Here is a 57,671-nt window from a genome sequence, read left to right on the forward strand (position 1 = left end):
GCTGGAGGCCGGGCTGCGTTATCTGTCGCGGCAGAATGTCGCCATCGGCGGCGGCACCACGGAGATGGCCCGCAACGTCATCGGCGAACGGGTGCTGGACTTTCCACGGGAATACGCCGCCGACCGCGGGGTGCCGTTCAATCAGGTGCGCCACGGCAAGGCCCGCTGACCTAATCTTCGACGAAGACGTTCTCGATGTCGCCACTGACTACGGGGATCTGGACCAGCGATAAGACGTGGTGCGCCGGGCTTCCGGGCGGTGCCACCAGCAGACAGTCGCCACCCTGCATGCGCGCCCGGTCCCGTGCGGCGGCCAGCGCGCTGATGCCCGCCGATCCCAGGTGGGTGACCGCGCTGAGGTCGATCGTCAAAGACGCTATGCCCGAGCGGCTTTCGACTGCAATCTGGCGATCCAGGGTGGATGCGGTGTGGGCATCGACATCGCCGCTGACGATGATGTGACCGGCTTCGTCGACCATGGAGACGAATTCGGAGTTGACCGTACGCTGGTATGTCGGCCGGCCGATCATCGGATCGGAGACGAAGTTCGCCGGCCGCGAAAGGCGGTGCGTGAGACTGGCAGTCGTTCCGTCGGCGCCATGCGTGATGAGCGCCCGGGATACCAAGGCTTCGGCCATCGCGAGGCCGCGACCGCGGCCCTGTTCGCCTTCCCGGTAGTCCTTCCACTCGCCGTGGTCGCTGACCGAGGCATGGAGGTTGCCGTCGCCGGACAAAGATGCCTCGACGACAACGCCGTCGGAAACCGTAGTGGCGTAACCGTGTTCGACGGCGTTCTCGACGAACTCCGAGATGGCGTGCACCACATCGGAGATGTCGTCGTCGCAGGCACCGATCTCCGCCAGCCAATCACGGAGCCGGTGGCGCACGGCGCGTGCCGCGTGGATCGTCGCATCCACGGTCATGTGCAACGGCGAGGGTGGCGTACACCGTTGCGCCGCAAGCAGTGTGACGTCGTCGTTGTAGCCGGTCGACCGGAGCAGCAACTCAAGGGTTTCCGAACAGATGCGGTCGATCGGCCGCGCCCCCGCGTCGATGAGAAAACCGCTGCTGCCGCCGGCGACATTAGCGGCCAGGTCGGCGAATTCCGCGGTGCTGGCAACCAGCGGCCGGCCGGGACGCTCGATCAGGCCGTCGGAATACAGCAGGACCGAGTCGCCGACGTCGAGGAGCTCGGAGCACACCGGAAATCCGGCCCCGCTGCCGAGCGGGCCCGCGCCCGACGGTTCCACGTACCGCGACTGCGCGTCGGCGGTCACCAGCAGCGGCGGCGGATGTCCGGCGGTGCAGTACTGGAACTCCCCGGTGGCGTGATCGAGCGAACCGACGCAGATGGTGGCCGACTTCGATCCGGGTACGTGCTCGTGAAAGCGGTCCAGAGCATCGAGGGCCTCGGCGATGGTGCTGCCCGAAATGATCTGCATCCGAAGGGCGGTGCGCAACTGCGACATCACCGCCGCGGCTTCGACACCGTGGCCGACGACATCGCCGACGATCAGAACCAGCCGATCCCCGAGGGCGATTGCGTCAAACCAGTCGCCTCCGGCACCTGTGTCCTCGGCGGCGACAAGGTACTGCGCCGTGATGGCGGCACCGGGAACCACTGGCACCGACGGGGCCAGTAGCGCCTGCTGCATAACGGTGGCCGAATCGCGCATGTTTCGGTAGCGCTCGGACAGCTCCTCGATGCGCGCCTCGGCGGCCAGCCGTGCCCGCACCCGGGAGGTGACATCGTCGAAGATGAGTTGCACACCCATGATTGATCCGTCCTCGCGGCGCCGGGGTGTGACGACGAAGTCGAAGAACTTCTCCTGCAATCCGGAACCGTCGTAGTCGGCCTGCAGCCGCCACTCCGACCCGGATTGGGGTTCACCGGTTTCATACACCCGGTCGAACATGTGGTAGATCTGCTGGCTCTCCAGCTCTGGAAAGACCTCCCGCGCAAGCTTTCCCACGGGGTTGCCGGTCGGATTGAAGGCGCGGTAAGCCGCGTTGACGGCGACGAAACGATGGTCCGGCCCCTCCAGCCCAACGAGCATCGCGGGCACATTCTCGAATATTCGGCGCACCTCGTCGGCCGGGCCCACGGTTTTGTCCCAGTCCTTTTCGGCGACCATATGGCCGTCCCTCCTTTACGGACCGGGCAAAAACCCGCGCGAATCCAATTACTCGCAGGTAATCAGCCTATCAACGGGTAACGGGTGCTCAGCGCAACAGTTTGCTAACGCCCTGCGGGCGCCGTCGACAGGGCGGCATCGGTGGTGGGATGCAGGGACAGAACGTCGCGGAGATTGCATGCCTCTACCACCCGGGCGACGCTAGGATCGCAGCTCACCAGCCGAAGTTCGACCCCGCGGCGACGGCACCGCTCCGATTCGGTGGCCAGGACGGCGAACGCGCAGCAACCCATGAAACCGAGGCCGTTGACGTCGACAACGAATGGACCGGGTTCGCTGGCGACCGCGGCCGCCTCGCCGACCAGCCGCTGCCAAATGTGCTCGTTGGAGGCATCGACCTCACCGCCCGCGCGAACGATTACAACCGTTCCGCTGCGTTGGGTGGTTGCCCTCAGCGTGCTGTGCGGATCACCCAGCTCCGACAGCAGTCGAGGGCTCAAAGGGACCTGGGTCGGAAATGACTCCGCGGGAGCCAGATTCATCGTGCGCTCCTAGTCGGCCGCCTCGGCGAGGCCGCGATGGATGCCCGTCTATCTCTGGATACTGACCGTGGTGTTGCGTGGGTTCTTTTCTATAGCAACACGGGCGGGCCCGTCTATAGGACGCATGTTCACCAGGGCAGACAAAGTCGGCACGCGCGAACGAACCTCGGCGGCGCGCTAGGTGTAATCCGGGAACGCCGTCAGGCGGACACGGGCTTCTTGGCCGGCTTCGAGACCTTCATCAGCTTCATCAGGTTGCCGCCCATGATCTTGGCGACATCGTCCTGCTCGAAATCGGTGAGCTCGTCGACGAAGGAGATGGGATCCTTCAGGCCCTCGGGGTGCGGCCAGTCGGACCCGAACAGCACGCGGTCGGTACCCACCATGTTGACGATCTCGGTGAACCGGTCCTCCCAGAACGGGGTGATGTAGACGCAGCGTTTGAATGCCTCGACCGGGTCCTCGCTGAACGACTGCGGCATCTTCTTATAGACGCCCTTGAGGCCCTTGAAGAGGTCTGGCACCCAGTCGGCGCCGTTTTCGATGGACAGGATCCGCAGGTCGGGATTGCGCGACAGCGCGCCGTGGCAGACCAGCGCGCCCATGGCGTCCAGGATCGGCCGATGGCCCATCGCGAAGCTGCGGAATGGCGTCGGCTTGAACGGCAGGAACTCGTCACCCGGCTCCCACACGTTCGCGAACTCGGAGTAGCCGCTGTCCGAGGCGTGCATCGACACCGGGAGCTCGGCTTTGATGCAGGCCTGCCAGAACGGGTCGAACTCCTCGAGGCCGAAAGAGCGGCTGCCCTTGAAACCGGGAACCGGCGCCGGGCGCACCAGCACCGTGCGGGCACCGCGCTCCAGCACCCATTCGAGTTCTTCAAGAGCGCGCTCGACGATCGGCAAGGTGATCACCGGAGTCGCGAAGATGCGCTCCTCGTAGTTGAACGACCACGTTTCGTACATCCATTGGTTGAGCGCGTGGATGACGTCGTGAGTCATCTCCGGGTCGTCCTTCATGCGCTCTTCGACGAGGCTGGCCAGCGTCGGGAACATCAGGGCGTAGTCGATGCCGAGCTCGTCCATGACCTCCAGCCGCGGCCCGGGCTCGCGGAAAGCGGGGATGGCCTTCATCGGCTCGCCGAGGATTTCGCGGTAGCTCTTGCCCTGGGCGCCGTTACGGAAATAGTCCTCCTGGGCGCCCGGCTTGGCGACCTTCTCGAACGTCGGGTTCGGGATGTACTCGCTGATGTGGCCGCGCACCACGATCTTGGTGCGACCGCGCACCTGTACGTAGTCGATCACGTGCTTGCGGTTCTCCGGGAGGAACTTGGTCAGCGCTTCCTGCGGTTCGTACATGTGGTTGTCGGCGTCGAACACGGGGAAGGAAAGTTCGCGAGACGGCATGGCGATCTCCTTGCAGCAGTCTTGATTCTCAGTCGGTGGTAATGACGTTACCACCTTTGCGCAACAACGTGTACCCGTGCCCGGACGGCTATGCGTCCGGCCAGCTGGGGAGCTTGGGCGTGGTTCCCTCGATCACCGCGAAGTTCACCGTCGCCGTCGCGAGGAGCTCGTCGCCGTCGCCGTAAATGTCGACCTGCATGACCATCGACCGGCGCCCGGACCGCAGCATCCGGGGCACCGCGAACGCCGAGCCTTGCCGGATCGGCCGCAGATAGCGGACGAACAGGTCCGCGGTCGTCATCGTGGTGCCCGGTTGCAGGTATTCGAGGCCGAACTGTCCTCCGGCCACGTCCACGAGCGTCGCGATCAAGCCGCCCTGCAGCGCGCCGGAGGTGTTGACGACTTGCGGGCTGACCGGCATCGTCATCGCGAATTCGCCCTCGCGCGAACCCGGCCGCATGCCGATCTGCGCGAACAGCTCCGAGAGGGATGGCGCGGCCGACTCCTCGTCGGTCTCCCGGATGCCCAGGGCGCGGCTGCAGAAGTCATACAGCTGGCCGGCGTCGATCGGCGTTCCGTTCAATTCGCTGCCCAGCCAATGCAATCGCTGCGCGCCCACTATCGTCTGCATGACGATCGCGGCCGCCGCGCCGACGTCGAGTCCAGGGTTGAACACGCCCTCGGTGATGCCTTGCCCGACGATGTCCCGAATCAGTTGGTGCATGGGGGAGAGCACGCGCGCGTATTCGCGCGGACGGGTCTCGGCCAGGTACTGGTTGTAGAGGCCGAGCGCGCGATTGAGGCTGTCCTGGGTGGTTGATTCCGGTTGTTGGCTGACGCGGTCGATCAGCAGCTTGAGTGCGGAGGTGCTGTCCAGGCCGGTGGTCTCAGCGCGCCAGCCCTGCGCGGATTGCGCGATGGTCCTGTCGAACAGCGCCAGCAATAACTCGTCCTTGCTGCCGAAATGCTGGTAGAAGGCCCGCAGCGAGGTCTTGGAGCGTGCCACGACCTCCTGCACGGTGAAGTCGGTGCGTCCGGTTTCGCCCAGTATCGCGACTGCCGTTTTGATGAAGCGCTCGGCGCGCGTCACTTCGGTTTCATCGTTGGGACCGGTCATGAGAATGAGGTTACCGCGCGTTGTGGCATATCCGCGAAGGTGGAAACCGAATATCCTGCCGCCATGGCCGCGACGGTGACAGGGAAGATCGCATTCGTTACCGGCGGAGCGTCCGGCATCGGTGCCGCGTTGACAACAAAGCTGTTCGACGGGGGTGCCGAGGTCTGGATCGCCGATCGGCAGATCGGGCTGGCGCAGGAGCTGGCACAACGCCTCGACAATCGCGGTGCAAGGGCGCATGCGGTCGAGCTCGACGTGCGCGACTACTCGTCGTTCGAGGGCGCCGTCGCCGCAGCGGTAGAGCAATCCGGCCGGGTCGACTACCTGTTCAACAATGCCGGCATCGGGGTCGCCGGCGAGGCCGACTCATACACGCTCGATGACTGGAACGACGTCTTCGACGTGAACCTGGGCGGCGTGGTACACGGGATTCAAGCGGTGTACCCGATCATGATCCGACAGGGCTCCGGTCACATCGTGAACACGGCGTCGATGGCCGGTCTCGTCGCCTCGCCCGGCTCGGTGAGCTACACCGCCACCAAACACGCGGTCGTCGGAATTTCGAAGGCGTTGCGGGTGGAGGCCGATCGCCACGGGGTGCGGGTATCCGTGCTTTGTCCGGGTGCGATCCGGACGCCGATCCTCACCGGCGGTAAGTATGGACGGGTCGATATGCCCGGCGTCAGTGACGAGGACATTCTGAAATCGTGGGAGCGGTTGCGGCCGATGGCGCCCGAGAAGTTCGCCGAGCGCGCGCTTCGTGCCGTGTTGCGGGGAGACGCGATCATCGTGGTACCGGCATGGTGGAAGGCGTTTTGGTACCTGGAGCGGCTCTCGCCGGCGTTGTCGATGCGATTGACGAAGGTAGCGCTGCAGCGGATACGTGAATTGGAATCCGCCGCTTCCTGATTGAACTCTCAGGAAAGCAGTACCGACGGTACGAATAACCCGTGACTCGGGCGGGTACGCGCTTGAGTGAACAGTTGTTCCGCGGCGCGGCGCCGTTCGCTTCGCTGGTGGCTTGACTGTTCGCTTCGAGGCAACGAAGGAACCGGCGGAGGCGCTTCGTCGGCGGGAGGAGCTTCTCATGCCAGAGGTCCAACTTCACCACGAAGGACACCCGAAGTACCGGCGGATGGTCCGTTTCGATTGGTCCGACACACCCCTTCACTGGGTGCCCGGCGACCCGTTTACGACCCACATGATCAACGTCCTGCATCTGTTGCTTCCCGAGGGTGAGCGGCACTTCATCAAGGCCGTCCTCGAGGCGTCGTCGCTGGTCGATGACCCCGAGTTGGAGGCGGCCATCAAGCCGTTCATCCAGCAGGAGTCCTGGCACGCCTGGGCGCACCAGATCGTGCTGGACCACCTGGCCGAGCAGGGCATCGACACCAAGCCGTACACCGACCGGCTCGGGAGACTGTTGTCGATAACGCTGGGTGACGCCCCCAAGTGGTTTCCGCCGGCACTGAAACGGTGGTGGCTGTATCGCCGGCTGGCCGATGTGGCCGCGCTCGAGCATTACACCGCGATGCTGGGCCAGTGGGTGCTGACCAACCGAGGCCTGGACTACGCGAAGGCCGATCCCATGATGCTGGACCTGCTGCGCTGGCACGGCGCCGAAGAGGTCGAGCACCGCTCGCTGGTGTACGACGTCTTCCAGCACGTCAGCGGCAACTACTGGATCAGGGCGTTCTCGATGTTCTTCACCACACCGTTGTTCGTCGGCTGGTGGATCGCGGGCGCTCGCTACCTGATGGCCCAGGATCCGACCATCGACCAAAAGTGGCGGTGGCGGGACTGGCTGTGGGCCGCCCGCGAGTACCGGGTGGTCGGCCCCTGGAAGCTCATGGTGACGACGCCGGTCCGGTATCTGCGGCCCAGCCACCATCCCAACGACGAGGCGTCCACCCAGATGGCGGTCGACTACCTCAACTACTCGCCGGTGGCGAAGGCGGCCCAGGAGCGGGCGCGCGCTCAGGCCAAGTCGGGCGGACCCGACGTTTCCCGCGGGGTTTCCGGCGTAGCAGCGGAAAGGGCTGAGGTTCGATGAAGGTTTCGGTGGATCTGGACACCTGCGACGGCAACGGCGTCTGCATGAGCATTTGCCATGAGGTGTTCGACGTGCGAGAAGACGGGCTCCACTTGCTCCAGGACGAGCCGCCCGCGGAGTTGCGCCAGCAGCTGATTGGCGCCGAAGTGTCTTGTCCCACGCAGGCGATCAAGGTGGAGGAGTGAGCCGATGCCGAGTCGTCAGCTGAAGGACGTGGTCGTGGTCGGTGCGGGCGTGGCTGGCACGCGGGCGGCCGAGACCCTGCGGCAAGAGGGCTACGACGGTGCGCTGACCATCGTGGGTTCCGAGCGGCAAGCCCCCTACCATCGCCCGCCGCTGTCGAAGAAGTTGCTTACCGGCGAGGTGCACCGGGCGGGTGTCGACCTGGCTCCGCAGTTCGACTTCGAGGCGCGTGTGCTGCGAGGGGCATCGGCGCTCAAGCTGGACATGGCCGCGCGGGTGGTCCACGTGCGTGACGAAAACCAGGATCTGGCAGTGCGATTCGACGGGCTGGTGATCGCCAGCGGCGCGGTCCCGCGCCAATGGCCGGGCCCGGTTCCCGACGGTGTGTTCGTGCTGCGCACGGTCGAGGATTGCCTGGCGATCCGCCACCGGTTGGGCTCGCGGCCCCGGGTCGTGGTGGTCGGCGGCGGGTTCATCGGTGCCGAGGTCGCCGCGAGTTGCCGGTCGTTGGGCCTGGACGTGGTGCTGATCGAGAAGGCCACGAGCCCACTACTGGCCGCCTTGGGCGGCGAGCTGGCACCTCGCTGGGCGGACCTGCACCGCGACCATGGAGTGGACTTACGGGTCGGCGTGGGTGTCGACGCGTTCGTCGGCGACGGCCGCGTGGAGGCGGTTCGGCTCACCGATGGTTCACAGGTTCCGGCCGATCTCGCCGTCATCGGACTGGGCGTGACTCCCGCCACCGATTGGCTCGAGGGCTCGGGATTGCCTGTGGACGACGGCGTGCTCTGCGATGCCACGGGAGCGGTCGAGAGCGGCACCGACGTCGTCGCCGCCGGCGATGTCGCGCGCTGGTTTCATCCGCTGTACGAACGACACCTGCGTACCGAGCACTGGGACGATGCCGGACGTCAGGGCGCATTCGCCGCCCGGACGCTGCTGGCGGGGCCGGACGACGCGGAGGCGTACGTCGACGTGCCATATTTCTGGTCCGATCAGTACGACGTGAAGGTGCAAATGCTGGGCGTACCAACCGATTACGATGCGCTCGAGGTTATCGAAGGCGATCCCGACAGGTGGGAATTCCTCGCGGCCTACGGACGTGGCGGCCGCACCATTGCCGTGCTGGGGACGGTCTCGAATCGGGTGTACGCCTATCGCGATGCCATCGCGCAGCGCGCCGAATTCCCGCCAAGACGGGCCTGATCAACCGCCCCGGGCCGCGATCATCGCCGAGCGATTGACCTTGGTCGCCGCGGTGCGGGGAATCGCGTCGACGAACTCGACGGTCTTGGGAGCCTTGTAGTGGGCGAGCCGGCTTTTGGCGTACTCGATCACCTGCTGCTCGGTGAGCCTGTCTTGCCCGTCGGCAAGTTGCACCACGGCATGCACGCGACGTCCCCACTGCGGATCGGAGAGCCCGATGACCACCACGTCGGCAATGCCCGGGTGACCCGCGAGTGCCGACTCCACCTCGGCGGGAAAGACATTCGCGCCGCCGGTGACGATCATGTCGACGCGGCGGTCGACGATGTAGAGGTAGCCGTCGTCGTCCAGGTATCCGATGTCGCCGGCCGACACGAAGCCGTCGTCGGTCGACGGCAGTGGCGCCGCGCCGCCCAGGTAGCGGGATCCCGCGCTCATCGGCGCGCGCAGATAGACCTCGCCGTGTTCGCCGGGACCGAGCGGTTTCTTGTCGGCGTCCAGGATCCGGATCTCGGTGTCGCGGAAGCCGCGGCCGACGCTGCCCGGGTGAGCGAGCCACTCGTCGGCCCGCAACGCGGTCAGCCCGAGGTTCTCGGTCATGCCGTACGCCGTCACGATCCGCTCGGGGCTGAGCAGCTCGCACCAGGTGTGCATGAGCGACGGCGGCATCACCGCTGCGCCCTGCAGGATGAACACCACGCTGGACAGGTCGCGCTGCCGGACGTCGGGCCGGGCCGCGATGCGCGACAGCATGGTTGGCGTGGCCGTGAAGTTGGTGATCCGATAGCGTTCGATCACATCCAAAACCAGTGCCGCGTCGAACTTTTCGAGCACCACCAGATGGTCGCCGGCGAGCAGGAACAGGAAGGTGGCGAACCCGTTGGTGTGATACATGGGCGCGGGCACCATGATGGTCTGGGGCTGGGCCACCGGCGTCCAGTTCGCCAGAAACGGTTCGCCGTGCTGCGGCGTCCACAGCGACGGCGCGAGGCTGAGAATCACCTTCGGCACGCCGGTCGACCCGCTGCTGCAGATGCCGTTGGAGTGGGGGGCAACGGCCTCGGGCAGCGGGCTCGTGGACTCGACGCCCGCGCGCGCCTCTAACTCCCAACGGGTGGTTTCGTCGACGACGACGGCGGGGTCGATCACCTCGCGCACCCGCTCTCGCTCCCACTCGGGCAGGTCCCAGTGCATGGGTACGGGAACCGCGCCGATCTTCCAGCATCCGAGGGTCCCCAGCACGAGGTGTACTGAATTCGGGATAGCAAGCGCGACAAGGGAACCCGTCTCGCCGCCGCTGGCCGCCAGCGCACGTCCCCACTGGTTGGCGCGGGCGTCGAGCTCACCGAACGTCAGCGACTGTGCGCTGCCGTCGAGCGCGACGACCGTCACCGCCGTGTCGTCGCGCCGCTCTTCGGCGAGCTGCGCCAGTTTGGTCCCGAACGGGATTCCGTCTTCGAGCGGGTTGGGTGTTGCCGAAGGCGCGACGGGCTGGGTGCTCATGCCGATACCGGACCGCTGAACAGTGTCTCCAGCGAGCCGTCCGGCACACCGGGTATCAGCCGCAGCGTCAGCTCCTCGGTGCTCAGCGGCAATCGGATCAGCGGCTGGGTGTGCCGGTCGAGCACGCTGACGTCGGACTCGTCGCAAAAGCCCAGCGCGCCGAGCAATTGATGGGAGGTCCGCAGCACCTGCCGCGCGGTGTCGGATGCCTTGAGTCGAAGGACGAGCGCGTCGGCCGAACGGGCTTGCGGTGCTACCGATTCCGGACGGGAGATGGTGTATTTAGCCAGCTCGTGGAGCCCGCGCACCGCAACGGCGGCGTCCGCGACGGCGAAACGGACCGCCTGGAAGTCTGCCAGCGGCTTGCCGAACTGGATGCGGGCGCGCACGTGTTCGGTGACGATTCGCAGCGACTGTTGCACCGCTCCCAGAATCCGCCATGATCCCAGCACGAGATGAAGATTAACGTCGGCGGCCGGGACGGTTCCATCCGGTGCGCTCAGGGTGGCCGGCACCAGAAACGGCCCCAGTTTCGCATTGGTCCGCGACCCGGGCTGCGGGTGGTAGCGGTTGCCGTCCAGGTCCGCGGCGATCCAGTCGCCGGGCAGATCGCCGTGATCGATGCGCGGCGCGTCCGGATTGACCAGGGCCAGGCGGGCGCCGTCGATCGTCAGCAGCTCTTCGACGAGCGGATAGGGCAGCGCCGTCGCGCCGGCGGCCTGACAGAGCACCGCGGCGGCCAGCAGATCGTCGGCCGCCGAGCGGACGTCGAGCTCGAACGCGCCGACCTCGCTCAGCGCCGCGCGCGCCGACCGCCGAACCTCGTCATCTGTCTCGGCGCGCAGCGCCGCAGGCGGCCCGCCCAACCGAGTGAGCCGCTTGGCGGCAACGTCGGCGAAGTCGCTGATATCTTGTGGCAGATCGGTTTTCACCGGTGCCCTCCCAACACGTCACGCGCCACCAGCATTTTCTGCACCTCGATGGTGCCCGATGCCACGGTGGCCGCCTGTGCGTAACGCCAATGGTCTTCGATCGCTCCGTGCAACGGTGCCGAGGCGCCGCTGTCGAGCGCGGTGGGACCCAGCACGTCGAACAGCAGCTCGGCCACCTGCTGATCGCACGTCGTGGTGACGATCCGAGCGGCGCTGGCGGCCGCGCCCGCCGCGGCATCGTCCTGCAGCGACACCGCCCGATAGGCCAGCAGCCGCGCCACCCGGAGGTCCACCAACGCACGTACCCAGCGGGCGCGAATCGATTCGGGCAACGCATTCCAGTCGTCGCCGAGCTCGGTGCGCATCCGGTCGAGCAGCGATTCACAGCGGGCGTACCGCGCGATGCCCACCCGCTCGAATGCGAGCGCCTCGCGCATCACCCGCCACCCATCGCCGATCTCGCCGAGGACGTCGCCGGGGTACGCCGGCACGTCGTCGAGGAACATCTCGTTGAGGTGGTGCGGTCCGAGCATCGATCCGATGGGCCGGACGGTGAAACCGGGCCGGTCCATCGGGATCAGAAACAGGGTGAGCCGCTTGGGCTTTGGAGCGTCGGGGTCGGTGCAGGCCGCCAGCACGCACCAGGACGCCATCAGCGCGTACGACGTCCAGACCTTCTGGCCGGTGATGCGCCAGCCGTCTCCGTCGGGCGTGGCGCGGGTACGCAACGATGCGAGGTCGCTTCCGGCCTCGGGTTCGGAAAAGCCTTGGCACCAGATCACGTCCCCGGAGGCGATGGCCGCCAGGTGCTTGGCCTTCTGTTCGGCGGTGCCGTAACGCATCAGCGCCGGACCCACCCAGTTGATCCCCATGTACTGCGGACCGCGCGGCTCGTGTTGGGCCCACATTTCCTCGCGCAGCACCGTCTGCTGCCACACCGAACCACCGCCGCCCCCATGCTCTTTCGGCCAGGCCAGGGCCAGCAGCCCCTCGGAGGCGAGCAGCTTGCAGAATGTTTCGGTGGTTGCCAGGTCGCGGGGATCGTCGGTGCAGGCGCCCAGGAAGTCGGCGGGAATGTGATTGGCTATCAGCTCCCGCAAGTGGTTTCGCAGTTGGCCGGCATCGTTGCCGAGGTCGTAGTCCATCGTGCTCATCCCTTCGGCAGCCCGAGCACCCGCTCGGCGATGATGTTGCGCTGGACCTCCGACGTTCCGCCGTAGATGGTTGCCGCCAGCGCATCCTGGCGTTCGAAGAGCAGATCGGGGTCGCCCGCCGAACGCGGGCCCGCCGCGGTCGCGCTGAGCTCCCAAACACGTTGCAGGGTAACCGATCCGAGCAGTTTCAGGATGTCGGCTTCGGGGCTGGGCCGTCCCGCCAATTCGTCGCCGAGCGCGCGGTAGCCGGTGGCCCGCAGGGCTTCGGCATCGGCGAGCAGCGAGCCGAGCTCGGTGTAAAGATCGTCGTCGTGGGCGCCGCGGACCGAGTCGAGGCCGCGCTTGATCTCGACCCAGTTCATCACCCAGATCATCTGGCGCTCGTGCTGCAGCGAGGCCAGCGCGACGTTCCAACCGCCGTGCAGTGGCCCCAGCAGGTTTTCGGCGGGCACCTCGACGTCGTCGAGGAAGAGCTCGCAGAACGTCTCGTCGGAGATTGACGCCATCCGGATGGGTTCGATCCGCACCCCGGGCGAGTGCAGGTCGAGGATCAGGCACGAGATGCCGCGGTGTTTCGGTGCGTCCGGATCGGTGCGCGCATACAGCGTGCACCACCGCGACTCGTGTGCCTGGGTGGTCCAGATCTTGTGACCGTTGACCCGGAACGCGTCTCCGTCGCGCTCGGCGCGAGTGCGCAAGCCGGCGAAATCCGACCCGGCTTCGGGCTCGGACATGCCCAGCGCCCACCATTCGTCGCCGCGCAGCAGGGGCACCAGCAGGCGGTCGATCTGCGCGGGCGTGCCGAACTGGCGAATGCCGGGCGCGGCGACGTTGGGGCCGGCGATGTTGGGCAGCTTGGGCGCCGAGCGCATCGCCCCCTCGAGTCGCACTTCCATGGCGTCGCGCAGGCCCAGTGATCGACCGCCGTGTTCGCGGGGCCACGTCGGTTGTATCCATCCGGCCTCGAACGCGGCCCGTTGATAGTCGCGCCGCAGGGCGAGGTCCCAGCGATACTGGCGATACCTCTCGTAGTAGTCGTTCGGCAGGAATTCCGTCAGCCAGGCGGCGAATTCCTGCACGACGGCGCTCACGCCGCGCCCCCCGCAAAACGGCGGCCCACCGCGTGGTAGAGCGCGCGACTGTCGCCGAGTAGTGCGGCGCCTTGCCACGCACGCCGGACATAGAGGTGGATGTCGTGTTCCCAGGTCTGCGCCAGCGCGCCGTGCACCTGCACCGCGGTGCGCGCGCAATTGGCCGCGGCGTCGCCGGCCGCCGCCTTGGCCAGCGCCGCTGCGGTCCAAGCGTCCGCGGGCGCGACGCTAGGGTCGCCGAGGCGGGCCGCCGCCGCATACGTGAGGCTGCGGGCGCGTTCCAGGCCGACGTAGTTGTCGGCCAGCGCGTGCTTGATCCCCTGGAACGCCCCGATGGGGGTGCCGAACTGACGGCGCGCCTTGGCATGATCGACGGATCGGTGCAGGGCGGCGCTTGCCACGCCGACCAGGTCGGCCGCGGCGGCTACCAACGGCGCCGTCAGCGCCGACCCGACGCCGACCGGTGCGGCCGCCAACGGCTCGACGTCGATCTCCACGTCGGCCACCGGTTGTGCGGGGTCGGTCGACTCGCCCGGCGGCACCGGCGTCACCCCGTCGCCGCAGCGGGCCACGGCCACCAGGACGCCGTCATCGGATCGGGCCAGCGTGACGATCAGCTCCGACCGGGACAGGTTGGGCACCGCGACGGCCCGTCCGCGCAGGCGCCCGTCCCGCAGGGTCATCGGGGCCCCGGGCAGTCGGCGGCCGGGGCAGTGCACTGCCAGGGTGGCGACGACGCCGCCGGCGATGTCGGCCAGTGCCGCGTCGAGGCCACCGGCGCGCAACGCACCCGCGGCCAGGCCGACGCTGCTCAGCAACGGGATCGGCGCGATTGCGGCGCCGCACTCCTCGAGAACAACCGCCAGCTCGACGGGCCCGTAATCGCCGCTAGCCTCGGGTGCGGCAAGTTCCGTCCAGCCGAGGTCGACCACCGTCTTCCACAGGGCGCGCCAGCGTTCGGGGTCGGTCATCGCTTGCCGAGCGGCGTCGGGGGGACACTCGGTGCGCAGGATGTCGCGCACAGTGTCGCGCAGCGACAGCTGCTCCGAAGTCAGACCGACGTCCATAAGACCCCTAACATAATAAAAATAGTAAACTAGCGACGCTGTTGCAATCGGCGCGAGCATTGGGTGGGCGCATGGTCGAGTGGTATCTGTTCCTGCCGCAGGTGAGGTTGTCCGCGGCCGACATCGCCGATCGGGCGCTGCACGCCGAGGCCAGCGGCTTCGACGGAATCGCCTTCATCGATCATCTGGAAGCTCCCGGGCTGCCCAACGAAAGCATTTGGGAGGCAATGGCGATTGCGACGTGGGTGGCGGCCAAGACCCAGCGGCTGCGCATCGGTCACCTGGTGCTGTGCGACGCCTTCCGGCATCCCGCCGTGCTCGCCAAGCAAGCCGTCACCCTGTCGGAGGCTTCCGAAGGGAGATTCGACCTCGGCCTCGGCGCGGGATCCTGGCCCGCGGAATTCAGCAGATTCGAAGTAGGCCAACAGGATCCGGTGGCCCGCGTTGCGCAGCTCGGCCGTCACCTGGCCCTGCTCCGCCAGTACTGGGGCGACGGCGCCGACGGCGGCGGCCCCGTTCAGCTACCCAACCGGAACCATCCGATACCGCTGGTCCTGGGCGGCAGCGGACCGCGCATGATGGAACTCGTTCGTAACTATGCGGATTGGTGGAATCTGCAGGCGGATCGCCTCGACCGGCTGCCGAAGCTGGCCCCGCGAACGGGATCCGCGCGGGTCTCGGTTCAGCAGATGATCGGGTTCGCCCGGTCGGGCGACGATCCGAACGCCGTCCGCGAGGTGAGCACCCGACGATTCGGCACCCTGGGGTCGGGCCTGGTGTGCGGGGACGCCGACGAGCTGATTCGGCACTTCGGCGGTCTGGCCGGCCAGGGCGTCGAGCGGTTCTATGTGTGGTTCGCCGATTTCGCCAAGCCCGATTCGCTGCGGGAGTTCGGCGAATCGGTGATCAAGGCGTTCCCTGACGCCGGCGCCGCGCTTCGGTAGGCACCACCGGCGGGCGGGCATACGGGCCCCGCTGCACGGCGGAAAGCCGTATCTCCGGCAGGTCGACCGACGGGTCGACGGTGTCCAGCCAGGCGACCGCATCCGCGACGTCGGACACGCGAATTGCGTACATCTCGAAGGGAACATCCTGCAGCATCTCGGTTTCCACCGGGCCGGGCGTGACGATGTGCACGGCGATACCGTCGCGGTCGACCTCGAGCGCCAACGCGCGGGCGAACGCGTTCATGCCGGCCTTCGACGCGGAGTAGGCGGTGCGGGCCATCATGGGCTCGTGCGCCGCCGACGACGAGATGAACACGAACCGCGAGCCCGCGCGCATCCGGGGCAGTGCCGCGGCGGTGACGACGAAGCACGAATCCAGGTTGGCCGAAATGATCGTCCGCCACTGCTCGAAGGTCTGCTTGCGCGCGTAGGTTCCGCCCAGCGTGCCGGCCGCGTGAACGACGAGGTCGATCGTGTCCAATGTGCTTATCGCAGAAGCAAATCCGTCCGGGTCGGACGCATCGGCCACGACGTATCGCGCACCGAGCTCCTCGGCGGCCGCGCGCAGCGGGCCCTCGCGCCGGGCTACCAGCACCACGTCGTAATCCAGCTCGCACAGCTTGCGACCGCATCCCTTGCCGATCCCGCCGCTGCCGCCGGTGACCACTGCGGTTCGCATGGACTTGCCGCTCACCCAGCAGGCTTCCTCTCAGGAGTGCCGGATATCCCGCGGGCGTGACCCTGAACGGGACTGGGCCTGCGGTGAAAGCGCGTAGATCCGTTGATCGGGCCGGCCGGACAGCACATACGTTTGCGTGTCGGCGAGGTGGCGGCCCGCGATGCGACGAGCCCGGTCGACGTCACCCTCCGCGATCGTCTCCGTCAGCTTGGTGTGGGTGGCCAGAACCGCGCGGCGCTGCGCCAGCGACGGGTAGGTGCCTCGTGCGGCGCTCTCGTCGGCCCACTGCTGTTCGTGGCTGGTCCACAGCGTCTCCAGGCTGCCGACGACCGCGATGATGGTGTGGTTTCCGCAGCCGCGAACCATGAGATCGTGGAATTCCCGGCCGATTTCGGTGAAAAGCCGACCGTCGTCGAGGTGTTCGGCCATCGAATCGTTGACCCGCTTGAGCTCCGGCACCAACGTGTCGGCGCGGTCGGGCCGCTGGGCGGCCAGCGCGGCGCAGGCCGGCTCGAGTTCCTGCAGCGCCATGCCCAGATCGGCGACCGCAACGGACTCGCTCTGCAGAAGCAGGCCAAGCATGTAAGCAGCGCTGGTCTTCGCCGGTGCGTGCACGACGGCGCCGCCGCGGTTGCCCCGGCGGACCGAGACGAGTCCCTCGGTCTCGAGGATCCGCAGCGCCTCGCGCAGGGAGACCAGGCTGACGTTGAACTGTTCGACCAGTACCTCCTGGCGGGGCAGCAGATCGCCGTCGGCGAGCTCGCCGTCGATGATCTGACGGCGCAACTCGTCGGCTACGATTTCGGCGATCCGCGGCGCCGACAACCGGCGCCTTGCGTCGGTCCCAATTCCCAAGGCGGTCATCCGATCCTCGATACAAGCAACTGGCTGGCTTAGCTATCTTAGCAGTAATGGTATAAATAGCTGGGTGAGTCGCGGATCCGACGCCCGGCCGACACCGCTGCACGACCTGCGTGTCGTCGAGATCAGTGACCGGATAGCCGGCAGCTACTGCGGCAAGTTGTTGGTCGACGCCGGGGCGCAGGTACGGAAAATCGAACCACCGCAAGGGGATTCGTTGCGGCGGTATTCCGCCACCTGTTCGGCGGTGCCGGAGGGCTCCAGTTCGCCGTTGTTCAGTTACCTCAACGCGGGCAAGCGCAGCATGACCATCGCCGGGGACGCTGAAGATTTGGCGCGCTATCGCGCCGAATTGGCCGCCGCCGATGTCGTGATCGTCACCGCCGGCCGGTCGCGGGCGGCGGCGCTGGGGATCGATCCGGATGTGCTCCTGGCCGACTCGCCGCGGGCGGTCATCGTCACCATCTCCGACTTCGGCTGGACCGGACCGTACGCCGACCGCGCCGCCAGCGAGTTCACCCTGCAAGCGTGGGCCGGCTCGCCCGGATTCCGCGGCGATCCCGCCGGGCCCCCGATCACCATCGGCGGCGACCTCGGCGAGTACATGGGTGGTGTGTTCGCCGCGTTCGGTGCGCTCGCGGTGCGCCGACGCGTCGAGCGCGGCGGGCCCGGCGAGCATCTCGACTTGTCCATGCTCGAAGCGATGACCCTGATGCAAAGCAGCGAGTGGCTGCATTCGCAGTTGCTGCGGGTGCCTCCCATCAGCCGCACCACCGAGGTGCCGTCGATCGAACCCGCCAAGGACGGCTACGTCGGGATCACCATGGTCACCGGCCAGCAGTGGCTCGACTTCCTGGCAATGGTCGAATGCCCCCGGCTCGAGGAGATCGAGCAGCTGCGTTTTCAAATCGGCCGATGGGAGTACCGCGACCTGATCCGCGAGCAGATTCACCCGTGGCTGGCCGAACGGACCGTCGCGGAGATCGTCGAACTCGGGCAATTGTTCCGGCTGCCGATCGCCGAGCTGGGCAACGGCTGCACCATCCGGGACATGGAGTACATGACGCAGCGTGGGGTGTTCGTCCACAATCCCGCGGGCTTTCATCAGCCGCGCGCGCCGTGGCTGATGGCTGCGTGCGCCCCCGCGCCACCGGGCCACACCGCTGCCGTCGGCGCGGACAACGACGAGCCGCCTTGGCGGAAAAGCGAATTCGAGCCAGAGCCTGCGCCGAGGACGCGACCACTCGAAGGCGTTCGCGTCGTCGATCTGACCGCTTTCTGGGCCGGGCCGGCCGCAACCCACCTGCTGGCCGCCTTCGGCGCCGACGTCGTCAAAGTGGAGTCGATCCAGCGGCCCGACGGCATTCGTTACTCGGGCGGGATGCGCAAAGACGTGGACGACTGGTGGGAGTACGGGTGGGTGTTCCACGCGATGAACACCAACAAGCGTTCCGTCACACTGGATTTGGGTTCCGACGAGGGTCGCCGCCTCTTCAAGAAGCTGGCGGCCGGAGCCGATGTCGTGATCGAGAACTTCTCGCCACGCGTGATGGACCACTTTGGGCTGACCGCCGACGTGCTGTTGGAGGTCAACCCCAAACTCGTCGTCGCCCGGATGCCCGCGTTCGGGCTGTCCGGTCCGTGGCGCGACCGGGTCGGATTCGCCCCGACGATGGAACAGATCGCCGGCCTGGCCTGGGTGACCGGACTGCCCGACGCTGCGCCGGTGGCGCCGCGGGGAGCGTGCGATCCGCTGGCCGGCGTGCACGCCGCCTTCGCCGTGCTGGCCGCGCTGAACTTCGCCGAGCGCACCGGGACGGGACAGCTCGTCGAGCTGCCGATGCTGGAAGCCGCGTTGAACGCCACCGCGGTACAGGCGATCGAATCCGAGGTCTTCGGGGTGACGCTGAGCCGCCGTGGCAACCGCGGGCACTGCGACGTGATCCAGAACCTCTATCGCTGCGCCGGCTCGGACGATTGGATCGCGGTCACGGTGCAAGACGACCGGCAGTGGCGCGCGTTGGTCGATCTGATGGATCGGCCCGCGTGGTGTGACGAGGGCCTGTGCACCGTCGCCGGCAGGCGCGAGCGAGCCGACGATATCGATCGACGGCTGGCTGAGTGGTTCGCCGCCCAGCCCCTGGACTCCGCGGTGGAACGGCTGGCCGGCGCGGGCATTCCCGCGGCACCCGTCGTGTCGCCGTCGCTGGTGACCGACAACCTCCAACTCCGTCATCGGGGATTCTTCGAGGCACTTGACCATCCGAGCACGGGGGCCGGTCTCTATCCGTGCCCACCGTTCGCGGCGCTGGCCGGTCAGGAAAGGTGGCTGCGGCGTCCGCCGCCGCGGCTGGGCGAGCACAATGGGGAGATACTGCGCGATCGGTGCGGGCTGACCGACGACGAACTAAAGAAACTTGCCACCGACGGGGTGATCGGGACCCGTCCCAAAGGCCTCTAGGAGTAAGGGGACATCTGATGCGCGTCACCGTCGACGAGAACCTGTGTGAAGCCAACGGCTTCTGCGAATCCATCGCCGCCGACATATTCGAACTGGGCGACGCCGACGTCGTGCAGATCGCGGACGGACCGGTGCAGCCCGAGCGGGAGATCGACGTCCGCGCCGCCGTCGACCAGTGCCCGAAGGCCGCCCTGCGGCTGGTCGACTGATCTATCGCCCGGTCAGCGATACCGCCATCTCGTCGTAGATCGACATGTTGGTGGTCAGATTCGGATAGGTCACTGTGGCCGGGCCAATTTCGATGTCGCCGCAGCGCAGCAGCAGCTCGTCGAACACCGCGCGAAGTTCGGCGCGGGCCAGCATCGCGCCCAGGCAGTGGTGTGGGCCGCCGCCGCCGAAAGCCACATGCGGGTTGGGCTGCCTGCCGATGTCGAAGGTGAACGGCGAGGCAAAGACGTCCTCGTCGCGGTTGGCCGAACGCAGCATCGACACCACTCGGTCGCCCTGGGGAATGTGCTGACCGTCCATCTCCACGTCGACCTTGGCGGTGCGCGTCCAGTACGCCACCGGCGACGCCCAGCGCAGCACCTCCTCGACGGCGGTGGGCCGCAGTTCTTCGTGTTCGCGATACCGTTGCGCCTGTTCGGGATTGGCGACGAAGGCCTGCAGCCCGATGGCCAGAGCGTTCTTGGTGGTGTCGCTGCCGGCGAACGTCAACACGAAGAAGAAGAATTCGAGTTCGTTGGCGGGCAGGCTGAACTCTTCGCCGTCGTCGCCGGTGATCACCGCGGAGGCCAGCGTGCTCCAGATGTCGTCGGCGGGATTGCGCCGCTTTTCGGCGGTGAGCTCCATCGCGTACCCGAAGATGGTGGCATAGAGATCCGCATAGTCCTGGCGGCTTGGCCGCGCCCCGGGCGAGTTGGCCTTCAGGATGCGGTCCAGGGAGTCGAAGATTCGCGGCCGGTCTTCGTCCGGTATGCCGATGATGTCGCCGATGACCGTCATCGGCAGCGCGTCGGCGACGTCGGAGATCCAGTCCCCGCCGCCCTCGGCGAGTAGGTCGTCGATCATCCGCGCCGCGCGCGCCCGGATGCCGTCCTCGAGTTTGGCGATCGCGCGTGGGTTGAACGCGTGGGAGATGAGTTTGCGGCGCTTGTTCAGCCCCGGCGGGTCCATGTTGATGATCGTCGGATACGACGAAAACATGCCGACCGGCTGGATCAGCGGGCCGTCGACCGCAGTGAACGAATCGGTGTCCCGATGCAGTCGGACGGCGTGACGGTGCTTGGTGGTCACCCAGAAATCGCGCTGAACCGTCTTGACGACGCCCGGGGTCAGTTCGTGGCGGAAAAGCGGCCTGGTGCGGCGCAGCTCGGTGAATAGCTCGTCCGGAAAACCGTTGCGCCACAGGGCGAGATCGGATAGATCCACCGCCGCAGCAGTCATTTGCAACCTCGCTCAGTCCGGACGTGCCTCGCGCCGCGTTGACGTTCAATGCTTAAGATAGTAAAAATAGATCCAGACGTCGAACCGCGGTCGGCCCAGTAGCGCACGGCTCCTGCTGGTCCAGGCGGGATACGGAGTACTCGTGACGCATACGATTTCAGACCCAACCGAGTCCGATCCGTCGGAACGGGAGTTCGGACAGGGTGGCATCGCGCTGTCGACCTACCGGTTCCCCACGGGCTGGTTCATCGTCGCCTTCGCCTCCGATCTGCAGGCCGGCCAAGTCAAGCGGCTGCACTACTTCGGCGAGGAGCTGGTGCTGTTCCGCACCGAGTCCGGCGAGGTCCATGTGATGGACGCCTATTGCCAGCATCTCGGCGCGAACCTGGGCGTCGGCGGCACCGTCGAGGGCGAGAACATCGTCTGCCCCTGGCATGGTTGGCGCTGGCGCGGCGACGGCACCAACGCGCTGATCCCGTACAGCAAGATCGGATGCAAGAACAACGTCCGCATCCGCACCTACCCGAGCCAGGAGTGGTACGGCTTCATCGTGGTGTGGCACGAGCGTCACGGCCGGGCGCCGTACTGGCAACCGCCGGTGCTGCCCGAGCTGGAAACCAACGAGTACTACCCACTGCACCCGCACACCCAGATGCTCAACCGCGTCAAGGTGCACCCGCAGATGATCATCGAGAACGCGGCCGACCCGTACCACGTGCAATACGTGCACAAGGCCGCCAATCCCGCGACGACGGCCTCATTCGAGGTATCGGGCTATCACCTGCACGCCACCGTCAACGCGCATTTCGGCGGCGGCCGGGCATCGACCTGGTTGACCCCGAACGGGCCGGTCGACGCGAAGATCATCTACGACAACTACTCGCTGGGACTGGGCATCGTGCGGTTCCCCAGCGACCTGGTCGGCACCATCCAGGTCACCGGGCAGACGCCGGTCGACGAGGATTACACCGACTACTTCTACACGCAGGCGTCCGTTCGCGAGCCGGGCGACACCGGCGACGTGCCCACCGGGCGTGCCGCCAAATTCCTGGCCCTGCAGCAAGAAGTCATCAAACAGGACTTCTTCACCTGGGAGAACATGAAGTATCTGGAAAAGCCGAACCTGGCGCCCGAGGAGGCACACGACTACGCCGCCCTTCGCCGCTGGGCCCACCGCTTCTACCCGGGAACCGAACCTTCGCCCACCGACTTCGGCTACACCGCCGCGGGTGAGCCCGACCCGGCGGCTGCCAAGGCCTGAGACTTGCTCGGGCCCTCCGATTTCGGCGTCGATCGTTTCACCGTGCCGGCCGTGCTGGATCGCCGGGCCGAGCAGTATCCCGACCGGGTGATGATGTCGATCGCGGGCGTCGACGTGACCTTCGAGCAGATGCGCCGACGATCCTGCGCCGCCGCGCATGTGCTGACCGAAATGGGCGTCGGCCCAGGGGAATGCGTGGCGCTGTTCACCGCCACCTGCCCCGAGTGGGTGTACTTCTGGCTGGGCGCGGCGCGCATCGGCGCGGTAAGTGCGGCGGTCAACGCCGCGAACAAGGGCGACTTCCTGCTGCACACCCTGCGATTGGCCCAGGCCAAGGTGATTCTCACCGACCCCGAGCGACGTTCCCGCGTCGACGAGGTCACCGACGGGTTGGACACGGTTACTCACGTTGTGGTGCAAGATGATTCACTCGCCGAGGCGCTGAGCGCCGCGCCGGCGGGCGACGGCGGTAGGCCCGGCATAGCCACACGCGCCGACCAGCTGGGATCGCTGTTTTACACCTCGGGCACCACCGGGCCGTCGAAAGCGGTTGCCACGACGTGGCATTACCTGTTCTCGGTGGCCGCGACCGCCGCCGCGGCATGGGAATTTCGCGCCGGCGAGGTGCTGTGGACGGCGATGCCGTTGTTCCACCTCAGCGCCGCGCCCAGCGTGCTGGCCCCGATGCTGGTCGGCGGAACGACCGTGCTGGCGCGGGCTTTCCATCCCGGCGAGGTGTGGGATGACATCCGCACCCGCGGCGCCATCGGCTTCGCCGGCGCCGGCGCGATGGTCTCGATGCTGCAGAACCTGCCGGCCGATTCGCGCGACGCGCAGCTGCCGCTGCGGTTCATCTCGGCCGCACCAATCGACGCGAAGTCCTACCGTGCCATCGAAAAGCGTTACGGCTGCCGCATCGTCACGATGTACGGGATGACCGAAGCGTTTCCGATCGCCGTCAAGAACGTGGCCGACGACGGGGTTCCCGGGACGTCGGGCCGGCCCAACCCCAACTTCGAGGTGCGCATCGTCGACGAGGACGGCAGCCCGGTGCCCGCCGGCACCGTCGGGGAGATCACCTGCCGGCCCAGGCACCCGCACGTCATGAGCGAGGGCTATGTGACCGACGGCCTGCAGGTTGCACCCCACCAAGAGTGGTTCCGCACCGGCGACCTCGGCCGGCTCGACGCCGATGAGAACCTGACCTATGTGGACCGCATCAAGGATTCGCTGCGCCGCCGCGGCGAGAATGTCTCCTCGGTTGAAGTGGAGGCCGTCGTCATGCGTCATCCCGCGGTGGCCGAAGCCGCCGCGATCGCGGTGCCCAGCGAGCTGGGCGAGGACGACATCCTGCTGATCGTGACGTTGCGTCCCGGCGCGACATTGGATTACGCGGAGTTGCTCGACTTCTGCGCCGCCCGCATGCCGTACTTCTGCGTGCCGAGGTTTGTCGAGACCGTCAGTGAACTTCCGAAGAACGTCATCGGGCGAATACGTAAAGATCTGTTGCGATCTCGGGGATTGAATCCCGGCGCCTGGGATCGTGAAAGGCACGGTTATATCGTTGCGCGTTGAATTGAGTTAGCGTTACATGCAGGCAATTTGCCCCGCGATTTCCAGAAAGGCTGGAGAGCCAAGATGACCCTGACGTACCAGCAAGAGCAGTTCCTCCACGCCGCGATTGCCCGGGCAGCCATCCTCGACCTGACCGCCCGGCACAACCGGGCCTACTCCAACGGCGACCGTGACCGCTGGATCGCGACGTTCCGCCATTCCGGTGGCCGCTACACCCGAGATGGCGAGGTGTTCACCGATCTGCACGCGGCCTTCGATGGCGGCGACGGGCAGCGCCTGGTGAGCGTCGATCACGAGATCCGCGTCGACGGGGTTCACGCCACGCAACGCTGTGTTGCCGTGCTTTACGCCGCCATGTACGGCGACACCACGCTGCGCGCGACCGGGATGTTCCGGGACCACCTGATCTACGAGCGCGGCGGCTGGTATTTCGAATCCCGGGAGCTTTCTTGGGATTCGGTGCCCAGCCGGCACCCGCTGGTGATGTAAAGCGGCACCGATACGTGGACTCCGACCTCAGCTATCAGCTGACCTTCGGCACCTACGAGGATGCGCTGCGCATGGTCGGCGCGGCGGGCGAACCGCGAACCGCGAGGACCCCCGTCAGCGGCGCGCGCATCCAATTGTTCGCCGCGATGGTGCACGACGGCAATCGCTCGTATTGGGATGCCGAGTTCGCCCGGCAGAAGTGGGGCGGCCTGCTCGCCCCGCCGGCCCTCTTGATGGGCTGGCTGATACCTCCGCCGTGGGAACCGGCGGGCAGACCGCCGGCCGCCTCGATGGTGCTGAGGGTGCCGTTGCCCGGCACCACATTCATCAACGCGGCCAACGACGTCGAGTTTTTGGAGCCGATCGTCGAGGGCGATCTGCTGACCGTCGTCGAGGAGCTGGTTTCGGTGTCGCCGGAAAAGCGGACTCGACTCGGCGTCGGGCATTTCGTCGAAACGCTGGAGACCTATCGCCGTCAGGACGGGACCGTCGTCGCCACGTGTCGCAATACGTTATTTCGGTTCACTCCGGGCGGCGCCTCGTGACCGATCTGGACTGGAACGACATCAGCGTTCCCATGCAGCTGCCGGAGGTGGTCGACCACATCAGCTACCAGCGGGTCGTGGAGAACGCTGGGGCAACGTGGGATTACTTCCCGGGCCACTTCGATCCGAACTACGCCCAAAACCAGGGCAACCCAACGATTTACGTCAACACCATGCACCTCGCAGGATTCGCCGACCGCGTCGCAACCGATTGGGCCGGCCCGAGCAGCCGCGTGGTGCGCCGCTCACTGCGACTCGCCAGCCCGGTCTATGCCGGCGACACCATCACCGGCCGCGGCCAAGCGGTGGCCAAACGCCGGGACACCTCGGTGCGGCCGGCGCGCTGCCTGGTGGACATCAAGATCGAGGTCACCAATCAGCATGGCGCCCTGTGCTGTCCGGTGGAGCTCACGGTGCAGTTTCCCAATGGCTGACGGCGTGGCCGAACTGCATCTGGCGGTATGCGGGCGGTTCGGCGAGGCGGTTCGGTCTGCCGATGGCAAATGGGACCGCCGCTCGCCGTGCGAGCAGTGGGATGCCAGGGCAGTGCTGGAGCACGTGATCGGCTTTCACGACGTGCTCATCCTTCGCCCCCTCGGGCTGAAACCCGCTCGCCCCCGCGAAGATCCGCAGGCGCGATGGCAACTCACCTATGACTCGCTGACGAAGGCCTTCGGCTCCGGCAGGATCACTGAGCTCGTCGCGTACAAGCTGATACCGAGCCTGAGCCGCGACGTCTTGGTGCACACCTGGGACCTCGCGCGTGCGGTGGGCGCCGACGATCGCCTCGACCCGGGATGGTGCGAGCTGTTCTACGCGGAATTGCCCGCGGATCTCAAGGCCTTGGGCCCGCCCGGAATGTTCGGCGCCCCGGTCGCGGTGCCCGACGAAAGCGACGCGCAGGCAAGGCTTCTCGCGCGGCTCGGCCGCGATCCGTCCTGGCGATGGCTGTACTGACGCGCCGAGCGTGAAGTGGTTGCGAAAAATCGGCCGAATTTTCGCAGTGGCTTCACGCTCGCCGTTCTTTGGGGGACGGGGAACCCAACTTTTATAGCGGCGGCAACTGCCCTTTGCAGACCAACGTCTGCAGCTCGACGTACTCGTGCAGCCCCTCGGGACCGAACTCGCGTCCGATGCCCGATTGCTTGAAGCCGCCGAACGGCGCACCGATGTCGAGGGTGTACATGTTGATGCCGTAAGTCCCGGTGCGAACGCCCGCCGCGACCTCGAGACCATGCGCGATGTCGGCCGTCCACACGGAACCGGCCAGGCCGTAGTCGCTCTCGTTGGCGATGCGGATCGCGTCGTCCTCGTCGCGGTAGCGCAGCACGGTCAACACCGGGCCGAAGATCTCCTCCCGGGCGATGCGCATGTCATTGGTGGCGTCGGCGAACAGCGTGGGCCGCACGTACCAACCGCGATCGGCCGGGCTGTCCTCGCCGCCGAGGACCAGGCGGGCGCCCTCGCTTTGGCCGGACCGGATGTAGTCCTGGACGCGGCGTTGTTGCCGTTGGGCCACAAGCGGTCCGATGTCCGTCGACTCCTCGGCCGGGTCGCCGACGTTCAGCCCCGACATCATGCCGGCCAGCGCGTCGACAACCTCGTCGTGGCGCTTCTCGCTGACCAGGATGCGGGTCTGGGCGACGCACGCCTGCCCGTTGTTCATCAGGCCGGCCGTCTTCAGGCCCGCTACCGTCTTGTCGACGTCCGCATCGTCGAGGATGATCGCCGCCGACTTGCCGCCCAGTTCCAGGCTGTAGCGCTTCAGCTGCTCGCCACACAGGGTGGCGATGCGGCGCCCGACGGCGCTGGACCCGGTGAACGCGACCTTGTCCACGCCGGGATGGCGAACCAGCGCCTCGCCGACGTCGGTGCCGCCGGGGAGCACGGACACCACGCCTTCGGGCAGGTCGATCTGCTCGATCATCTCCGCCAACCACAAAGCGTCCAAAGGCGTTTCGGGTGCCGGCTTGACGATGACCGCGCAGCCCGCGATCAGGGCCGGGATCAGCTTGGGCATGATCAGGAATTGCGGCACGTTCCACGGCACGATCGCCGCGACCACACCGACCGGGGCCCGGCGCAGATGCACTTCGCCCAGCACGCCCTGGCGGCGTTCGACCCATGGGAAGTCGCGTGCGGCGGCCAGCGCGAGGTGGATCAGCGTCGCCGCGGCCGCCCCCTGGCCCATCCGGCTGAAGCTGCGCGGAGACCCCATCTCGTCGGTGATCAGGTCGGCCATCTCGTCCATGTGGCCGGCGTAGATCGCAGCGAGCTGTTCGACTTTGGCCATCCGGTCCGCGTGGCTCATCCGTGGCCACGGGCCGTGGTCGAAAGCTTGCCGCGCCGCGGCGACGGCGGCGTCGACGTCCTCGGGTCCGGCCACCTGGACATGGCCGACCGGCTCCTCGGAGTGCGGTGAGATCACGGCGAGCTGCTGCGGGTTGGCGGGCTTGCGCCACTGCCCTCCGATGAAGAGTTCGTCATAGGAACGATGGTCGGATTTGTCTGTCATCGGGGCACTTCCTCGGGGATGGGACCGCGACCGCAACTTCGCTATTGACGCTAACATAGCGAAGAAAGCAGGATTGCGCCGTGGCAAGGAAGCGCACATCGTGAGCGACGACTGGCGCAGTTACCCGTTTCGGTTGGTGCCCGGCGACAGCCAGTTGGAGTTTCCCGCCGCCGAGGGCGAACACCCCGACCAGGAATCTGACACCTGGTTCATCGCCGGACAGCTCGACGCCACCGAGAGCGGCCGTTCGTTCGCCTTCCTGACCATCTTCAACAAGAACCGGCCAGGGGGCACGATCGTCGCGGACTTCTACACGATGGCGCTGTTCGACCTGGATTCCGGCGACTACGGCACCTATACGGATTACGACATGCCGCCGGCCAACGTGGAACCGGGAGCGCAGCGCAAGCTCGCGATGGCGGTGGGCCATCTGGACATCAGCTATCACTGCAGCGCGGGCACCGCGTCGTGGACCGCCTGCCGCGACGCCGACGGCGAATTGCTGCCCTACACCTATCGGGTCAGCCTGGTCGGCGAGGACCACCACGGCCGGTCCATGCGACTGGATTTGGCCGTAACGCCCACGCGGGCGCCGACACCGGTGGGCGCGTCGACCTACAACGGGAAGATCGTGTGCTTCGGCCAAAGCGAGACGTACTCCTACTTCCAGACCGGAATGGCGATGACCGGAACCTTGCGCTGGGGCGACGTGGTCGAGCAGGTGTCCGGCAGCGGCGGGCATGTCGACCGGCAGTGGTTTCCGAAATACGCCGGCGGCGGCGGAAGCGGGGGAGACCCGCGGGCGCGGTCGCACGAATGGCGCACCATCAATCTCGACAACGGTATCGACCTGAGCATCTGGCGGCAGTTCGACCGCACCAACGGCAATGCGCTGCAACCGTTTACCGGGGTGACGACGAGCTATCCCGACCCGGCCATGGCACCGGAATGCGCCGAGGACGTCGAGGTCACCGTCAGCAGCTACGTGCGATGGCCGGAAACGGTGCGGCCCCTGGTGCGCCCGCTTGCGCGCGCCCGATACCTGCCCGATCGGCACCGGATCACCTGCCCCACACTGAAATTGGATCTCGTCGGCGAGCCGCTGGTAGCGGCCCCCGCGCACGGCCTGCCGATCGAGTACATGGAAGGCCCATACCGCTACCGCGGGACCCTGCGGGGCGAGTCGGTGACCGGCTTCGCGTTCAACGAGCGTTCGCTGGCGCTGTACCGGGATTGGGAGCTGGTCGAGGTGCTGGCCACCACCGTCGCGCACGCCGAACCGCCGATCCCCGAGGCGCAGGCGACGGTGAATCAGCTGGTGCCGTTGATAGCCGCGGGAAGGCGGGGCGAAGCGCTGCAACTCCTGGCCGGCGCGCGTCCCAGCCAAAACGAGGCGCTGACAACCCTTTTCGACGACCTTGTCGCGGCGCTATCCGACTGACCTGTGCGCCGAGCGGGCCAGCGCCTCGGCCCATGCGATATGGCGATGCTGCAGTCCGGGTTCGTTGCGCCCGAACCGAAGCCGATCGCGCGCGCCCGATTCGAGGTTGGCCTGCAGCCCCTCGACCAGCTTGTAGTCCTCGTCGCGCACGGTGGCGTGCGCGTACTCGAAGACGGCCTGCGCCCCGGCGGCTACGGATTCCTCGGACAGATCCAGCGGCGTCGAGTTCTGGTGCACGGTGATAGACCGGCCCGGTCGGTCGCCCGGGTAGATACGGAACAGCTCGCCATTGGCGATCGTCACCGACAGCACGATGTTGGGGAACAGCGCGTAGATGACGACCATGTTGTGGAAGGGATCCCACTGCTCTTCGGGAACATTCTCCAGCTCCAGAATCGTGTTGAGCGGGAAGATCAACCGGTGATGCGGCCCGTACGAGTCGAACACCGTGCAATTGCTGCGAGCGATCCTGGCGAAGGTCTGCTGATGGACGGTGGCGAAATGGTAGTTCTCCGCGAAGGTGTCGACCGCCAGCTTCCAGTTGATCGGGCAGTCGAGGACCTTCTCGCCCAGCGGCGCCCACCGTCCGATGCCCCACGAGTCGAGTTCGTCGGCCAGCGGCCCCAGGTGCGCGGCCACATCCAGGGTGGTGCCGGGATCCATTGCCACCCAAAGGAATCCGGCGAATTCGGCGGCCGGAAGCTCCGTCAAACCGTCGGACTTGACGGCTACCCCCGGGAAGCCCTCGCGGCCCGGCAGCCCGACCAGCGTGCCGCTGTTGTCGTAGGTCCAGGCGTGGTACGGGCAGGTGAACCGCTTCGCGCTCCCGCATCCCGTGACCACTTGCGACTGCCGGTGCAGGCAGACATTGTCGAACGCCTTGACCGTTGCGTCGGATGTTCTGGTCAGCAGGACCGAACGCCCCATCACCGTCTTGGTGCAGTACGCGCCGGGAGCGGGGAGCTCCGAGACGTAGCCGACCAGTTGGGGAGTGGCCAGCAGCAGGTCCCGATCGCGGTGGTGCCGCTCGAGTGACGTGTAGTCGGCCGCGTCGACCGTGTGCTCGCCGGGCGCGAGGTCGGTGGTCTTGTCGCGGGCCAGCTTCAGGGCCCGCCGGGTCAGGTCGATGAGCTGATCACGGTCCATCGTCCCAGTACAGACCTTGCGACGGTTGTAAGGTCAAGGGGTGGCTGAGCAGTTGCTGATCGGCGACGTCGCGGCCTTGACCGGGATCGCCTCGGGTCGCATCCGCCACTACGAGAAGATCGGGCTGCTGCGCGCGGAGCACCTGTCGAACGGGTATCGGGTCTTCGACGTCGAGCAGGTCCTCGACCTGTTGCGCATCGACCTGATGAGAAGCCTCGGCGTCAGCATCAACGACATTCAGCGGCTGGTCGAGGGTGGGCAGACCACGCTGGCCGGCCTGCTCGACGAGCACCGCGCGTTGCTGGTGCGGCAGCGGGATCGGCTGGACCAGCTGATCGCGGCCATCGACGAAGCCACCGAGCCTGGCGCGGCGGCCGTCAACGAACACATCCTGCGCCGCCTGGCCACCACGCACCGGGACAGCATCGGCGTCATCGGGCGGCTCAGCGCGCCGTTGTCCGCGCCCGTTGCCGCGATGTATGCCGACCTGTTCGACGAATGGCAATTGCCCGTGCCCGCCTTGTTCGGCCAGATGGTGCTGCCACCCGCGGCCACCACGCTGCTGGAAGGGCTCGCCGCGACGCCGGGACGCCGGGTGCTGTTCGACCGGTTGCGCAGCCTCGCCAGCGATGTCGTCGCGTTGGGCGAAAACCTCACGGCCGCACAAGAACTCGCCCACGCCTGGATCGATCAGCAGGTGGCCGACCCGCTGCCCGACGACGTGGTCGGCGCGCTGCGCGGCGTGCGACCGCTCCTGGAGCACGACCCGGTGATCGTGCAGGGCTTCCGCGCCTGGGCGGCGTCGATAAACCCGGCGGCCGCGCACTTCATCGACGAAATCGCCGTCCAGACAGCGCGGCGCGGATTGGAGGCGGTCAGCGTCATCGTGCTGCCCGCCTCGGATTCGACCAGCCCCAGCGCCGACGTTGTTGCAATGTGATACAGATGTGACTGGTGTGGTCAGTGTGTCTGATGGTGTTTGTGCCGTACCCTGTGGCTTGTGTCATCGGTTTCGCGGCGTGACCTGCTCAAATTCGCGGCCGCCACCCCAGCCTTAGCCAGCCTGGGCGTCGCGGTGTCGTCGTTGCGCGCCGCTCCGGCCCAGGCTTCTCAGGCGTCGCTCGGAACCCTGTTGGACTACGCGGCCGGCGTGATCCCAGCGAGCGAGATCCGGGCCGCCGGCGCCGTCGGGTCCATCAGGTACGTGTCCGATCGGCGGCCCGGCGGCAACTGGATGCTGGGCAAGCCGATCCAGGTCGCCGAAGCGCACGACCTCAATAGCAACGGGCTCAAGATCGTGTCGTGCTATCAGTACGGCAAGGGCAGCACCGCCGACTGGCTGGGCGGTGCCGCCGCCGGGCAGCAGCACGCGCAGCGCGGGATGCAGTTGCATGCCGCGGCCGGCGGGCCCGCCAGCGCCCCGATCTATGCGTCGATCGACGATGACCCGTCCTATGACCAGTACAAGAACCAGATCGTGCCCTACCTACGGTCCTGGGAGTCGGTGGTCGGGCATCAGCGGACGGGCGTTTACGCCAATTCGAAGACGATCGACTGGGCCCTGCACGACGGCCTGGGCTCGTATTTCTGGCAGCACAACTGGGGCTCGCCGAAGGGATTCACGCATCCGGCCGCCAATTTGCACCAGGTGGAGATCGATAAGCGCAGCGTCGGCGGGGTAGGAGTGGACATCAACGAAATCCTCAAGCCTCAGTTCGGACAGTGGGCGTAGCCGTCGCGGGCGACCCCTACGGCACCTCGGCCCGATAATCGGCCCCAAGCGGGCTTCGCCGCCGTGCGATCCAGCAAACACTCGTTCGCCGTTCGTTCGGTGCCGTATTCGTCGAGCCTGGTGCGGCGGGCCGCCGCACGGGCCCTGGGATGCCCGCCGCGAGTGCGAAATTTTAATATAACGATTTGATAACAAAACTGCGTTAACCAGCGCAGTTATAGCTACTCGACCGTAACCACCTGCATGCAGGACGTTTGATTGCGCCGTTCGCGGCCGGGGTTGCGCGGGGTGTTACCCATGACACGGTTACCCGTGCGTAGAACTCACCAGTAACTGCTCAGCATGCGAAAAGGGCCTTGATTCTTATGACACTCTTAGTACAGCCGATGCAGTCCGTCGCGCCGCTCGGATCCATTCGTTTCAAGGGGGCGGCCCGCCGACAAGACACCGGTCAGCCATTTTTGGCTTGCGATTCGACGCGGAATCGCCTGGAAGCGACAGGCCACGCGCGCCGGTGGGGAACCGGCCAGCGAACCGAGACGTAAAGACGCATACAGGGAGAAATAGAACGTGACGATCCACGAGCCCGACCGGGTGTCCGCTGACCGCGACGGGAACAGCCCCCAGGCCACGCATGCCCTGGTCGACCGGCTGACGGCTGGCGAGCCGTACGCCGTCGCCTTCGGCGGCCAGGGCAGCGCCTGGCTGGAGACCCTGGAAGAACTGGTGTCGTCGGCCGGCATCGAAACCGACTTGGCAACGCTGGTCGGTGAGGTGGAGCTGCTGCTCGAACCGGTGGCAAAGGAACTGGTCGTGGTGCGTCCGATCGGTTTCGAGCCGCTGCAGTGGGTGCGCGCGCTGGCGGCCGAGGATCCCGTTCCGTCCGAGAAGCACCTGACATCGGCCGCGGTGTCGATACCGGGCGTGCTGCTCACCCAGATCGCGGCCGGGCGTGCCCTGGCGCGACAGGGCATGGACTGGGTCGCGACACCGCCGGTGGCCGTCGCCGGACATTCGCAAGGTGTGCTGGCCGTCGAGGCATTCAAGGCGGCGGGCGCGCGCGACGCCGAGCTGCTGGCGATGGGCCAGCTCATCGGTGCCGCGGGCACCCTGGTGGCCCGCCGGCGCGGCATCTCCGTCCTCGGCGACCGTCCGCCGATGGTGTCGGTCACCAACGCCGACCCCGAGCGCATCCGCCGGCTGCTCGACGAGTTCGCACAGGATGTTCGCACCGTGCTGCCGCCGGTGCTATCCATCCGCAACGGCCGGCGCTCGGTCGTGATCACCGGCACCCCGGAGCAGTTGTCCCGATTCGAGCTCTACTGCCAGCAGATCTCCGACAAGGAAGCGGCCGACCGCAAGAACAAGATCCGCGGCGGCGACGTCTTCTCGCCCGTCTTCGATCCGGTGCAGGTTGAGGTCGGCTTCCACACACCGCGGCTGGCCGACGGCATCGACATCGTGGGGACCTGGGCCGAGAAGATTGGCCTCGACGCGGCGTCGGCCCGGGAACTGACCGAGGCCATCCTGGTCCGCGGCGTCGACTGGGTGGACGAGATCACCCAGGTCCACAATGCCGGGGCGCGCTGGATCCTCGACCTGGGGCCCGGCGACATCCTCACCCGGCTGACCGCGCCGGTGATCCGGGGCCTCGGCATCGGCATCGTGCCGGCGGCGACCCGCGGCGGTCAGCGCAACCTGTTCACCGTCGGGGCGACCCCCGAGGTGGCCCGGGCCTGGTCTAGCTACGCCCCGACTGTGGTGCGCCTGCCCGACGGCCGGGTCAAGCTGTCGACGAAGTTCACCCGGCTGACCGGGCGGTCACCGATCCTGCTGGCCGGCATGACGCCGACCACCGTCGACGCGAAGATCGTCGCCGCCGCGGCCAACGCCGGCCACTGGGCTGAGCTGGCCGGTGGTGGGCAGGTCACCGAGGAAATTTTCGCCGACCGGATCGAGGAGCTGTCCGGGCTGCTCGAGGACGGCCGCACCTACCAGTTCAACGCGCTGTTCCTCGACCCATACCTGTGGAAGCTCCAGGTCGGCGGCAAGCGTCTGGTGCAGAAGGCCCGCCAGTCCGGCGCGGCGATCGACGGCTTGGTGATCAGCGCCGGCATCCCGGATCTCGAGGAGGCCGTCGAGCTGATCGATGAGCTCAACGAGGTCGGCATCAGCCACGTCGTGTTCAAGCCGGGCACCATCGAGCAGATCCGCTCGGTCATCCGCATCGCTACCGAGGTGCCCACCAAGCCGGTGATCATGCACGTCGAGGGCGGGCGCGCGGGCGGCCACCATTCCTGGGAAGACCTCGACGACCTGCTGGTGGCAACGTATTCCGAGCTGCGTTCGCGCCCCAACATCACCGTTTGCGTGGGCGGCGGTATCGGCACCCCCGAGCGGGCGGCCGAATACCTGTCCGGACGCTGGGCGCAGGCCTACGGCTTCCCCCTGATGCCGATCGACGGGATCCTGGTCGGCACCGCGGCGATGGCCACGCTCGAGTCGACCACGTCGCCGTCGGTCAAGCGCATGCTGGTCGAGACGCAAGGCACGGACCAGTGGATCAGTGCCGGAAAAGCCCAGGGCGGTATGGCTTCCAGCCGCAGCCAGCTCGGCGCGGACATCCACGAAATCGACAACACCGCCTCGCGTTGCGGTCGGCTGCTCGACGAGGTCGCCGGCGACGCCGACGCCGTCGCGGAGCGCCGCGACGAGATCATCGCGGCGATGGCCAACACGGCCAAGCCGTACTTCGGCGACGTCGCGGACATGACCTACCTGCAGTGGTTGCGGCGCTACGTCGAGCTGACCATCGGCGAGGGCAACTCGACCGCCGACACCGCTTCGCCGGGCAGCCCCTGGCTGGCCGACACCTGGCGTGACCGCTTCGAGCAGATGCTGCAGCGCGCCGAAGCTCGTTTGCACCCAAAGGATTTCGGCCCGATCGAGACGCTGTTCGCCGATCGGGCGCTGCTGGAGAACCCCGACCAGGCTATCGCCACCTTGCTCGAGCACTACCCGGACGCCGAAAAGGTGCAACTGCATCCGGCCGACGTGCCGTTCTTCGTCACGCTGTGCAAAACGCTGGGCAAGCCGGTCAACTTCGTGCCGGTCATCGACAAGGACGTCCGGCGGTGGTGGCGCAGTGACTCGCTGTGGCAGGCCCACGACGCCCGCTACGAAGCCGACCAGGTGTGCATCATCCCGGGCACCGCGTCGGTCGCCGGCATCACGCGGATGGACGAACCCGTCGGTGAATTGCTCGACCGCTTCGAGCAGGCCGCGATCGACGAGGTGCTGGAGAGCGGGGCCGAGCCGCAACCCGTCCGGTCACGCCGGCTGGGCCGCCCCGACGTCACCGGACCCTTGGCCGTCGTGCTCGACGCCGCCGACGTGTTGTGGGCCGGTCGCACGGCCACGAACCCGGTTCACCGCATCGCCGATCCGGCCGACTGGCTGGTGCACGACGGGCCCGAAAGCCTCCGTGCCACACACTCATCCACTGGCGCGCGGCTTCAGGTGAAGTCCGACGACGGGGCCGGCACCGAGCAAGTCGTGCTCAGTGTGCCGGTGTCCGGCGTATGGGTGGATATTCCGTTTACCTTGCATCCCAACACCCTTGACGGCGGTATTCCGGTGGTCTCCACCGAGGCCGCCGCGACCGCGATGCGCGCGGTCCTGGCGATCGCCGCCGGCGTCGACGGGCCGGAGTTCCTGCCGCGGGTCGTCGACGGGACGGCGACCGTGAGCGTCGACTGGGATCCCGAGCGGGTCGCCGACCACACCGGCGTCACGGCCACCTTCGGTGAGCCGCTGGCGCCCAGCCTCACCACCGTGCCGGACGCGCTCGTGGGTCTTTGCTGGCCCGCCGTTTTCGCGGCCATCGGCTCCGCGGCCACCGACGCCGGTGTCCCGGTGGTCGAGGGGCTGCTGAGCCTGGTGCACCTCGACCACGCCGCCCACGTGGTCGGTGAGCTGCCCGGTGTCCCAGCGCAATTGACGGTCACCGCAACGGCTTCGTCGGCCACCGACACGGACATGGGCCGCGTCGTCCCGGTCTCGGTGACCATCGCCGATGCCGACGGGACGGCGATCGCCACCCTCGCCGAGCGTTTCGCGATCCTCGGTCGAACCGGTACGGCCGAGCTGACCGACCCGGTGCGGGCGGGCGGCGCGGTCTCCGAGAACGCGACCGACACTCCGCGACGTCGCCGCCGCGATGTCACGCTGACCGCACCCGTCGACATGCGTCCGTTCGCGGTGGTGTCCGGCGACCACAACCCGATTCACACCGACCGGGCCGCCGCGCTGCTGGCCGGCCTGGAATCGCCCATCGTGCACGGCATGTGGCTCTCGGCCGCCGCGCAGCACGCGGCGACGGCCACCGACGGGCAAGCGCGCCCACCGGCCCGGCTGATCGGCTGGACCGCGCGCTTCCTGGGCATGGTGCGCCCGGGTGACGAAGTGGACTTCCGTGTCGATCGCGTCGGAATCGACCGGGGCGCAGAGGTTTTGGAAGTGGCGGCGCGCATCGGCTCGGATCTGGTCATGTCGGCCACCGCCCGGCTGGCCGCGCCCAAGACGGTCTACGCGTTCCCCGGCCAGGGCATCCAGCACAAGGGCATGGGCATGGAGGTGCGCGCCCGGTCCAAGGCGGCCCGCAAGGTGTGGGACACCGCCGACAAGTTCACCCGGGACACGCTGGGCTTCTCGGTGCTGCACGTGGTGCGCGACAACCCGACCAGCATCATCGCCAGCGGTGTGCACTACAACCACCCCGAGGGCGTGCTCTACCTAACGCAGTTCACTCAGGTTGCGATGGCGACGGTGGCCGCGGCCCAGGTCGCCGAGATGCGCGAGCAAGGCGCCTTCGTCGAAGGTGCCATCGCCTGCGGGCACTCCGTCGGCGAGTACACCGCCCTGGCCTGCGTGACGGGCATCTACGAGCTGGAAGCCTTGCTGGAGATGGTGTTTCACCGTGGCTCCAAGATGCACGACATCGTGCCGCGCGACGAGCTGGGCCGCTCCAACTACCGCTTGGCGGCGATCCGGCCCTCGCAGATCGACCTGCCCGACGAAGAGGTGCCCGCGTTCGTCGCCGGGATCGCCGAGAGCACCGGTGAATTCCTGGAGATCGTGAACTTCAACCTGCGCGGTTCGCAGTACGCGATCGCCGGCACGGTGCGCGGTTTGGAAGCGCTGGAAGAGGAAGTCGAGCGTCGCCGCGAGCTCAGCGGTGGCCGGCGGTCGTTCATCCTGGTGCCCGGGATCGACGTGCCGTTCCACTCCCGGGTGTTGCGAATCGGGGTGGCCGAATTCCGTCGCTCGCTGGAGCGGGTCATGCCGCGCGACAAAGACCCCGACATCATCATCGGGCGCTACATCCCCAACCTGGTGCCGCGGCCGTTCACGCTGGACCGCGACTTCGTTCAGGAAATCCGGGACCTGGTGCCCGCCGAGCCGCTCGACGAGATCCTCGCCGACTACGACACCTGGCGTAACGAGAAGCCCCGCGAGCTGGCCCGCAAGGTGTTGATCGAGCTGCTGGCGTGGCAGTTCGCCAGCCCAGTGCGCTGGATCGAAACCCAGGACCTGCTGTTCACGGAGGAGGCCGCGGGCGGTCTGGGCGTGGAGCGCTTCGTCGAAATCGGTGTGAAGTCGGCGCCGACCGTCGCCGGGCTGGCCACCAACACCCTCAAGCTGCCCGAATATGCCCACAGCACAGTCGAAGTGCTCAACGCCGAGCGCGACGCCGCGGTGCTGTTCGCTACGGACACCGACCCCGAACCGGAGCCCGAAGACGAGGCGCCGGTCGCCGAGGCCGCACCGGAAGGCGCCGCCGTGGAGGCCGCAGCGGCGGCTCCGGCTCCCGCCGCAGCTCCGTCGGGTGCTCCACGCCCCGACGACATCGGGTTCGACGCCGCCGACGCGACCCTGGCGCTGATCGCGCTGTCGGCCAAGATGCGCATCGACCAGATCGAGGAACTCGACTCCATCGAGTCCATTACCGACGGCGCGTCGTCGCGACGCAACCAGCTGCTGGTGGACCTGGGCTCGGAGCTGAACCTGGGCGCCATCGACGGTGCCGCAGAGGCGGACCTGGCCGGGCTGCGGTCTCAGGTGACCAAGCTGGCCCGCACGTACAAGCCTTACGGCCCAGTGCTTTCCGATGCGATCAACGATCAGCTGCGGACCGTTCTCGGGCCCTCGGGCAAGCGGCCCGCCGCCATCGCCGAGCGGGTCAAGAAGACCTGGGAGCTCGGTGACGGTTGGGCCAAGCACGTCACGGTCGAGGTCGCGCTGGGTACCCGCGAGGGCACCAGCGTTCGCGGCGGCTCGATGGGCCACCTGCACGAGGGTGCGCTGGCCGATGCCGCATCGGTCGACAGGGTCATCGACGCCGCGGTCGCATCGGTCGCCGCCCGCCGCGGGGTTTCGGTGGCACTGCCGTCCGCCGGCGGTGCCGGCGGGGGCGCGACCATCGACGCGGCCGCGCTGAGCGAATTCACCGATCAGATCACCGGTCGCGACGGCGTGCTCGCCTCGGCGGCCCGCCTGATCCTCGGCCAGCTGGGCCACGACGACCCGGTCAGCGTGTCACCGGCGGCCACCGATGCCGAGCTCATCGACCTGGTCACTCTCGAACTGGGCGCCGACTGGCCACGTTTGGTGGCTCCGGTGTTCGACGCCAAGAAGGCCGTCGTGTTCGACGACCGCTGGGCCAGCGCCCGCGAGGACCTCGTCAAGCTGTGGCTGGCCGACGACGGCGACATCGACGCCCAGTGGTTGCATTTGTCCGAACGGTTCGAGGGCGCCGGACATGTCGTCGCCACCCAGGCCACCTGGTGGCAGGGCAAGGCGCTGGCCGCGGGCCGGCAGATCCACGCGTCGCTGTACGGCCGAATCGCCGCCGGCGCCGAGAACCCGAACCCGGGGCCCTACAGCAGCGAAGTCGCCGTGGTGACAGGCGCTTCGAAGGGTTCGATCGCGGCGTCGGTGGTCGCGCGGCTGCTCGACGGCGGTGCCACCGTCATCGCAACGACGTCGAAGCTCGACGACGAACGCCTGGCGTTCTACCGTTCGCTCTATCGCGATCACGCCCGCTACGGCGCCGCCCTGTGGGTCGTCGCGGCCAACATGGCGTCCTACTCCGACATCGACGCCCTGGTCGAATGGGTCGGCACCGAGCAGACCGAAAGCCTTGGGCCACAGTCGATTCACATCAAGGACGCGCAGACCCCGACGCTGCTGTTCCCGTTCGCTGCGCCGCGCGTGGTCGGCGATCTGTCGGAGGCGGGATCGCGCTCCGAGATGGAGATGAAGGTGCTGCTGTGGGCCGTGCAGCGGCTGATCGGCGGGCTGTCGAAGATCGGCGCCGAGCGCGACATCGCGTCGCGGCTGCACGTGGTGCTGCCCGGTTCGCCCAACCGCGGCATGTTCGGCGGCGACGGTGCCTACGGCGAGGCCAAGTCCGCGCTGGACGCCCTGGTGAGTCGTTGGCACGCCGAGTCGTCGTGGGCGGCGCGAGTGAGCCTGGCGCACGCGCTGATTGGCTGGACCCGCGGCACCGGGTTGATGGGCCACAACGACGCCATCGTCGACGCGGTCGAGGAGGCCGGCGTTACCACCTACTCCACCGACGAGATGGCAGGCATGCTGCTGGCCCTGTGCGATGTGGAATCCAAGGTGGCCGCCGCTGGAAAGCCGATCAAGGCGGACCTGACCGGCGGGCTCGGCGAAGCCGAGCTGGACATGGCCGAGCTGGCCGCCAAGGCGCGCGAGGAGATGTCGACCGACGCGGCCGACGACGAGGTCGAGACCGAGGGCACCATTGCCGCTCTGCCGTCGCCGCCCCGCGGGTACACGCCCGCCCCGCCGCCGGAATGGGACGACCTCGACGTCGACCCGGCCGATCTGGTGGTGATCGTCGGCGGCGCCGAGATCGGGCCGTACGGCTCGTCGCGCACCCGGTTCGAGATGGAGGTCGAGAACGAACTCTCGGCGGCCGGCGTGCTCGAGCTCGCCTGGACGACCGGAATGATCCGCTGGGAGGACGACCCCCAACCGGGTTGGTACGACACGCAATCCGGCGACCTGGTCGACGAAGCAGAGCTGGTCGAGCGTTACCACGACGCCGTGCTCGAGCGAACGGGCATCCGCGAGTTCGTCGACGACGGCGCGATCGATCCCGACCACGCGTCACCGTTGCTGGTGTCGGTCTTCTTGGACAAGGACTTCAGCTTCGTGGTGTCGTCGGAGGCCGACGCCCGCGGCTTCGTCGAATTCGACCCCGAGCACACGGTCATCCGGCCGGTGCCCGACTCAACCGACTGGCAGGTAATCCGCAAGGCCGGCACCGAGATCCGGGTTCCGCGCAAGACCAAGCTGTCGCGCGTCGTCGGCGCCCAGATTCCGACCGGGTTCGACCCGACGGTGTGGGGGATCAGCCCCGACATGGCCACCTCGATCGACCGGGTGGCGTTGTGGAACATCGTCGCGACCGTCGATGCATTCCTGTCCGCCGGATTCAGCCCGGCCGAAGTGATGCGCTACGTGCACCCGAGCCTGGTGGCCAGCACGCAGGGTACCGGGATGGGCGGCATGACGTCGATGCAGACCATGTATCACGGCAACCTGTTGGGCCGGAACAAGCCGAACGACATCCTGCAGGAAGTGCTGCCGAATGTTGTTGCCGCGCATGTGGTTCAGTCCTATGTCGGCAGCTACGGCTCGATGATCCACCCGGTGGCGGCCTGCGCGACGGCGGCGGTGTCGCTCGAGGAGGGTGTCGACAAGATCCGGCTGGGCAAGGCCGAGCTGGTGGTGACCGGCGGCCTGGATGACCTGACGCTGGAAGCCATCATCGGCTTCGGTGACATGGCGGCCACCGCCGACACCGCGATGATGCGCGGCCGGGGCATCGACGACTCGAAGTTCTCCCGGCCCAACGACCGGCGCCGGCTGGGCTTCGTCGAGGCGCAGGGCGGCGGCACCATCCTGCTGGCGCGCGGCGACCTGGCGCTCAAGATGGGATTGCCGGTGCTTGCGGTGGTGGCCTACGCGCAGTCGTTCGGCGACGGCGTGCACACCTCGATCCCGGCCCCGGGCCTGGGTGCGCTGGGCGCGGGGCGCGGCGGCACGGATTCGCCGCTGGCGCGCGCGCTGGCCAAGCTCGGTGTGGGCGCCGACGACGTCGCGGTGATCTCCAAGCACGACACCTCGACGCTGGCCAACGACCCCAACGAGACCGAGCTGCACGAGCGGCTCGCCGACTCGCTGGGCCGCTCCGAGGGCGCCCCGCTGTTCATCGTGTCGCAGAAGAGCCTGACCGGGCACGCCAAGGGCGGCGCGGCGGTGTTCCAGACGATGGGCCTGTGCCAGATGCTGCGCGACGGGGTGATCCCGCCGAACCGCAGCCTGGATTGCGTCGACGACGAATTGGCCGGCTCCGCGCACTTCGTCTGGGTGCGGGACACGCTGCGGCTGGGCGGGAAGTTCCCGCTCAAGGCGGGGATGCTGACCAGTCTCGGGTTTGGGCATGTGTCCGGGCTCGTCGCGCTGGTCCACCCGCAGGCGTTCATCGCCGCGCTGGACCCGGAGCAGCGCGAGACCTACCAGCAGCGTGCGGAGGCACGCCTGCTGGCCGGTCAGCGCCGACTGGCGTCGGCCATCGCCGGCGGCGCGCCGATGTACGAGCGGCCGGCGGACCGCCGCTTCGACCACGGCGCGCCCGAGAAGCGGCAGGAGGCGGCGATGCTGCTGAATCCGGCCGCCCGGCTGGGTGACGACGAGGCCTACGAGGTCCCCGCCGAATGACGTCGGTCATCCGTTAACCTGGCCAGCCATGGGCATCGTCGGAGTGGGGATCGACCTCGTCTCCATCCCTGATTTCGCGGAGCAGGTCGACCAGCCGGGAACCGTCTTCTCCGAGACGTTTACGCCGGGCGAGCGTCGTGACGCCTCGGACAAGAGTTCGTCGGCGGCGCGTCACCTGGCGGCGCGCTGGGCCGCGAAGGAAGCCGTGATCAAGGCCTGGTCCGGGTCGCGGTTCGCCCAGCGGCCCGTGCTGCCGGAGGACATTCACCGCGACATCGAAGTGGTCACCGACATGTGGGGACGACCGCGGGTGCGGCTGACCGGGGATATCGCCAAGCACCTGGCCGACGTGACGATCCACGTGTCGCTCACCCACGAGGGGGATACCGCCGCCGCGGTGGCCATCCTTGAAACGTCCTGAGGGCCTAGCCTCGAGACCATGAGCGATCTCGTTGAGCGGGTCCGCGACGTATTGCCGTCGGTGCGCCGCGATCTCGAGGACTTGGTGCGAATCGAATCGGTGTGGGCCGACCCCGGCCGCCGCACCGAGGTGCACCGCAGCGCCCAGGCGGTAGCGGACCTGTTGTCGCAGGCGGGTTTTGGCGATGTACGCATCGTCAGCGAGGGCGGTGCGCCCGCGGTCATCGCGCATCATCCAGCGCCGGCGGGCGCGCCCACCGTGCTGTTGTACGCCCACCACGACGTGCAGCCCGAAGGCGACCGCGGCCAATGGGCGTCGCCGCCCTTTGAGCCCACCGAGCGCGACGGGCGTCTCTACGGTCGCGGTAGTGCCGACGACAAGGCCGGCATCGCAACGCATTTGGCGGCGTTTCGAGCGCACGGCGGCCGGCCCCCGGTGGGCGTGACGGTCTTCGTCGAAGGCGAGGAAGAATCCGGGTCACCCTCACTGGGCCGATTGCTGGCCGCTCATCGCGACGCGCTGGCCGCCGACGTGATCGTGATCGCGGACTCGGACAACTGGAGCGTCGACACCCCGGCATTGACGGTGTCGCTGCGCGGCTTGGCCGACTGCGTGGTCGAGGTCGCCACCCTCGACCACGGGCTGCACTCCGGGTTGTGGGGCGGCGTGGTTCCCGATGCGCTGAGCGTGTTGGTGCGGCTGCTGGCCAGCCTGCACGACGACGACGGCAACGTGGCCGTCGCCGGATTGCACGAAAGTTCCGCCGCGCCAGTCGATTACCCGACCGAGCGGGTGCGCGCCGACTCCGGCCTGCTGGACGGCGTGTCCGAGATCGGTTCGGGTTCGGTGCCGCAGCGGCTGTGGGCCAAGCCTGCTATCACCGTGATCGGTATCGACACCACACCGGTTGCGGCGGCGTCGAACACGCTGATCCCGCGGGCCCGGGCCAAGATCAGCATGCGGGTCGCGCCCGGTGGCGACGCGGCGGCGCACCTGGACGCGTTGACAGCGCATCTACAGCAACATGCGCCGTGGGGCGCACAGGTGACGGTCACGCCCGGCGACCTCGGCGAGCCGTACGCCATCGACGCCAGCGGCGCGGTGTACGACGCCGCGCGGGCGGCATTTCGGCAAGCGTGGGGCGTCGACCCGGTCGACATGGGCATGGGCGGCTCGATCCCGTTCATCGCCGAGTTCGCCGCCGCATTCCCGCAGGCCAGGATTCTCGTCACCGGCGTCGAAGATCCCGCGACCCAGGCGCACAGCGTCAACGAGAGCCTGCACCTGGGTGTGCTGGAACGCGCGGCGATCGCCGAAGCGCTGCTGCTGGCCAACCTGGCCAACGTGACCGGCGTCTAGACGGACAGGTCGCGCCGAAGTTTCGCGACGTGGCCGGTGGCCTTCACGTTGTACTGCGCGACGGCGATCTTGCCTTTTTCGTCGACCACGAAGGTGGAGCGAATCACGCCCTGCACCGTCCGGCCGTACATCTGCTTCTCGCCGTAGGCGCCCCACGCCGTCAGCACCTTGCGATCCGGATCGGACAGCAGCGGGAACGTCAGCTTCTCGGCATCGCGGAACTTGGCGAGCTTTTCCGGCTTGTCCGGGGAGATGCCGATGACGTCAAGTCCGGCGTCGTTGAGGTCGCGCAGGTTGTCGCGAAAATCGCAGGCCTGCTTGGTGCAGCCGGGCGTCGAAGCCGCCGGATAGAAGTACACGACGACGCGGCGCCCACGGTAGTCGGCCAGGGACACCTTGTTGCCGTCGGCGTCGGGCAGGCTGAAGGTGGGCGCTTTGTCGCCCGGGGCAAGCCGCGTGGTCTCGGTCAACGTGGGTCCTTTCGGTTCACCGGATCGTAGGGGTTATCGCCAGCTGATCTAGGGTAGTGCGTCAGGTGCACAAGGCGAGTTGGAGGAAGAGACGTGGCGGATCGGGACCCCGAGACCATCAAGCGGGACATCGACGTCGCCCGCGACCAGCTGGCGTCCACCGTCGACTCCCTCGCCGAGCGCGCAAATCCTCGTCGCCTGGCCGACGATCTCAAGGCCAGGGTGATCGGGTTCGTGACGAAGCCCGCCGTGGCCGTCTCGTTGGTGGGAATCGGCTCGGTGGTCGTCGTCGTGGTGGTCCGCAGGATCAGGAACCGCTGACACGACGCCCTCGGAACCCGAGGGGTTTGATTGGGTGCGCCGTCAGGGTTTCGAACCCCGGACCCGCTGATTAAGAGTCAGCTGCTCTACCAACTGAGCTAACGGCGCCTTGGACGGCCGAGACCGCGTAGGCGACAATAACAGGCGTCCTGCCGCGGAGCGAAATCTCGACCCTTCAAGGGTAGCTGAGACAGCACATCAGAAAAGCGTCCCGCAATACGGTGCTCGTTCGGTACTGAACGCGGCATCCAGCTCGCGTAGGGCACCCCGACGCACCTCGGTGATGCGGTTCGCCCGGACGAGCTCGGAGGCGCGGTGTGCGCCCATATAGAGCGTCCCCAAGTCGCCCAGGCTGAGTTCCACGTCCGGGGGCCCTTCGTGCGGCACACACTTGCCCACACCATCGCGGGTCTGCAAGAGAAATCGGCCCCCGGCGAGCTTGAGCGGGTCCACCACTTCCAGCGCGACCTCGGTGTCGGCGAAGTACCCGCGGACACCGAGTGCTTCGGGCACGTCGTTGATGCGTACCCAGAGAAAGTCGTTGACGCCCATGGTTCGAACGGAACGCTGGTCACGAAGTTTGAGCGGCAGCGGGTCATCGACTGGCACGTCGATCTCTATGTCGTCGAACATCTCCAAAACCAGCAACGTCTGCAACAGCTCGGTATGGGCTTCGTCGGTGATGGGGCAGAAGTCTTGCACGACAACGGTTCCCAGCGGTGGCCGAAACCCGTGCTGCGTCTCGGTGATGACGCGATACGTGAGGAAGCCGTCCGGATGAATCGTGCAATTCAGCGCGGATCGGTTGCCGCGCTGCGTTGATCGGTCTTCCAGATAGTCGGCCCACCACGCGTCGTTGCGCTCGACGGCCCCATCGGTTGCGGCGCACCACCGTTCGTAGATTTCGGGCAAATACCGTCGCGCTTCGGCGGCGTTGACCTCGCGGCCCGGGTTATCGCTCGGCGCGTCCCGCAACTTCGCCGAGCGCCGGTCGATTGAATAGGTGCGGCTGTAAGTGGCCACGCCGGCACCGAAGTTGTCATACATCGCGGTTTGGGTCGGCACCCCACACACGATCGGATAGCCGCGCTCCAATAGCTTGCCCAGCCCCTCGGCGCTGAGCTGCGCCCATATTCCCTTGCCCTGATGCGTCGACGCGACGGCGATCATCGACAGCCACGCGGCCCGCAGGCGGGCGCCGCCCGGCACGGTGAGCCGCGAGCGATAGATGATCGACGTCCCTACCAGGAACGGCCGCTGCGGATCGGAGAAATCCTCGGCGACGAGGATGTCCTCCAATTCGACGCGGCGTTTCCAGGCTTCGACGTCCCGCGCGCCCACCGGATCCCCGAAGGCGCGAGCCTGGTTCTCGTAGACCACCTGCCAGTCGGCTTCGGTTGGATGCCTGATCCTGATGGACTCGTCCGTCGTGTTCATCGCTTATCCAATCCGCTTCTACCCCAGCCAAACCCATACCCGAGTGGCTTACCGTCAAACCTCGCCGCACGTCCGACGGGTCAGAACGGCCAGATTTGGGTATGGGATACGGCAATGCTGCAAGGAATCACTCGGCTCGATATCGCCGTTGTGCTTGCGCTGGGTTCCGCGCTGTGCATCGCGATCGGCGACGTGCTGCAGCAACGAGCGGCACACTGCGTCACCGACGGGGCGGTCGGTCACATCGAGTTGTTCGCCAACCTGTTGCGCAGCCGACGATGGTGGTGGGGCACATTGCTGCTCGCGGCGAGCGTCGCGCTGCAGGCGGCCGCGCTGGGCCAGGGATCGGTGCTACTGGTGCAGGCGCTACTGGTGCTTTCGCTGCTGTTTGCGCTGCCGATCAATGCCAGGCTGTACCACCGCACGGTGAGTGGCGGCGAGTGGATCTGGGCGGGCTTGCTCACCGCCGCGGTGATCGTGATCGTGGTCGTCGGCAATCCGCAGGCCGGTCGTTCGAGCGCGCCCTTGCAAACCTGGGCGGTCGTGGCCGTGGTCCTCGGGCCGCTGTTGGTCGCGTGCGTCGTGGCCGGCCGGGTCTGGGGTGGCTCCGTGGCCGCGGTGCTCTTCGCCTTGGTTTCGGGTTCGCTGTGGGGGGTATTTGCGGTGCTCGCCAAGGAGGTCGTAGCCCGGCTCGGCGATCGGGGATGGGCGGTAACCCAGACTCCCGAGCTCTACGCCCTGCTGCTGGCGGCAGTAGGGGGCGTGGTGTGGAGTCAGGCGGCTTTCCGGGCCGGCCCCTTGACCGCGTCGATGCCGACCTTGCAGATGTCGCAGCCGGTCGTGGCGTCGGTGCTGGGTGTCGTCGTCCTCGGCGAGACGCTGAATGCCGCTGGCGCCGGGCTTGTCGCCCTCTCGGTGGCGGCGCTGGTGACGACGGCGGCCATCGTCAAACTCGCGCGCGTCGAAGCCGTCTCGACCCGCGACGGGGCCCAAATGGAGAATTTGTCGCGATTGTGACGCCCGTCGCCGGTCAATGTCGGCATGGGGAGCGGCCAGAACCCATTAGAATGCATGCACCGATTCTGGTCAGCGGTGACCAAACTCAGCCGATCTTATTGGAAGGCAGCTCGATGATGCCTTTGCGCAGACGCCGATCGTGGCTGCTTGTAGCCATGGTCATGTTTGCTGCGGTCGGTGTTGCATGCGGCAGCAGCCACACGGCCGCACCCGCGAAGGTCATCTTCGACAAGGGCACGCCGTTCGCCGATCTGCTGGTGCCCAAGCTCACGTCGTCGGTGTCCGACGGCGCCGTCGGGGTCACCGTGGACGCGCCGGTGACGGTCAGCGTTGCCGATGGGGTGCTCGCGTCGGTCAGCATGGTCAACGAGAACGGCAAGACGATAAACGGGCAACTCAGCCCGGACGGGCTGCGCTGGTCGACCACCGAGCCGCTCGGCTACAACCGGCGCTACACGCTGACCGCGAAGGCGCTCGGGCTCGGTGGCAGCGCGGCGAACCGCCAGATGAGCTTCGCGACCAGTTCCCCCGCCCACCTGACCATGCCCTACGTCTATCCCGCCGACGGCGAGGTAGTGGGCATCGGCCAGCCGGTGGCGATCCGCTTCGACGAGAACATCGCGAATCGCGCAGCGGCGCAGAAGGCCGTCACCATCACGACCAACCCGCCCGTCGAGGGCGCGTTCTACTGGTTGAACAACCGTGAAGTGCGTTGGCGCCCAGAGCATTACTGGAAGCCGGGCACCACCGTTGACGTGGCGGTGAACACCTACGGTGTCGACTTGGGCGACGGGATGTTCGGCGAAGACAACGTCAAGACGCACTTCACCATCGGCGACGAGGTCATCTCGACCGCCGACGACACCACCAAGACGGTGACGGTGCGGGTCAACGGCGAAGTCGTCCGGACCATGCCGACGTCGATGGGCAAGGACAGCACCCCGACGGCCAACGGCGTGTACATCATCGGTGGCCGGTTCAAACACATCATCATGGATTCGTCGACCTATGGGGTTCCGGTCAACTCGCCCAACGGATATCGCACCGAAGTCGACTGGGCCACGCAGATGTCCTACAGCGGCGTCTTCGTCCACTCCGCGCCGTGGTCGGTCGGCGCCCAGGGGCACACAAACACCAGCCACGGCTGCCTGAACGTGAGCCCCAGCAACGCCGAGTGGTTCTACGACCACAGCAAGAGCGGGGACATCGTCGAGGTTGTGCATACCGTCGGCCCGACGCTGCCGGGGACCGAGGGGCTCGGTGACTGGAACGTGCCCTGGCCGGTGTGGAAGGCCGGCAACGCCAACACCTGAGTGCGTCGGGGCGCGGGCGCTCCGACTGTGGGGTGGCTGACGGGACTCGAACCCGCGACACCCAGGATCACAACCTGGTGCTCTACCAGCTGAACTACAGCCACCATGGCCGCGCCTAGACGCGCAGCGACTGTCGATACTAGCCGGTTGGTGGCTCGGCGGCCGAATCGATTGGCCCGGCCGCTTGCTCTCCGCCGCCGAGATCGGCGACCACCGCCTCGATTTCGCTGGTAGACGGGCCCGGCTGCGGCACGAATGCGGTCTGCCGGTAGAACTTCAATTCCCGGATGGATTCGTGGATGTCGGCCAGCGCGCGGTGGGATAGCCCCTTGACCGGCTGACCGTAATAAATGCGCGGGTACCAGCGCCGGCACAGTTCCTTGATCGAGCTGACGTCGATCATCCGGTAATGCAGAAACGAGTCCAGCGCGGGCATGTCGCGCGCGATGAACGAACGGTCGGTGGCGATCGAGTTGCCCGCCAGCGGCGCGGTCTTGGGCTGCTTGACGTGGGTGCCGATGTAATCCATCACCATCGCCTCGGCGGTCGCCAGGTCTACGGTCGATGCCTTCACTTCGTCGACAAGGCCCGAGCGCGAGTGCATTTCGGCGACTACGTCGATCATCGACGACAGCGCGGCGTCGTCGGCGTGAATGACCACGTCGACGCCGTCGCCAAGAATGTTCAGGTCGGCGTCGGTGACCAGGGCTGCGATCTCGATCAACTTGTCCGAACCCAGGTCCAGCCCGGTCATCTCGCAGTCGATCCACACCAATTCGTCGCGCACAGCGCTCAGCGTAGGCGCACGTGGGACCCCGTCGGGCCCTGCCCCCGCTTGCCGACGGGCAGTAGGGTGGTCGGTGCTTAACCAACGACAGAGGGGCGCGGCACGATGAGCACGGAATCGGCGGCGACACCCGCGCAGCGGATCGCGAGCGGTTACGCCGTCAAAGGCCAGGCGTTGGAATTGGGCACGGTCGTGGTCGACGGCACGGCCGACCCGACCGCTCAGATACGCATTCCGCTGGCCACCGTCAACAGGCATGGCCTGGTCGCCGGGGCGACCGGAACCGGCAAGACCAAGACGCTGCAACTGATCGCCGAGCAGCTCAGCGTCGCCGGCGTACCCGTGCTGATGGCCGACGTGAAGGGCGACCTATCGGGCCTGGCCCGGCCGGGGGAGGCAAACGACAGGACCGCAGCGCGCGCGAAAGACACCGGCGACGACTGGGCGGCGACGGGATACCCGGTGGAGTTTCTGTCACTCGGCACCGGCGGAGTGGGTGTGCCGGTGCGCGCGACGGTCGCCAGTTTTGGCCCGATCCTCTTGTCGAAAGTGTTGGGGCTCAACGCTACCCAAGAATCGACGCTGGGGTTGATCTTTCACTGGGCCAAGGACAACAACCGTCCGCTGGTCACCTTGGACCAATTGCGCGCCGCGATCAGCCATCTGGCCAGCGACGAGGGCAAGGCCGACCTGAGATCGTTGGGCGGAGTGTCCTCGACGACGGCGGGTGTCATCCTGCGCGCCCTGGTGAATCTCGCCGGTGAGGGTGGCGACACGTTCTTCGGCGAGCCGAAGCTCGAGCCGCAGGATCTTTTGCGCGTCGACGACCAGGGCCGCGGCATCATCTCGTTGCTGGAGTTCAGCGGTCAGACTTTGCGCCCGGTCATCTTCTCCACCTTCCTGATGTGGTTACTCGCCGACTTGTTCACCGTGCTGCCCGAGGTCGGTGACGTGGACAAGCCGAAGCTGGTGTTCTTTTTCGACGAGGCGCACCTGCTTTTCACCGACGCGTCCAAGGCGTTTCTCGAGCAGGTCGAGCAGACCGTCAAGCTGATTCGTTCCAAGGGCGTCGGGGTGTTCTTTTGCACGCAGCTGCCCACCGACCTGCCCAACGACGTGCTCTCCCAGCTGGGCGCCCGCGTCCAGCACGCCTTGCGGGCGTTCACGCCGGACGACCAGAAGGCGCTGTCCAAGACCGTGCGCACCTATCCGAAAACCGATGTGTACGACCTGGAGTCGGCGTTGACGTCGTTGGGAATCGGCGAGGCCGTGGTGACCGTTCTGTCCGAGAAGGGCGCACCCACCCCGGTCGCGTGGACGCGCATGCGAGTGCCGCGGTCGCTGATGGCCGCCATCGGCGCCGACGCGGTCGCCGCCGCGGCCAAATCCAGTCCGCTGCAGGCCAAATACGGCCAGACGGTTCAACAGCCGGAGCCGCCGCCGCAGGCTGCCCCACCTCAGCAGGCTCAGCGCGGGCAGTACGAGCCGCTGCCGTTGCCGGACCAGCTCGACGTGCCGCCGATGCCGGAGCCCTACGAGCCCAAGGGCCCCGCGATGTGGGAGGAAATCCTGAAAAACCCGACGGTGAAAGGCTACGTCAACACCGGCATACGCGAGATCATCCGCAATCTCCTCGGCAGCGGACGGCGTCGGAAGTAGCGACTACCCGCCGCCGAGCTTCTTGTAGAAGCTGCCCACGATCGGGGCGACGATGGCGCGGGGGCCGTACCCGCTCGCAACGGACATTGCCTTCGACGTCAGACCGGGGACGACGCGCATCTTGTTGCGCGCCAACGCATCCAGCGATACCTGGGCGGTGTGCTCGGTGGAGATCCACAAGAAGTCCGGCACCAGCCGCTCGACGAGCGTGGCCTCGGCGTCGTCGGGCAGGTCGGTGCGCACCGGACCCGGCGCAAGCAGGGTGACATGCACACCGGAACCGCGGAGTTCGCCGCGTATCGATTCGCTGAAGGTGTTCACGAACGCCTTGGTGGCGGCATAGGTCGCGTTGTAGGGGATCGGCGAATTGCCTGCCGCCGAACCGGAAATCAAGATGCCGCCGGCCTTGCGCTCGATCATGCCGGGCAGCACCGCCAGCGTAAGGTCATGCACCCCAAGGACATTGAGCTGCAGCTGCGCCTTCTCGCCGGCCGGGTCGAGGGCCGCGAGCGGGCCGAACGTCGCGGTGCCGGCGTTGGCGCACAGGATCGAGATCGGGCGGGCGGCCAGTTCGTCGCACAGCTTCGCGCGATCCGCCGGGTCGGCAAGGTCGGCCGGTCGCACTTCCACAGTGACGCGATACTTGTCGGCCAGCCGCGCGGCGAGCTCGGTCAGGATGTCCTCGCGCCGGGCCGTGACGATCAAACTGTGGCCGCGCGCGGCGAGCTCGGTGGCCAGCGCTTCGCCGATGTTTTGCGAAGCTCCGGTGACAACGGCGCGCGCGTCAGGGCTGGGCGCGGGTATCGGCATGCGCCAATCGTAGACAGCCCCCCAACACATAGAGTGCCGGGCATGAGTCAGCCGGATTCGGGTTCGGGCACCGTCGCGCGATCCCGAATCGTGGCGTGGGCGCTGTGGGACACCGGATCCACCGGCCTGAACGCGATCGTGACGACCTTCGTGTTCTCCGTCTACCTGACCAGCAGCGTGGGGGTTGGCTTGCCCGGCCCGACGACGCCGGCGAGTTGGTTGGGTCGCGCCGGGGCCGTCGCCGGTCTCACGGTCGCGGTGCTCGCGCCCGTCGTCGGCGTGTGGGTGGAAGCGCCACACCGCCGGCGCGTGGTGCTGAGCGTGTTGACGGCCCTGGCGGTGACGCTGACCTGTTCGATGTTCTTCATCCACGATCGCCCCGGCTATCTGTGGGCCGGGCTGGTGCTGTTGGGGGCGACCGCGGCGTGCGGTGACCTGGCCAGCGTTCCGTACAACGCGATGCTGCGTCAGCTCTCGACGCCGGCGACGGCGGGCCGCATCTCCGGACTGGGTTGGGCGGCAGGCTATCTCGGCAGCGTCGTGCTGCTGGCGGTGATCTATGCGGGATTCATCTCCGGATCTGGCTCCGGCCCGGGCGCGGTGCGCGGGCTGCTACGGCTTCCCGTCGCCGACGGGCTCTATGTCCGGGTGGCGATGCTGGCGGCCGCGGCGTGGCTCGCGGTGCTGGCGTTGCCGTTGCTGCTCGCCGCGCACCGGCTGCCCGACTCGACGCAGGCGCCCGCGCCCGCCGGGCTGCTCGGTGGCTACCGCAAGCTGTGGCGGGAGGTTTCCGCGGAATGGCGACGCGACCGCAACCTCGTCTACTTCCTCGGGGCCAGCGCGCTGTTCCGGGACGGACTGGCGGCGATCTTCGCCTTCGGCGCGGTGCTGGGGGTCAACGTGTATGGCATCTCGCAGGCCAATGTGCTGATCTTCGGCGTCGCGGCCAGCGTGGTGGCCGCGGTGGGCGCCGTCCTGGGTGGGTTCGTCGACCACCGCATCGGATCCAAACCGGTGATCCTCGGGTCGCTGGCGGCGATCGTCGCCATGGCACTCACCCTGATGGTGCTGTCCGGGCCCGTGCCCTTCTGGATATGCGGACTGCTGCTGTGCATGTTCATCGGGCCGTCGCAGTCGTCGGCGCGCGCCCTACTGCTTCAGATGGCCCACCACGGCAGGGAAGGCGTGGCGTTCGGCCTCTACACCATGACGGGACGGGCCGTCGCCTTCCTGGCGCCGTGGCTGTTCTCGGTGTTCGTCGACGCATTCGGGGCCGTCCGCGCCGGCCTCGGCGGCATCTCACTGGTACTGGTCGCCGGGCTGCTGGGCATGGCGCTGGTTCGGGTCCCGCCGCGCCAACACACAACGGTGAGTAAGACCAGATAACCCTCAGTCGGTGGTGTGGACGAGCAGCACGTCGGTCTTCGCCCTGCGCAAGACGTTTCCGGGCACCGAGCCAAGCCATTTGTCGCTGCGCGTGCCTAGTCCCACGTTGCCGACCACCAACAGATCAGCCTTAACCTCCGCGGCGAGGCGGAACAGCGCGTGTACCGGATCACCCCGAATCGGTCGTGCCTCGATATCCTTCGCTCCGGCCGCCCTGGCTCGGTCCTGGGCCTCCCGCAGGATCGCGTAGATGGCGGCCATTCCGTGCACCTTGTAGTCCCCCTCGTTCCCGAGGGCGACTTCGGCGCGGCCATCAAGCACCCGATCCGGCCGGGCTGGTCTTCCCCAGCCTCCCTTGTCTCCCTTGTTCAGATAAGACAAGTGCGCCATCGCGATGATCAATTTCGCATTATTTTCCGCGGCGAACGCGGCGGCGTGGTCCACCGCATGAAACGACGTGTACGAGCCATCGGTGCCGACGACCAGGGTCTGATAGGCGCTCATATTCTCTCCCAGTCATGCGCGTTTACGTGGTGTCTGTAGCGACCTCTTCCTGGGCGTAATGGATCATCCGCTCGCTCAGGCGGACGAGAGGGTCTTCGTGCCCGCTTGGCATGGTGTAGGCCAGCTGGCGCAGCTCGGTGGCGAATTCGCACAGATCCCGCCTTAGAGACGCATCCTTCATAAAACGACTTCCCACGTCTGTGGAGTGTGTGTAATTGAAATTCCCCGACAAATAAGCGCCCTTGGGGTTTTCCCGATTAGACCGCCGCCGGATGCGCTTACGTGCCCCACATACCCCATCTGCCGTGGACGGCAAACCCAATTTTCACAATTCCCGATGTGAGTAACTCGCGGAGGCGCAATATGCTGTGCGCCACGGGGTTAGAACGTCCTAGTGCCCGGCGGCGTCGCAGATGGTGATGCCCACTCCGACGCGTTGGGTCACCTGGGCCCCGTCCACCGTGAGCGTGCAGGTGACATTGTGGCCGATGTTGATGATCGTGACGCTGGCCGGATGAGTGGGCGAGCGTGACAGGCTAACCTGCTTGCTCCACGGCAGCGCCACGTTGAACTCCGTCTGTATGACGTCGCCGGTGTCCCAGTAGGTGATGCTGATCGCCCGCCCGTCGCCGTTGACGTCGTAGACGACGCTTTGCATCCCGGCGGGTCCGGTGGTCTCGGTGGGCGTGGCGGAGACGGACGGCGGCGGCAGCGGGTATCGCGACCGCGGCGAGGTCCGCGTGGTCGGGGTGGTGGTTTCCGGGCTCGAGCCCGGCATGGCGGGCAGCGGCGGCACGGCGGTCTGTGTTTTGACCGCGCCGTTGGCCAGCACCAGCGCAATTACCAGCGCGACGACCAACAGCACCGCAACGCCGGCGGCGATCAGCAGCCACCGTGGCGACTTCGGGCCTTCCGGCGGCGGGGGACCGGCGCCCTCGGGCGGCAGCTCGCCCGGCGGAGGCTGGCCCTGCTGCCAGTACGCCGGCAACTGATCGGTCGGGCTGGTCTCGTTCAGGCTCTGCGTCCATTGCGGGCCATACCCACCGCCGTACGTGGGGGCATACGGCGCCTGCCCGGCGTAGGCCGGATCGACGGGTGCGGTATTCGGCGGGCCGGGCGGTTCGGATCCCGGGAGAGGGGGACTGAACCGCTCCGTCGGGCGTGGATCGTTCATGTCCACCTCATGGCATGCAGGGTACCTGGCGCGACGCTACGGGCTCCGCTCACTGGCCAGCAACGCCGCGACCGTCATCGCCCGCATCACCGCACGTGACCGCGCCACCCCCGTCGCTCGGGTGCGCGAACTTTCGCCCGCCTTCATGCTGTGCGGCGTCGAGTTCAACAAGCCGAAGACGGCGTGCGCCGTCAGCCGGGCATCGGCTTCGGCCCGCCCGGGGTTCAGCTCGCGCAGCACGCTCACCCATACCTCTACGTACTGGCGCTGGGCTTTGCGCACTTGCTTCTCGGCGGCCTCGGGCAGGTGGGCCAGGTCGCGGTCCTGGATGCGGATCAGATCCGGTTCGCCCAGCGCGAAGTCGAGATGAAAGTCGATCAGGCCGTCCAGCGCCGAGGCGGCGTCGGGGCTGCGGGCCTTCACATCTCGGGCACCGGCGAGCAGCCGGGCGCTGATCCCGACCAGCAACTCGACGAGCAGAGATTCCTTGTTGGGGAAGTGCCGATAGATGGCCGGGCCGCTGACGCCGGCGGCCGCGCCGATGTCCTCCAGGCGCACCGCGAGGAAACCGCGCTCGGCAAACAGCCGTTCGGCGGCGGCCAGCAGTTGCAGGCGCCGGTCTGATTTCAACTGGCTGCGGCGATTTCGCGCGTCAGCGGTACCGGGCCGGCCGTCCGGAACGGACGTCGCCATGACGGGCCTCCGTCCACTCGGTTAATTGCGGCTAACATAGCACGAGTTATCGGTAATTAACTCAGATTGCGGCATGGTCGTCGGTGTGGGCGACGGTCTAGGTTGGTAACCGACCGAGCCGGAGGAACCGTGGCAACAACCGGAGCCGCAGACCTGCTGTCCTACGAGCGCGGTCCGAGCGAGCCTCCGCTGCTCGAGACGACCATCGGCGCCAACCTCGCCGCCACGGCCGCTCGGCACCCACGCGCCGACGCACTCGTCGACGTCCGGGCCGAACGACGGTGGACTTACGGCGAATTGCTGGTGTCCGTGCGGCGTTTGGCCACGGGGTTGGTGCGGGCGGGGATCGGTGTGGGCGATCGGGTCGGCATCTGGGCGCCGAACCGGTGGGAGTGGGTGCTCGTCCAGTACGCGACCGCCGAGATCGGCGCGATACTGGTGACCATCAATCCCGCCTACCGCGCCAGCGAATTGGAGTATGCGCTAAGGCAATCCGAGATCGCGATGGTGATCGCCGCTAGGGGCTTCAAGACCGGCGACTACGCCGCGATGCTGGCCGACGTGGCGCCGCGTTGCCCCCGCCTTAGCGACGTGGTGTTGCTGGACAGCGACCGCTGGAACGTACTCGCCGATACCGACGCCGACACGGACACGCTGAACGAGATCGCGGCGGGGCTGGACCGAAACGATCCGATCAACATCCAATACACTTCCGGCACAACGGGATACCCGAAGGCCGCCACGCTGACCCACCGCAACATCCTCAACAACGGCTACCTGGTGGGTGAGCTGCTCGAGTACACCGCCGCGGATCGTATCTGCATACCGACGCCCCTCTATCACTGCTTCGGCATGGTGATGGGCAATCTGGCGGCCACCAGTCATGGTGCGGCGATGGTGATTCCGGGGCCCGGCTTCGAACCGGCCGCCACCCTGCGGGCGGTGCAAGCGGAACGGTGCACCAGCCTCTACGGCGTGCCGACGATGTTCATCGCCGAGCTGGGCCTGCCGGAATTCGCCGACTACGAGCTGCGCAGCCTGCGCACCGGGATCATGGCGGGCTCGCCCTGCCCGATCGAGGTGATGCGCGAAGTGATCGAACGCATGCACATGCCGGGCATCTCGATCTGCTATGGCATGACCGAAACATCGCCCGTTTCTTGCCAGACCCGCACCGGCGACTCGCTGGAACGGCGCGTCGGCACCGTCGGGCGGGTGGGGCCGCATCTGGAGGTCAAGGTGGTGGACCCGGCCAACGGTGCGACCGTGCCCCGCGGCGTAGCCGGCGAGTTTTGCACCCGGGGCTACTCGGTGATGGCCGGCTATTGGCGCGACCCCGAGCGGACCGCGGAGGTCATCGACGTCGATGGCTGGATGCACACCGGCGATCTGGCCGCCATGGACGCGGACGGATATGTCCGGATCACGGGCCGGATCAAGGACATCGTCGTTCGCGGAGGAGAGAACATCTCGCCGCACGAGATCGAGGAATTCCTGCATACCCATCCCGACATCGTCGACTGCCATGTCATCGGGGTGCCGGATGAAAAGTACGGGGAGGAGCTCATGGCCGTGGTCATGCTGCGCGACGGCGCGGAGCTGCTCACCGTCGAGCGCCTGCGGGAATTCTGCACCGGCCGAATCGCCGGGTTCAAGATCCCGCGGCATCTGTGGATCGTCGACCAGTTCCCCATGACGGTCACCGGCAAGGTCCGCAAAATCGAGCTGCGGCAGCGAGCCGTCGAGCACCTCCACGACCAGGCCTGAGCTCCCTGGACGCGACGGTACGGGTAATGGTATTCTCACCCAGTTAATGAAAATTAACTGAAATCGGCTGGCGCGGCGAGGAGGCATTGCGGCAATGGACAAGGTGTTCGCGACCGCTGCCGAGGCAGTGGCGGACATCGCCGACGGGTCGTCGTTGGCGGTGGGGGGATTCGGGGTCTGCGGCATCCCCGAAGCGCTGATCGTTGCGCTGGTCGATAGCGGTGTCACCGATCTCGAGACGGTGTCGAACAATTGCGGCATCGACGGCGCCGGGCTTGGGTTGCTGTTGCAGCACAAGCGGATTCGGCGGACCACCGGGTCCTACGTGGGCGAAAACAAGGAGTTCGCCCGCCAATTCCTCTCCGGTGAGCTCGAAGTGGAACTCAACCCGCAGGGCACGCTCGCCGAGCGGCTGCGCGCCGGCGGCATGGGAATTCCGGCGTTCTACACACCGGCCGGGGTCGGCACGCAAATCGCCGACGGCGGGTTGCCTTGGCGTTACGACGCATCCGGAGAGGTGGCGGTGGTGTCGCCGGCCAAGGAGACCCGCGAGTTCGACGGCGTCACCTACGTTCTCGAGCGCTCGATCCGCACCGACTTCGCCCTGGTGCACGCCTGGAAGGGTGATCGCCACGGCAACCTGGTCTACCGCGAAGCGGCGGCGAATTTCAATGCCGACTGCGCGGCGGCCGGACGGATCACCATCGCCCAGGTCGAACACCTCGTCGAGCCCGGAGAGATCGACCCCGCCACGGTCCATACCCCGGGTGTCTTCGTCCAGCGGGTGGTGCACGTGCCCAATCCCACCAAGCTGATCGAGAAAGAGACGGTGCGGCCATGAGCTGGAGCAGAGACGACATGGCCGCCCGCATCGCCGCGGAGTTCGAAGACGGCCAATACGTCAACCTGGGCATCGGGATGCCCACCTTGATCCCCAACCACATCCCCGAGGGTGTGCACGTGATCCTGCACTCGGAGAACGGGATTCTGGGCGTCGGGCCGTACCCCAAGCGCGAGCAGCTCGACCCCGACCTGATCAACGCCGGCAAGGAAACGGTCACCACGCTCCCGGGGGCGGCATTCTTCTGTTCCTCAACGTCATTCGGGATCATCCGCGGCGGGCACCTCGATGTCGCGGTGTTGGGCGCCATGCAGGTCTCGGCCACCGGCGACCTGGCCAACTGGACAATCCCGGGAAAGATGATCAAGGGCATGGGCGGGGCGATGGACCTGGTGCACGGCGCCCGCAA

The 57,671-nt window shown here is 67.3% G+C and carries 50 protein-coding genes and 2 tRNA genes (2 of these 52 only partly in view); 28 read left to right on the plus strand and 24 right to left on the minus strand.

What is annotated here, in order from left to right:
• A protein-coding gene (locus tag A5747_RS19275) for an acyl-CoA dehydrogenase family protein (RefSeq protein WP_076127174.1) crosses the window boundary here: on the plus strand, positions 1-169 show its end. The gene continues 1,067 nt to the left of window position 1, outside the view; the window shows 169 of its 1,236 coding nt (coding positions 1,068-1,236); the start codon falls outside the window, past its left edge; the stop codon is at positions 167-169.
• A 1-nt stretch (position 170) separates the two neighbouring features.
• Here the strand turns inward: A5747_RS19275 and A5747_RS19280 are convergent, their stop codons facing one another.
• From A5747_RS19280 to A5747_RS19295, 4 genes are all read right to left on the minus strand, one after another.
• The gene (locus A5747_RS19280) at positions 171-2,135 is read right to left on the minus strand and encodes a SpoIIE family protein phosphatase (RefSeq protein ID WP_076127176.1); all 1,965 of its coding nucleotides are present in this window, start codon (positions 2,133-2,135) and stop codon (positions 171-173) included.
• 104 nt (positions 2,136-2,239) lie between these two features.
• Positions 2,240-2,677 carry an anti-sigma factor antagonist gene (locus A5747_RS19285; RefSeq protein WP_076127178.1) on the minus strand — a complete coding sequence of 146 codons (438 nt, stop codon included), beginning with the start codon at positions 2,675-2,677 and terminating at the stop codon, positions 2,240-2,242.
• Positions 2,678-2,877: 200 nt separating this feature from the next.
• Complete coding sequence (locus A5747_RS19290; protein ID WP_076127180.1) at positions 2,878-4,083, minus strand: amidohydrolase family protein; 1,206 nt, start codon at positions 4,081-4,083, stop codon at positions 2,878-2,880.
• Positions 4,084-4,171: 88 nt separating this feature from the next.
• Positions 4,172-5,200, minus strand: coding sequence for a hotdog fold thioesterase (locus A5747_RS19295; RefSeq protein ID WP_076127182.1), 1,029 nt, complete (start codon positions 5,198-5,200; stop codon positions 4,172-4,174).
• 63 nt (positions 5,201-5,263) lie between these two features.
• On the opposite strand from A5747_RS19295, the gene A5747_RS19300 reads away from it, so the two are divergent.
• The 4 genes from A5747_RS19300 to A5747_RS19315 all read left to right on the plus strand — a co-directional run bounded on the left by A5747_RS19300 (position 5,264) and on the right by A5747_RS19315 (position 8,642).
• Positions 5,264-6,109, plus strand: a complete 846-nt coding sequence (locus A5747_RS19300) for an SDR family oxidoreductase (RefSeq protein WP_076127330.1) — start codon at positions 5,264-5,266, stop codon at positions 6,107-6,109.
• A 178-nt stretch (positions 6,110-6,287) separates the two neighbouring features.
• The gene (locus A5747_RS19305) at positions 6,288-7,253 is read left to right on the plus strand and encodes a metal-dependent hydrolase (protein WP_076127184.1); all 966 of its coding nucleotides are present in this window, start codon (positions 6,288-6,290) and stop codon (positions 7,251-7,253) included.
• Entirely contained in the window at positions 7,250-7,438 is a 189-nt protein-coding gene (locus A5747_RS19310) for a ferredoxin (RefSeq protein ID WP_076060441.1), read from the plus strand. The genes A5747_RS19305 and A5747_RS19310 overlap by 4 nt, the downstream gene beginning before the upstream one ends.
• 4 nt (positions 7,439-7,442) lie before the next feature.
• Complete coding sequence (locus tag A5747_RS19315) at positions 7,443-8,642, plus strand: NAD(P)/FAD-dependent oxidoreductase (protein ID WP_076127186.1); 1,200 nt, start codon at positions 7,443-7,445, stop codon at positions 8,640-8,642.
• On the opposite strand, the gene A5747_RS19320 is transcribed toward A5747_RS19315, so the two are convergent.
• The 5 genes from A5747_RS19320 to A5747_RS19340 are packed head-to-tail and all read right to left on the minus strand — an operon-like array spanning position 8,643 to position 14,389.
• On the minus strand, positions 8,643-10,145 hold the full coding sequence (locus A5747_RS19320) for a class I adenylate-forming enzyme family protein (RefSeq protein ID WP_076127189.1): 1,503 nt from the start codon (positions 10,143-10,145) through the stop codon (positions 8,643-8,645).
• A complete protein-coding gene (locus A5747_RS19325; RefSeq protein ID WP_076127191.1) occupies positions 10,142-11,077 on the minus strand; it encodes an acyl-CoA dehydrogenase family protein in 936 nt (311 codons plus the stop codon). Before A5747_RS19325 ends, A5747_RS19320 begins: the two co-directional genes overlap by 4 nt.
• Entirely contained in the window at positions 11,074-12,231 is a 1,158-nt protein-coding gene (locus tag A5747_RS19330) for an acyl-CoA dehydrogenase family protein (protein ID WP_198938221.1), read from the minus strand. Before A5747_RS19330 ends, A5747_RS19325 begins: the two co-directional genes overlap by 4 nt.
• On the minus strand, positions 12,228-13,322 hold the full coding sequence (locus A5747_RS19335; RefSeq protein WP_076127193.1) for an acyl-CoA dehydrogenase family protein: 1,095 nt from the start codon (positions 13,320-13,322) through the stop codon (positions 12,228-12,230). Before A5747_RS19335 ends, A5747_RS19330 begins: the two co-directional genes overlap by 4 nt.
• Positions 13,319-14,389 carry an acyl-CoA dehydrogenase family protein gene (locus A5747_RS19340; protein ID WP_076127195.1) on the minus strand — a complete coding sequence of 357 codons (1,071 nt, stop codon included), beginning with the start codon at positions 14,387-14,389 and terminating at the stop codon, positions 13,319-13,321. Before A5747_RS19340 ends, A5747_RS19335 begins: the two co-directional genes overlap by 4 nt.
• 71 nt (positions 14,390-14,460) lie before the next feature.
• Here A5747_RS19340 and A5747_RS19345 point away from each other — a divergent pair, with 71 nt between their 5' ends.
• Positions 14,461-15,333: an LLM class flavin-dependent oxidoreductase gene (locus A5747_RS19345; protein WP_076127197.1), complete on the plus strand. Its 873-nt coding sequence runs from the start codon at positions 14,461-14,463 to the stop codon at positions 15,331-15,333.
• Here A5747_RS19345 and A5747_RS19350 read toward each other — a convergent pair.
• Both A5747_RS19350 and A5747_RS19355 read right to left on the minus strand, forming a co-directional pair.
• Positions 15,296-16,015, minus strand: a complete 720-nt coding sequence (locus A5747_RS19350) for an SDR family oxidoreductase (RefSeq protein ID WP_076127334.1) — start codon at positions 16,013-16,015, stop codon at positions 15,296-15,298. The genes A5747_RS19345 and A5747_RS19350 overlap by 38 nt on opposite strands.
• A 30-nt stretch (positions 16,016-16,045) precedes the next feature.
• Positions 16,046-16,879 carry a FadR/GntR family transcriptional regulator gene (locus A5747_RS19355; RefSeq protein ID WP_076127199.1) on the minus strand — a complete coding sequence of 278 codons (834 nt, stop codon included), beginning with the start codon at positions 16,877-16,879 and terminating at the stop codon, positions 16,046-16,048.
• A gap of 64 nt (positions 16,880-16,943) precedes the next feature.
• Here A5747_RS19355 and A5747_RS19360 point away from each other — a divergent pair, with 64 nt between their 5' ends.
• Both A5747_RS19360 and A5747_RS19365 read left to right on the plus strand, forming a co-directional pair.
• The gene (locus tag A5747_RS19360) at positions 16,944-19,337 is read left to right on the plus strand and encodes a CoA transferase (RefSeq protein ID WP_076127201.1); all 2,394 of its coding nucleotides are present in this window, start codon (positions 16,944-16,946) and stop codon (positions 19,335-19,337) included.
• Positions 19,338-19,354: 17 nt separating this feature from the next.
• A complete protein-coding gene (locus tag A5747_RS19365) occupies positions 19,355-19,546 on the plus strand; it encodes a ferredoxin (RefSeq protein ID WP_076127202.1) in 192 nt (63 codons plus the stop codon).
• Between the two features lies 1 nt (position 19,547).
• Here A5747_RS19365 and A5747_RS19370 read toward each other — a convergent pair whose 3' ends face one another.
• Positions 19,548-20,783, minus strand: coding sequence for a cytochrome P450 (locus tag A5747_RS19370; RefSeq protein WP_076127205.1), 1,236 nt, complete (start codon positions 20,781-20,783; stop codon positions 19,548-19,550).
• Between the two features lie 142 nt (positions 20,784-20,925).
• Here A5747_RS19370 and A5747_RS19375 point away from each other — a divergent pair, with 142 nt between their 5' ends.
• From A5747_RS19375 to A5747_RS19400, 6 genes are all read left to right on the plus strand, one after another.
• The gene (locus A5747_RS19375) at positions 20,926-22,044 is read left to right on the plus strand and encodes an aromatic ring-hydroxylating dioxygenase subunit alpha (RefSeq protein ID WP_198938222.1); all 1,119 of its coding nucleotides are present in this window, start codon (positions 20,926-20,928) and stop codon (positions 22,042-22,044) included.
• A gap of 3 nt (positions 22,045-22,047) precedes the next feature.
• On the plus strand, positions 22,048-23,619 hold the full coding sequence (locus A5747_RS19380; RefSeq protein ID WP_076127210.1) for an AMP-binding protein: 1,572 nt from the start codon (positions 22,048-22,050) through the stop codon (positions 23,617-23,619).
• Between the two features lie 63 nt (positions 23,620-23,682).
• Positions 23,683-24,108, plus strand: a complete 426-nt coding sequence (locus A5747_RS19385; protein ID WP_076127213.1) for a nuclear transport factor 2 family protein — start codon at positions 23,683-23,685, stop codon at positions 24,106-24,108.
• A 71-nt stretch (positions 24,109-24,179) separates the two neighbouring features.
• Positions 24,180-24,653 (plus strand): MaoC family dehydratase N-terminal domain-containing protein, encoded by a 474-nt coding sequence (locus A5747_RS19390; protein WP_139333416.1) that lies wholly within the window; start codon positions 24,180-24,182, stop codon positions 24,651-24,653.
• 32 nt (positions 24,654-24,685) lie between these two features.
• The gene (locus A5747_RS19395) at positions 24,686-25,087 is read left to right on the plus strand and encodes a MaoC family dehydratase (protein WP_076127336.1); all 402 of its coding nucleotides are present in this window, start codon (positions 24,686-24,688) and stop codon (positions 25,085-25,087) included.
• Positions 25,080-25,610 carry a maleylpyruvate isomerase family mycothiol-dependent enzyme gene (locus A5747_RS19400; RefSeq protein WP_076127216.1) on the plus strand — a complete coding sequence of 177 codons (531 nt, stop codon included), beginning with the start codon at positions 25,080-25,082 and terminating at the stop codon, positions 25,608-25,610. Before A5747_RS19395 ends, A5747_RS19400 begins: the two co-directional genes overlap by 8 nt.
• A 91-nt stretch (positions 25,611-25,701) precedes the next feature.
• Here the strand turns inward: A5747_RS19400 and A5747_RS19405 are convergent, their stop codons facing one another.
• Positions 25,702-27,168, minus strand: a complete 1,467-nt coding sequence (locus tag A5747_RS19405) for an aldehyde dehydrogenase (protein WP_076127218.1) — start codon at positions 27,166-27,168, stop codon at positions 25,702-25,704.
• 100 nt (positions 27,169-27,268) lie between these two features.
• Here A5747_RS19405 and A5747_RS19410 point away from each other — a divergent pair, with 100 nt between their 5' ends.
• Positions 27,269-28,609, plus strand: coding sequence for a lipocalin-like domain-containing protein (locus A5747_RS19410; protein ID WP_076127338.1), 1,341 nt, complete (start codon positions 27,269-27,271; stop codon positions 28,607-28,609).
• Here the strand turns inward: A5747_RS19410 and A5747_RS19415 are convergent.
• A complete protein-coding gene (locus A5747_RS19415; RefSeq protein WP_076127221.1) occupies positions 28,598-29,755 on the minus strand; it encodes an aromatic ring-hydroxylating dioxygenase subunit alpha in 1,158 nt (385 codons plus the stop codon). The genes A5747_RS19410 and A5747_RS19415 overlap by 12 nt on opposite strands.
• 40 nt (positions 29,756-29,795) lie before the next feature.
• On the opposite strand from A5747_RS19415, the gene A5747_RS19420 reads away from it, so the two are divergent.
• From A5747_RS19420 to A5747_RS19440, 5 genes are all read left to right on the plus strand, one after another.
• The gene (locus A5747_RS19420; RefSeq protein ID WP_076127223.1) at positions 29,796-30,695 is read left to right on the plus strand and encodes a MerR family transcriptional regulator; all 900 of its coding nucleotides are present in this window, start codon (positions 29,796-29,798) and stop codon (positions 30,693-30,695) included.
• 60 nt (positions 30,696-30,755) lie between these two features.
• Positions 30,756-31,487 carry a glycoside hydrolase domain-containing protein gene (locus A5747_RS19425; RefSeq protein WP_076127225.1) on the plus strand — a complete coding sequence of 244 codons (732 nt, stop codon included), beginning with the start codon at positions 30,756-30,758 and terminating at the stop codon, positions 31,485-31,487.
• 570 nt (positions 31,488-32,057) lie between these two features.
• Positions 32,058-41,303, plus strand: a complete 9,246-nt coding sequence (locus A5747_RS19430; RefSeq protein ID WP_076127227.1) for a type I polyketide synthase — start codon at positions 32,058-32,060, stop codon at positions 41,301-41,303.
• Positions 41,304-41,331: 28 nt separating this feature from the next.
• A complete protein-coding gene (locus A5747_RS19435; protein ID WP_076060480.1) occupies positions 41,332-41,724 on the plus strand; it encodes a holo-ACP synthase in 393 nt (130 codons plus the stop codon).
• Positions 41,725-41,742: 18 nt separating this feature from the next.
• Entirely contained in the window at positions 41,743-43,083 is a 1,341-nt protein-coding gene (locus A5747_RS19440; protein ID WP_076127229.1) for a dipeptidase, read from the plus strand.
• Here A5747_RS19440 and bcp read toward each other — a convergent pair.
• Complete coding sequence (bcp, locus tag A5747_RS19445; protein ID WP_076127232.1) at positions 43,080-43,553, minus strand: thioredoxin-dependent thiol peroxidase; 474 nt, start codon at positions 43,551-43,553, stop codon at positions 43,080-43,082. The genes A5747_RS19440 and bcp overlap by 4 nt on opposite strands.
• A gap of 93 nt (positions 43,554-43,646) precedes the next feature.
• Between bcp and A5747_RS19450 the strand changes: the two genes are divergently transcribed.
• Positions 43,647-43,874 (plus strand): DUF3618 domain-containing protein, encoded by a 228-nt coding sequence (locus A5747_RS19450; protein ID WP_076127235.1) that lies wholly within the window; start codon positions 43,647-43,649, stop codon positions 43,872-43,874.
• Positions 43,875-43,909: 35 nt separating this feature from the next.
• Here A5747_RS19450 and A5747_RS19455 read toward each other — a convergent pair.
• A tRNA-Lys gene (locus A5747_RS19455) sits at positions 43,910-43,982 on the minus strand.
• A 90-nt stretch (positions 43,983-44,072) separates the two neighbouring features.
• Complete coding sequence (locus A5747_RS19460; RefSeq protein WP_076127237.1) at positions 44,073-45,311, minus strand: GNAT family N-acetyltransferase; 1,239 nt, start codon at positions 45,309-45,311, stop codon at positions 44,073-44,075.
• 114 nt (positions 45,312-45,425) lie between these two features.
• Between A5747_RS19460 and A5747_RS19465 the strand changes: the two genes are divergently transcribed.
• Together A5747_RS19465 and A5747_RS19470 are read left to right on the plus strand one after the other, a co-directional pair.
• The gene (locus tag A5747_RS19465) at positions 45,426-46,328 is read left to right on the plus strand and encodes a DMT family transporter (protein WP_369805146.1); all 903 of its coding nucleotides are present in this window, start codon (positions 45,426-45,428) and stop codon (positions 46,326-46,328) included.
• 113 nt (positions 46,329-46,441) lie between these two features.
• Positions 46,442-47,641, plus strand: a complete 1,200-nt coding sequence (locus tag A5747_RS19470) for an Ig-like domain-containing protein (protein ID WP_076127342.1) — start codon at positions 46,442-46,444, stop codon at positions 47,639-47,641.
• A gap of 28 nt (positions 47,642-47,669) precedes the next feature.
• Here the strand turns inward: A5747_RS19470 and A5747_RS19475 are convergent.
• Positions 47,670-47,745, minus strand: a tRNA-His gene (locus tag A5747_RS19475).
• A 35-nt stretch (positions 47,746-47,780) separates the two neighbouring features.
• Complete coding sequence (orn, locus tag A5747_RS19480; RefSeq protein ID WP_076127239.1) at positions 47,781-48,428, minus strand: oligoribonuclease; 648 nt, start codon at positions 48,426-48,428, stop codon at positions 47,781-47,783.
• A 105-nt stretch (positions 48,429-48,533) separates the two neighbouring features.
• Here orn and A5747_RS19485 point away from each other — a divergent pair, with 105 nt between their 5' ends.
• The gene (locus A5747_RS19485) at positions 48,534-50,087 is read left to right on the plus strand and encodes a helicase HerA-like domain-containing protein (RefSeq protein ID WP_076127242.1); all 1,554 of its coding nucleotides are present in this window, start codon (positions 48,534-48,536) and stop codon (positions 50,085-50,087) included.
• Positions 50,088-50,090: 3 nt separating this feature from the next.
• Here A5747_RS19485 and cmrA read toward each other — a convergent pair whose 3' ends face one another.
• Positions 50,091-50,897, minus strand: coding sequence for a mycolate reductase (gene cmrA, locus A5747_RS19490; protein WP_076116326.1), 807 nt, complete (start codon positions 50,895-50,897; stop codon positions 50,091-50,093).
• 42 nt (positions 50,898-50,939) lie between these two features.
• Here cmrA and A5747_RS19495 point away from each other — a divergent pair, with 42 nt between their 5' ends.
• Positions 50,940-52,283, plus strand: a complete 1,344-nt coding sequence (locus tag A5747_RS19495) for an MFS transporter (RefSeq protein ID WP_076127244.1) — start codon at positions 50,940-50,942, stop codon at positions 52,281-52,283.
• A gap of 3 nt (positions 52,284-52,286) precedes the next feature.
• Here the strand turns inward: A5747_RS19495 and A5747_RS19500 are convergent, their stop codons facing one another.
• The 4 genes from A5747_RS19500 to A5747_RS19510 all read right to left on the minus strand — a co-directional run bounded on the left by A5747_RS19500 (position 52,287) and on the right by A5747_RS19510 (position 54,654).
• Entirely contained in the window at positions 52,287-52,787 is a 501-nt protein-coding gene (locus A5747_RS19500) for a universal stress protein (protein WP_076127247.1), read from the minus strand.
• Between the two features lie 22 nt (positions 52,788-52,809).
• On the minus strand, positions 52,810-52,983 hold the full coding sequence (locus A5747_RS25125; protein WP_158070282.1) for a hypothetical protein: 174 nt from the start codon (positions 52,981-52,983) through the stop codon (positions 52,810-52,812).
• A 195-nt stretch (positions 52,984-53,178) separates the two neighbouring features.
• Positions 53,179-53,961, minus strand: a complete 783-nt coding sequence (locus A5747_RS19505; RefSeq protein ID WP_076127249.1) for an MmpS family transport accessory protein — start codon at positions 53,959-53,961, stop codon at positions 53,179-53,181.
• A gap of 36 nt (positions 53,962-53,997) precedes the next feature.
• Positions 53,998-54,654, minus strand: coding sequence for a TetR/AcrR family transcriptional regulator (locus A5747_RS19510; RefSeq protein ID WP_076127251.1), 657 nt, complete (start codon positions 54,652-54,654; stop codon positions 53,998-54,000).
• 129 nt (positions 54,655-54,783) lie between these two features.
• On the opposite strand from A5747_RS19510, the gene A5747_RS19515 reads away from it, so the two are divergent.
• The 3 genes from A5747_RS19515 to A5747_RS19525 form a co-directional block, all read left to right on the plus strand.
• Entirely contained in the window at positions 54,784-56,421 is a 1,638-nt protein-coding gene (locus tag A5747_RS19515; RefSeq protein WP_076127254.1) for an AMP-binding protein, read from the plus strand.
• A gap of 94 nt (positions 56,422-56,515) precedes the next feature.
• The gene (locus tag A5747_RS19520) at positions 56,516-57,262 is read left to right on the plus strand and encodes a CoA transferase subunit A (protein ID WP_076127256.1); all 747 of its coding nucleotides are present in this window, start codon (positions 56,516-56,518) and stop codon (positions 57,260-57,262) included.
• Positions 57,259-57,671: the 5' portion of a CoA transferase subunit B gene (locus A5747_RS19525; RefSeq protein WP_076127259.1), read on the plus strand. The gene runs 232 nt beyond the window's last position; 413 of the gene's 645 nt are visible here — the first part of the coding sequence; the start codon lies at positions 57,259-57,261; its stop codon lies beyond the right edge, outside the window. The genes A5747_RS19520 and A5747_RS19525 overlap by 4 nt, the downstream gene beginning before the upstream one ends.

The organism is Mycobacterium sp. IS-836 (assembly GCF_001954275.1).
GTDB lineage: Bacteria > Actinomycetota > Actinomycetes > Mycobacteriales > Mycobacteriaceae > Mycobacterium.

Coding starts and splice junctions, on each gene's coding strand:
- A5747_RS19280 (WP_076127176.1), bottom strand. CDS start 2,135: ATGGTCGCCGAAAAGGACTGGGACAAAACCGTGGGCCCGGCCGACGAG.
- A5747_RS19285 (WP_076127178.1), bottom strand. CDS start 2,677: ATGAATCTGGCTCCCGCGGAGTCATTTCCGACCCAGGTCCCTTTGAGC.
- A5747_RS19290 (WP_076127180.1), bottom strand. CDS start 4,083: ATGCCGTCTCGCGAACTTTCCTTCCCCGTGTTCGACGCCGACAACCAC.
- A5747_RS19295 (WP_076127182.1), bottom strand. CDS start 5,200: ATGACCGGTCCCAACGATGAAACCGAAGTGACGCGCGCCGAGCGCTTC.
- A5747_RS19300 (WP_076127330.1), top strand. CDS start 5,264: ATGGCCGCGACGGTGACAGGGAAGATCGCATTCGTTACCGGCGGAGCG.
- A5747_RS19305 (WP_076127184.1), top strand. CDS start 6,288: ATGCCAGAGGTCCAACTTCACCACGAAGGACACCCGAAGTACCGGCGG.
- A5747_RS19310 (WP_076060441.1), top strand. CDS start 7,250: ATGAAGGTTTCGGTGGATCTGGACACCTGCGACGGCAACGGCGTCTGC.
- A5747_RS19315 (WP_076127186.1), top strand. CDS start 7,443: ATGCCGAGTCGTCAGCTGAAGGACGTGGTCGTGGTCGGTGCGGGCGTG.
- A5747_RS19320 (WP_076127189.1), bottom strand. CDS start 10,145: ATGAGCACCCAGCCCGTCGCGCCTTCGGCAACACCCAACCCGCTCGAA.
- A5747_RS19330 (WP_198938221.1), bottom strand. CDS start 12,231: ATGAGCACGATGGACTACGACCTCGGCAACGATGCCGGCCAACTGCGA.
- A5747_RS19340 (WP_076127195.1), bottom strand. CDS start 14,389: ATGGACGTCGGTCTGACTTCGGAGCAGCTGTCGCTGCGCGACACTGTG.
- A5747_RS19345 (WP_076127197.1), top strand. CDS start 14,461: ATGGTCGAGTGGTATCTGTTCCTGCCGCAGGTGAGGTTGTCCGCGGCC.
- A5747_RS19350 (WP_076127334.1), bottom strand. CDS start 16,015: ATGCGAACCGCAGTGGTCACCGGCGGCAGCGGCGGGATCGGCAAGGGA.
- A5747_RS19355 (WP_076127199.1), bottom strand. CDS start 16,879: ATGACCGCCTTGGGAATTGGGACCGACGCAAGGCGCCGGTTGTCGGCG.
- A5747_RS19365 (WP_076127202.1), top strand. CDS start 19,355: ATGCGCGTCACCGTCGACGAGAACCTGTGTGAAGCCAACGGCTTCTGC.
- A5747_RS19370 (WP_076127205.1), bottom strand. CDS start 20,783: ATGACTGCTGCGGCGGTGGATCTATCCGATCTCGCCCTGTGGCGCAAC.
- A5747_RS19385 (WP_076127213.1), top strand. CDS start 23,683: ATGACCCTGACGTACCAGCAAGAGCAGTTCCTCCACGCCGCGATTGCC.
- A5747_RS19390 (WP_139333416.1), top strand. CDS start 24,180: ATGGTCGGCGCGGCGGGCGAACCGCGAACCGCGAGGACCCCCGTCAGC.
- A5747_RS19395 (WP_076127336.1), top strand. CDS start 24,686: ATGCAGCTGCCGGAGGTGGTCGACCACATCAGCTACCAGCGGGTCGTG.
- A5747_RS19400 (WP_076127216.1), top strand. CDS start 25,080: ATGGCTGACGGCGTGGCCGAACTGCATCTGGCGGTATGCGGGCGGTTC.
- A5747_RS19405 (WP_076127218.1), bottom strand. CDS start 27,168: ATGACAGACAAATCCGACCATCGTTCCTATGACGAACTCTTCATCGGA.
- A5747_RS19415 (WP_076127221.1), bottom strand. CDS start 29,755: ATGGACCGTGATCAGCTCATCGACCTGACCCGGCGGGCCCTGAAGCTG.
- A5747_RS19435 (WP_076060480.1), top strand. CDS start 41,332: ATGGGCATCGTCGGAGTGGGGATCGACCTCGTCTCCATCCCTGATTTC.
- A5747_RS19440 (WP_076127229.1), top strand. CDS start 41,743: ATGAGCGATCTCGTTGAGCGGGTCCGCGACGTATTGCCGTCGGTGCGC.
- A5747_RS19460 (WP_076127237.1), bottom strand. CDS start 45,311: ATGAACACGACGGACGAGTCCATCAGGATCAGGCATCCAACCGAAGCC.
- A5747_RS19465 (WP_369805146.1), top strand. CDS start 45,426: ATGCTGCAAGGAATCACTCGGCTCGATATCGCCGTTGTGCTTGCGCTG.
- A5747_RS19470 (WP_076127342.1), top strand. CDS start 46,442: ATGATGCCTTTGCGCAGACGCCGATCGTGGCTGCTTGTAGCCATGGTC.
- A5747_RS19485 (WP_076127242.1), top strand. CDS start 48,534: ATGAGCACGGAATCGGCGGCGACACCCGCGCAGCGGATCGCGAGCGGT.
- cmrA (WP_076116326.1), bottom strand. CDS start 50,897: ATGCCGATACCCGCGCCCAGCCCTGACGCGCGCGCCGTTGTCACCGGA.
- A5747_RS19495 (WP_076127244.1), top strand. CDS start 50,940: ATGAGTCAGCCGGATTCGGGTTCGGGCACCGTCGCGCGATCCCGAATC.
- A5747_RS19500 (WP_076127247.1), bottom strand. CDS start 52,787: ATGAGCGCCTATCAGACCCTGGTCGTCGGCACCGATGGCTCGTACACG.
- A5747_RS19505 (WP_076127249.1), bottom strand. CDS start 53,961: ATGAACGATCCACGCCCGACGGAGCGGTTCAGTCCCCCTCTCCCGGGA.
- A5747_RS19510 (WP_076127251.1), bottom strand. CDS start 54,654: ATGGCGACGTCCGTTCCGGACGGCCGGCCCGGTACCGCTGACGCGCGA.
- A5747_RS19520 (WP_076127256.1), top strand. CDS start 56,516: ATGGACAAGGTGTTCGCGACCGCTGCCGAGGCAGTGGCGGACATCGCC.